Here is a 57671-nt window from a genome sequence, read left to right on the forward strand (position 1 = left end):
GGTGACTACCGTGCCGGTTCAAGTCCGGCCCTCGGCACCATTTTAATAAGCGCCCGTAGCTCAATTGGATAGAGCGTTTGACTACGGATCAAAAGGTTAGGGGTTCGACTCCTCTCGGGCGCGCCATGAACGGGAAGTAGCTCAGCTTGGTAGAGCACTTGGTTTGGGACCAAGGGGTCGCAGGTTCGAATCCTGTCTTCCCGACCAGAAGTATCATGGGGCCTTAGCTCAGCTGGGAGAGCGCCTGCCTTGCACGCAGGAGGTCAGCGGTTCGATCCCGCTAGGCTCCACCATACAATATACGGAGGAATACCCAAGTCCGGCTGAAGGGATCGGTCTTGAAAACCGACAGGGGTGTCAAAGCCCGCGGGGGTTCGAATCCCTCTTCCTCCTCCATTTTATATTTGGGTCCCGTGGTGTAGCGGTTAACATGCCTGCCTGTCACGCAGGAGATCGCGGGTTCGATTCCCGTCGGGACCGCCATTTTAAGAAAACGTGCGGGTGTAGTTTAATGGTAAAACCTCAGCCTTCCAAGCTGATGTCGTGAGTTCGATTCTCATCACCCGCTCCAAATGAAGGGCCTATAGCTCAGCTGGTTAGAGCGCACGCCTGATAAGCGTGAGGTCGGTGGTTCGAGTCCACTTAGGCCCACCATATTCCACAGTAGCTCAGTGGTAGAGCTATCGGCTGTTAACCGATCGGTCGTAGGTTCGAGTCCTACCTGTGGAGCCATACGGCCCGTTGGTCAAGCGGTTAAGACACCGCCCTTTCACGGCGGTAACACGGGTTCGAATCCCGTACGGGTCATCTTAAAAGCAGTTTGCAAATGCAAACTGCTTTTTTTTTAAGTATCTGACATTCCTCTTCAACACGTTTAAGATAATTTACTTCTTGTACTAGACCAAAGGACACACTTAAAATATTTCGATACCCATTAACGATTTTTCAGTTTGATTCATGATAAGGCCGTCCTATTTTGGCGGGCAACCCATTTGATAATAAAGGTCCATATTAAGTTCTACATAGGGCGCTTCCTTTGCAGATGAAGTACCCTTTCTTTATTTACTTTTTTCTTATTTTCCTTACGTATTCTTCCGAGGGCTCTTTTTCATATTTCTTAATACTCATATGCTCTTATTTCCTTAAAACGTATTTATTTTGCAGCGTTGCTTGTACTTAGTTTAAAAGATAAATTTATTATGGTAAACAGAGGAAATTTTATGATTAATTCAGTATATAAAGGCAATTAATCATATATATTACATAACCGTATTAAATTTAAAGTTGTAATATTTTACAAATTCATATACATGGGGGAGTGATAATCATAAATCAGAATAAACATGCGAATCCCGTTATAGGGATCTGTGTATCTAACCTAAAACCAGTGTTCCAAAGACTAGTAGAGAAAAGACTTGAACGATATGCCAATGATATTACGCTTATAAAATTCTATATAGACGACTTGGATTTCAAGAATCGTAAAGTAAAAGGAATTTCCTTGAAGAAAAAAGGGGGGAAAATTTATGAAATGCAAGGGGTATTCCCTCTTCCTAAAGTTATCTATTTGCAATGTCATGTCGAACCTAGGATTATAAGAAAAATTGAGCTGCTTATGGGCTGTAAAGTTTTTAATAGTTTCATATTTGATAAGTGGGAATGTTGGGAAATACTAAGGAAGGATGATGCATTATCCACTTACCTTCCATATACACAAAAGTTGGAACATCAAACAAATCTCCAGCACCTTTTATCTGTCCATAAAGATATTTTTTTAAAACCTGTTGACCACAGGCATGGCCATGGTAGCAGAGGTATTTTTAGGGTTAAATGGAAAGAAGATGATATATTCGAGGTGACCTACCGAGAAAAAGAAGGTGTGGAAAGGAACTCATTCGAATCCTATGAAAAGTTTCAAGATTGGATTTCACCGAAACTTTCTAAAACCTATATCATACAACAAAGTGTTCAAACTATCACTTGGTATCAAAAAGCCACTGATATCCGCCTAAATATGAATAAAAATAGTCAAGGTCAATGGGAAGTCTCTCTTTTGTTACTCCGTGTCGCTTCAAATGACAGCCATATAACCCAAAAAGTTTTAACAGCTCAACCCATAAAAAATTTAACTAAAATGTTCCCTGGTAATAAAAATATAGATAAAGTTAGGATTGAAGAAACCCTTGTTAATATTGGTTTTAAGATTTGTCATAGCTTAGAAAAATCCGGTCATCATATGGCAGATCTAGGCATTGATTTAGGAATAGATGAAAACGGATATGTATGGATTTTTGAAGTGAATTCCCTTCCTCATCCATTAAAAGGTGTTCTTGATCATTCACTAACTAGACCCATTGAATACTCGGCTTATCTTGCTTCGGAATAGAAATGCGGTTAGTATCAAGAGCGTCAAACCTATTTTAGAGGAATGTCGCTCTTTTATTTTTGTCTTATTAGAATAAAATTACATACATGGCCAAATAATATGAAAATATTAATTCATTCGCCCTTACATAAACTTGTTCGCATCATATAATTATATAAATTAGAAAAAGGAGTGATAGTATGGGTAATGGACCATGTCCGTGTAAATTTCGATTAGGTATTGAAGGTCAAGATGCTCCAGCAACAGTTACAGTCACAGACCCTAGTGGAAACGAAACTACTTTTATTGGGACGATAAACTTTTCAGCGGAACAATGTTTTACCGGTGGACCAAATTGTAATCCTGCAGTAAATAATTTTGAAATCAATTTTGATGCTAATAATGGGGATACCATTAATTTCACACAGGGAAGACGTGGAACGATAGCTTGTTTCGATAACACTATAGCTACATTAATGGATGGAACAGCGCAGGCCACTGGAAATGTACTCGATGGCGACTTTATTGTTGATTTCTCGTATACAATTGATACAGCAACAGATATAGCTACCATCGTTATTATGACAGTAGGTGAAGACGGTACTGTATTTCAAACAGTTTTTGATGCTCCTATTTCCCCTCAAACATTTATTGGGGACTGTGACGAAACTGTTGGACCACAATAAGAAATTAAAATGAAGTGTTTTTAGTATTTGCAGGGAAAATATCTAATTAGGAGTATCTCTTTTCTGTTTTTTAACATATATATAATATACATGTTAAACTATCATATTGAAATTTATAGGTAGTAATAATGCAAAATGAGAAACATAAAATATAATTAGAGACTATGAGCCTGGTCTCTCTTCGAGAAAAACCAATCCACCTACTATGGATTGGTTTTTCTCTTTTTTTATCAACCACCATAAAATCTCATTTCAATAATTTCTAAGCATATAATTCAATAATGAAATCTTTAAAGGTTTCATAAACTTTGAGGAGGTGTAATTATGAAAACAAGGGGTATTTTAAATGCATTAATTGGTGTCTGGTTTACTAGTGCACCTTGGATTATCGGTTTTGGAGATCAATCAGGAGCTTTGTCCTTAAGTACATTTTTTGGACTCATTCAGATTATCGTATCATTGTGGGGATCTGACAAACCTGGTTGGAATTCTTGGCAAAACTGGGTTTCAGTGATTACTGGCGTCTGGTTTGTAGTTTTCCCATTTATTTATTCATTAACAAATGGAGAGGTTTGGTCAAGCGTAACCCTTGGTTTAATTACAATTATACTTAGCTTATGGAACTTAGGAACTAATTCAGACTCAAAGCTATAGGTTAAACATAAAATGAATAGCATTCCATAGTTTAAGCATACTATTTAAGATAATGAGGAGCATTTCCAATCTAGAATCTCATTAATTTATAGAAAAACTCCCTATTTACATTGGGAGTTTTTCTAATTATATACTGTATATTATATAGAGTTTTAGTTGACATGAAACACATCATAAAAAGTAACACAAGCCTTTGGAACAAGCCAAAGGCTTGTACTTTTAAGCTCAAAGGATATCTAATTTGACTAATAGAGCAACTAAAAGCTGAATAAGAATTTGAATATTAGCTGCGATGTCAGTGTCTGTAGTTGTCACCTTAACGTTTCTTGAGTTTTTAACAATTGTACGTTGCTTATTAATTTGTTTAATAGAGGATTTTTGGAAAAGTTCTTGCGCTACCTTATCAGCTTCTGTACTACTTCCTAAAGAAATAGTTAAAATAACCACAATAGCTGCTTGTAAAGCTGCTTGAATTGACAATCCTACTTTTGTATCTGTCGTATTAATTTCTACATTTTCTGAATCATAGATTAGGATATCTTCTTTAGAAAACTGAAGAGTTCCAGCTTTTTGAGCTGCTAATTGATTGACATCACCAAAAATTGGATGATATGAAGATTCTAAAGCACACCACTTATCATGTTTATAATGGTGCTTATGATGATGCTTGTGTTTGCCCTTATGTTTACTCATTTACTCACCATTCCTTCAAATTTTTTATATACATAAAAATCACAAAGAGCTTGTACCAAAAATACCAAATGAAAATGTTCTATTTTAAAGTAGGGAATACCTAATAATAGGATATGCAGGCGATAAAAGGATGTGAAGGTTAATGATAATGGACAATAGCACATTTTAAATAGAATAATGATTTTTTATTTTCAAGCTTTTATACTATATATTTTCAGTTAACATAATGTCGCTCTCCTGAAAAGATTATAAAATAGGAGTCTTACGGTAGGGCTCAGCTAAAGTTCTTTTGGATAATGTAAAGAAGGCCCTAATATCGTTTATTTATAATTGAAAAAGCCATTAAAAATCAATAAGGTGATCTATATGTACTAAAAAAAGCTTTAAAGGTCTTTCAAACCAAAAAGATCCTCGGGGTAAAATCAAAGACTAAGTTACTAAACTCCAAAAATCAGGGGCCAAAATCTGATCATTAATAAAAGAAAGCTTGTTCAAATGTATAAACAAGCCTTCCTATCTATAAACTTAATAAAACTAATAATTTGAATGACCATTTTTTCTACAGTTACAATTATGATTTTGGTGATGATTATTTTTATTATCCTTGCAGCTACAGTGGTTATGATGATTATGTCTACCACAAGAGCAACCATCAAAATTATTGTTGTGGTTACAGCGACGACGTCTACAACCACAGAAACTACAGAAGAAAATATTGTTCCAACAACACATATATATCCCTCCTTTTACTCTAGATAAAATATTTTATTTCTCGAGGGTTTTTTGGCTTGTACTATTGTCACCTATATAAAAAGGCTTCCGAATGAAACGTCCAGAAGCTTTTTACTATTTTTATTTATACTATCTTTTTAAAAACCTTACTAATTCAAAAAGCTCTCTACTGACTAAGAGAGCTTTTCTCTTGATATTAGGTTAAAGCTCGTCCAAAAAAATTAGTGACAGTTACCACTACGCAATCTACGAATGCTAATAACTTCTAAACTAGTAGTATTTCTATTACCTGAGTTATCCTCCCAGATTAAAAAACCATTTTCTACACGAATAAAAATGCCGTTTCCATCAAGTTGTCTTCCCGCAGAAAATACCTGAATTCGATCCCCTCTTCGAAAATTATCTAAACGGTTACGAGAAGTACGACGATTACTGGTACGACGGTTACCTGTACGACCTCTTGGCATAAAATCACCTCCAAACACGTTTAATACATATTATGAAGAAAATGAAATTTGGTATAAGTCAAACGTTTAATCGCATGAATTTTTTTACATAATACAAAATTTGTTATGCCAGTCTATACTATTTCTACCATTTAACATATCAATATCCTCAAAATTTTATGATATGAACAATAAAAGACTCCTGCTCTTGACCACAATCAGGGGTCTTTTAAATTAGTAAGGGATACATTCAAAAATAACGGATATTTACTTATATAATAAAGTAATGGATTATCTGGCTATATCTTATGTATTTATAATGTTTTAGAAATTTCCTTATCATAAAACAAGTTAAAATGATTTGTTCTATGTAAAAAGCCTTCCAGTTGAAAGGCTTTTTTATTGAATTAGCAGAAACCTCCGTAGCCGCCACCAAGACAACTACATCCGATAATGACAAGAAGAATAAATAGTACAATTAATAAAGCAAAACCAGAACCAAATCCACCACAACTAGACATATAGACACTCCTTTTCTGGATAATTAACTAACAGAAAAAGCTTCAATATATACATAAGTTATGGCATTATATGTACAAACAACTGGTATCGATTGGATTTAGATCTAAAATAGGCTATTTAGTTCATAAAAAAGAGTTAAAAACTTATAATATCAGGCAAACTACTTAAGACGCTGTGAAGTATTCTTGTGGGAATCCTCACTGTGTTTGTTTTTAAGTTGACAACCTTCATTGCAGAAAAGCCACTTATATACGCCAGTGGCTTTTCTGTTTTTAAGTTATATATCATATACAGAGCTCTTTTACATAAAACATATTTTCACAAGTAAAAAAAGTCATGTTCTCACTTAAAGAACATGACTAGGAAAGAGAGTAACCTGCAGGTATACCATATATAATATGTAGTTTAAGAGTGGCTTGTACTAAATAAATACCCCATTTTTTATATTAACAAATATTATGATTTCTGGATCAAAAGATCATGTTAATAAAACTTTGAAAACAATGTTTAAAAAAGCAATGAGAAAACTAATAATAAAAAATTTGCCTATACGTTTGTTTTAAAAAAGCCTTTATAAGGCTTTTTTATTTATTTCGTAGTTCCCGAAAACAGTAACTACGAAAAACGCTGTATCCCTTGATATATAAAGCTTTCTTATATCTTTTTTATATTTTAAAAATAGCCACAAAGGCTAAAATGCCGCTTTAAGGCGGCCAAAAGATCACTGTTAAAACTACTGTTCCTCTTATGTGCTTATTGAGGAACACTTAATTTTTATAATGATATTATTATTTACCAAATAAACGAGCAAAAAAGCTTTTATGGTGTTCTTCTTCCTTTTCTTTTGTAGCTGCAATTTCTAATAGCTGTTCCTGATTGTGTTTTTGTGATTTGCGTATGTAGTCCATCATTTCTTTATCTCTATTATTAATTTGATTACTTATTCTTTCTGCCAAACGTTCTTCTAATTCTTTTAATTGTTTGTTCATCTGTTCTTGTTCTGTCTGTCTTTTCTCTTCAGATGTTTTCAAAGCTTCTTTATAATGATCTAGCATTTCTAATAATTTATTATTAATGGACTGTTGCTGTTCAAACTGTTCTTTCATTGTATTTAATACAATTTCTGTTGTGTGATTATTATGTTCTTGTTGAACAGTTAGCTCACGGTTATTTCCTTCATTTTTTAAGTGTTCTTCTTGTGTGATTGATGAGGAACGGTTCCTATCAAACCCTTTTACAACAGTCGTTGCAGCTATTTCTAATGGAAGTTTTTTCTCTTGAATAGCGTATTTTAAGTTTGACAATAAAGTTTGATCAGTAACAGAATAGTAACGCTTTTTTCTGTTATCTTTTACAAACTCATAACCATGCTTTTCTAATTCAATACACCATTTTCTAATATTACTGGAAGTTGTATTTAATCGTTTGGCCATTTCTTCAGCATTTATTGTATCTTGCTTTATATCCATAATTGGCCTCCGTTCCTAATATGTTATCTTTATGCTTTCTATGTGATACAATTTTATCTAAACAAATTCGAGAGGCCTTGGTTATCTCCTTTTATTTAGTAGAAATTTAATGTATAAAAAATAGATATTTTATGCATTAAATTTTAGTTTGGCCATCAGAGGAATGTTGTTAAATCAATAATGTATAAAACCCTGCATAAATCAGAAAATGTTAAAGTAAACAACTCCTTGAACACCAAGGGGTTGTTTTTGGCATGTGTACCGGAAAGAGACATTATGGTGCGACAAGAAGTCGATTTCTTACAGTGTAGCTAACGCTACTCATCTAGACGTAGAGATGATCTCCATCCAAAACGGCATTCTTGGTAACGAGTTTGTCGGTTGCATGAGGAAATGCGGAAACAGAGGACAAATGCATGGTCCAGAATACTGCTAGGAGAAGATAGGTATGGTAAACGAAAGTGAAGGTTTGTAAGCTTCGTTACTCTTAGCTCAAGATAATGCATAGATTGACTTGGGTCTTGGTAAGAGGAAAAGTAGAATCATAATGCTACTCTGATGCGTCCCGCATCTTACCCGGAGTAAAGAACCTACCTCCCCCTATCGTATCTGTAGAATGTGGAACTTGGTAAGCCCTATGTCATCTGCATAAGCAGTAGGATGACTGCAAAGTCAAACGATGTGGCAGAGGGTATGGGATATGAGAAAAAGCGAAAGCCGTTACCCTGAAAAGGGACAGGAAAGCAGAAGCATTGTATAACTGGACGGATACTGTCATCTTTATAGACAATGACAGGCTCGAAAGAGCGCCTACTTCTCATGGGTCTTCAACACGAAAATAAATTTGTGGCTATCTTCTAACGAAAAGGAGCGTGCTGTTATGAATACCTCTCTACGAGCGTCGGCGCACGTCTCGCATAAAGGTTGGTACTCTATTGATTGGAATACTGTACAAAAGTATGTAACGAAGTTACGACAAAGAATTTATCGTGCCGAACAACAGAATCAATAAAGAAGAGTAAGAAAACTTCAACGTTTACTCCTTAGGAGTAAAGCAAATCTATTACTCTCTATTCGCAGAGTGACGCAACAAAATACCGGAAAGCGAACACCTGGTGTAGACGGCTATACGGTCTTAAAACCAAATGAACGTATCACACTATATCAACAACTGTTAAGATATAATGTCTTTCAGCATCGCCCAAAGCCAGCGAAACGAACGTTTATCGCTAAGAAAAATGGGAAGCTAAGACCTCTCGGTATTCCGACGATACTAGATCGAGTGTATCAAAACGTAGTAAAGAACGCACTGGAACCGCAATGGGAAGCTAGATTCGAATCCACTTCCTACGGTTTTCGTCCTAAACGAAGCATACATGATGCTATAAGTAACCTCTTTAACAAGCTGAACACAAATAGTAAGAAAAAGTGGGTATTTGAAGGAGACTTCTTAGGATGTTTCGACCATCTTAATCATAATTGGATAGTAGAACAAACATCTTCATTCTCAGGGAATACTATTATTAAAAGATGGCTCAAAATGGGATACATAGAGCAGGATATGCTCCATAAAACAACAGAGGGAACTCCTCAGGGAAGTATTGTGTCCCCTCTTCTGGCCAATATTGCGTTATGTGGGATGGAAGAAGAGATTGGTATCTTCTATAGAAAGACACACAAATCAAATGGAAGATATAAAATCGATCCCAAATGTAAAATAGGACGTATTCTTTACGCAGATGACTTCGTCATCGTAACGGAAACGAAGGAACAAGCTGAAAGTATGTATCAGAAACTCAATCCTTACTTACAAAAGCGAGGAATTAAATTGAGTGAAGATAAAACCAGAGTTACACATATCGAGAGTGGGTTTGATTTCCTTGGTTTTTCACTCCGACAATACAAAACGGAACAAGGTAATAAGTTATTAATCAAACCCAGTAAAGACAGTATCAGAAAAGCAAAAAGCAAGATAAAAGATACGTTCGCAGTGATGCGAGGGCGACCAGTAAAAGAACTAATACGTGTTTTAAACCCAATTATTCGTGGTTACGGACAGTATTGGAAACATGTCGTTTCTAAAAAGACGTTTGGCTATATAGACAACTACGTCTTCTTGAAAATAAGGAAACACCTTAGACAATTGCATCCAAGGAAGTCTTGGAAGTGGATTAATAAGCGCTATTTTAAGAAACCCCACCATGGCGGAAATAATAAATGGATTCTCACATGTCCACTTACTAATGTTCAATTGTTGAAGATGTCTTGGATTAAAATAGAACGACATGTCATGGTAGCCTACAAGAACAGCCCAGATGATCCGAATCTAAAAGATTATTGGGAAAAGCGAGACCGTAAGGTCTTTAATAGCGAAAATACTTTAGATAGGATGAAACTCGCAAGGAAACAAGGATATCGTTGTGCATTATGTCAGCAGACTCTACAAAATGGAGAGAAAGTTACAGTGCGAAACCTAGAGGTTTCTACAGGTAAATTGGCTAAATTAGTACATGTACCATGTATTAAATAAGTTGTTCGGATAAAAAGAAGGCTTGAGCCGTATGACGGGAAATCTGTCACGTGCGGTTCTTAGGGGGGCGGGCGTTCGTGAGAGTGCCTGCCTACCCGACTTAACTAACCTTGTATACGATATACAGCCTAAAAACAGAAAAACTTCCCCAATGCGTTAAGGAAGTTTTCTGTGTAAAATTCGAATAAGAAAGTCCGTAGATGCCTCACGGCGTCTTGTGTAGTTTGCTCAGAAAGTAAAATTTTATTCCCAATAGGCAAGTTACCTAAAGGAAAATAAAGGAATATGATGTAGTTCGAATAATTTTCGTCTCACACCTAGAATCCCTTTAACTTTATTTTTCACCTTCATAATTTACAGAGTCAAAAAAAGAAAAAACAATCTGTATTAGAAGACAGATTGTTTTTTCTTTTTTAAGAGAGATGGCTTATCGAAGTGGCATTCCTAGAGCCTTCTCTAATAATATTTAAAACCTTTCCAGATAATGAATTCCAATAAAATTCATTATATTAGCTGAACATATATATGACATATATCTAAAAAAAAAGAGAAACTCCCAGGCGGTAGGGAGTTTCTCTTTTTTTTAACAACTGCAAATCCGTTAGGGAGGGTAACTGATTTACTGGGATTCAATGGGATGGTTCATTCATTCTATGTAAAGTAATCTAAAGGGTTTATATATATCTACAAAAATCCTATTATTTCTACCAATGCAGAGTATAGGCGAGCATTTTTACTTTTTATACATATCTTAAAAGTATTAAGCATGTAGGGGGTGGAAATATGGGCTTTGGAGGTTACGGTGGCTGTGGTTATGGCGGCGGTTACGGCTATGGTGGAGGAGGCTTTGGTGGCGGCTTTGCTTTAATCGTTGTACTATTCATTTTATTAATTATTATTGGCGCTTCTTGTTTTGGAGGAGGCTTTGGTGGTGGTTGCTAATAATTAAAGGTCGTTTTTATTTTAATTATTATTTAGCCTTATTTCCTATTTTAAAAAGTTAGCTTCATGCTAGCTTTTTTATTTATCTTTACTGTTTATACATAGAAATTGCCGATAAAATCCATTATGTTAACTAACTTTGTATATCATATACAGCCCAAAAGTAGAAAACCCTACTGCTCCTGAACAATAGGGTTTTCTGCTTTTATTTGCTTTTATACGGAGCGATGATTCACATCATCTTAAGTAGTTTGCTCGAGATGCCTAATTTTATTCGTTAATATAAAAAATAGGGTATTTATTTAGTACAAGCTATTATCAATTTACATATTATATAGGGTATACCTGCAGGTTACTCTCTTTCCTAGTCATGTTCTTTAAGTGAGAACATGGCCTTTTTTCACTTCCAAAAATATGTTTTATGGTAAATAAATTTTAAAGATTCCATTATTAAATTATATGTTGGAATGTTTTTTCTTTAGAAAAATTAGGCTTATAATTCTTGTTTTCTTATACAAACACCCTGTCAAGGCATTCTTCTATTGCATAAACTATGAGTTTAGAAACAGAAAAGAGAGGGGGGAGAATTAAGGTTGAGTCTTTTTTTGTCTAATTGGGAGATACAATCTATTAATTTATGGCTATCAGAAATTAATCATTATAAGAATGGCAGTAAAAGTCAAAGGGCTAACGCAGCTAAAGAAATGTTACAGTTGAAATACAAAAAGATTGGTAATGGTTGGCAACGCATTGTCTGTGATCTTAATAATGGGTATGTATTAAAGGTAGCCCTTACTGAGAAGGGGATTCAATGTAATGAGATAGAATTTTATAAGGGTAATATCATTGGCATATTGTTCGAGTCTTTTCTCTACTAGTCTTTGGAACACTGGTTTCAGGTTAGATACACAGATCCCTATAACGGGATTCGCATGTTTATTCTGATTTATGATTATCACTCCCCTATGTATATGAATTTGTAAAATATTACAACTTTAAATTTAATACGGTTATGTAATATATATGATTAATTGCCTTTATATACTGAATTAATCATAAAATTTCCTCTGTTTACTATAATAAATTTATCTTTTAAACTAAGTACAAGCAACGCTGCAAAATAAATACGTTTTAAGGAAATAAGAGCATATGAGTATTAAGAAATATGAAAAAGAGCCCTCGGAAGAATACGTAAGGAAAATAAGAAAAAAGTAAATAAAGAAAGGGTACTTCATCTGCAAAGGAAGCGCCCTATGTAGAACTTAATATGGACCTTTATTATCAAATGGGTTGCCCGCCAAAATAGGACGGCCTTATCATGAATCAAACTGAAAAATCGTTAATGGGTATCGAAATATTTTAAGTGTGTTCTTTGGTTTAGTACAAGAAGTAAATCCTCTTAAAAGTGTTGAAGAGGAATGTCAGATACTTTTAAAAAAACTTTTTTGGAACAACTTACACCATTTGAACAAGATGTTTTTTCTCTTGCACTTGATGGGCATTCCGTTATAGAAATGCAAGATATTTTGTTCAGAGAAGAGAGCACAATTAAGAATTAGAGACGCAGCTTTCTACAAAAATTAAACGTTTCTTCGATGAAAGAAGTGACCGATTTTAACCAAAAACTACTTGGAATTCTTCTCAAAACTTTACGAATTATCGTGAAGAAATATTTTGAAAGCTTGTTAAAGCTTTATAAAAGTTGAGAGGGGGTTAAGTAAACAGTAGGTCAACATAGGTGTACAGCATATCAACAACCATATCGACAGTGGTTCAACAGTAGGTGTTTTTAATCCTCTTTAGGTCAACAGCAGGTCGACAGACTGGAAGTTTTCATGGGGTCACTTTTTTCGAGATGAAAACGTTGTTTTGCTAGGCTTTGCCTAGCCCCCATACCTATGGTGGGGGCAAAAACCCCTTATGCTCTTCTCTACTCTTACTGGAAATTTTGCAATTTGATAGAAAAGGAATGATTTTATGGATATCTTTTTGCGAAATATTGATCCGGTTGCTATACAAAAGGTTGATGAACTAGCGAAAGAAAATGGGATGTCCCGTCAAAAATTTTTGAAAGAACAATTCGAAGTATTAGCTTTTTTTGATGATCAAGTAGCAAGAGAAAAAAAGATTAGAAGCTATCATTGATCAGAACATTGGATTAATGAAGGAATGTGCGATAACAATTGAAAAGGTGAACAACATTCTATATGAACTGATGGGAGATGTGGAGGAGTGATGGATGGAAACACAACGGCGTATGATTACACTAGATAAAGAAACCAATTAATACATCCAAGAAAGATTATATGGCTGAACATAAACTTCGTTTCCCAGGAGAAGCGATTATCGATATCTGTAAAAAGTATCGAGAAGAAAAAAAGAATGGCCGTTAGATACCATTATGGAAGCTGTTAGTGGGAATCTTCATGATGTATTAAAAAGTGCACTTAAAAAGATTCGATTAGGAACATATAGTGCAGATAAACACACACAAATTCTTATCGAATTGATGAATGGATTGTATTTCCACCATGGCTATGAGGGGATCATGATGACGGAGCTTCTAGAACTAGAAGCAACTAAACTTGCCAAAAAAGTTGTAGGGGAACGTATTGTGAATCAACGCCAAAAACGGCTGAATAAGGAATACCCTAAAAGCTAAAATAGCCTTTAAGCCTACTTTTCCTCTTAGTAAACGAGATGAATATAGTTTGATATGTAGTTATTGTAGGACAGAAGGATTAGAAGAAAGCTGCTCCTTTTGTGGGGCTAGTTTAAATATAAAAAGCAAACTAAAAGAATTTGTGGTGTTAGAGGACGTTGAGAACCCTTTTAATGAACTTTCATGCTTTCATACGTATGATTTGTTAGTTTTGCTGCGTTTGGTACGCAAAGAACGGACAAAGGCGTATGATCTAATGCTAACGCTCAAAAAGGCTGGTAAGAGTCCTTAAATTGACCAAGAAATGGTAAACTTTTCAGCGGTTCAATGTTTTACCGGTGGACCAATGTGTAATCCGGCTGTTAATAACTTCAACGTCAATTTTGGAGATAGTGGGGAATGCCATTAATTTCACACAGGGAAGACGTGGAACGATAGCTTGTGTTGATAACACGATAGCTACATTAGTGGATGGAACAGCACAGGCCATCGGAAATCTACTCGATGGCGACTTTACTGTTGATTTCCCGTATACAATTAATCCAATAACAGATGAAGCTACCATCGTTATTATGGCAACAGGTGAGTACAGTACTGTATTTCAAACAACTTTTACTGCTCCTATTTCCCCTCAAACATTTATTGGGGGCTGTGACACGAAACTGTTGGACCATAATGAGAAATTAAAAAGGAATATTTTTAATACTTTGAGAGAATATATCCAATTAGAGGTATCTCTTTATTGTATTTGAAATCATAAAAGCACCTTTATCAAAATCAAAATAAAAACTCACTATACTTCTACCAATATAGTGAATTTTTGTTTTTAATACATGGAATTATTTATCTTGATTAGGCCCTAGGAGTTTTTCCTTTTTAGACTGTATATCATATACAAAGTTAGTTACGCTGGATAAGCGAGGGGCATAACTGCCCCTGACTCCTCTAGGAAGCGTGCAGGTGCCTCTCAAGACACATCGGCTCAAGCCTCCCATTGCTGCAGGTCCATTTACTGTCGTATTCTCATCATATACCGTATTAGTAAGTAAAACGTACGTCCATTCCCAAATTAGAGGTATACATAACAGTATGTTTCTTTCGTCAGAAGATAGTCACAACCTTATGTGCTTATGAGAGACCAATGAGAAGTCAGCTCCGTTTCAGGCCTATCATGGGTTTGTCCGTAAGGACGATAGTATCCATCCAGTTATACGATTTCCTGCTTTCCTGTTCTCTTTCGAGATCACGGCATTCGCTTTCTCTTCTATCCTTTATCCTCTCTGTCACATCGTTTGATCTTACGATCCCCCACTGTTTATACAGATGACAAAGGGCTTACTAAGTTCGTATCTATAAGATGCGGAACTTGGTATAAAAAATTGAAAAAACTCAAAAATACTGTCTGGAGTTTATTATAAGCGACAGGTTCCTTTAATTGTAATTAATGGCCACTTTTTTAGGTTTAGGCTAAATCTTTACAGCCTCTAGGTATCCATCCTATAATTGGACCCTAGAAACTCCTGTAGAATTCTTTGTTTTTCCTCTTTATCGGTTATCGTTTTTCCAAATAAGTTTAGTGGTTCCCCTTTTTTATTTCTCCAAATCCGCCTTTTTTCATCCTTAAGGAAAAAAGCTGAATTAGCCTTGTGGCTATGGTTAATATAAACCCGCTCACTTATTATTTCGTGTGGAAGCCTTATGGCTCCGGTCCATATTCCTGTTTCTGATGGTTGGAAAATATTATGTCTTACACCCTTTAAATAATCTGTTACCTTATAGATTAAACAATTAAATGAACTTGACAAATTATAGTATTCTGCGAGTTCGTCTGTAATGGAATCGTAAATATAGCCGTTTTGACAAATTAAAACTTTTGTTTGAAGGGAAGGTCTATAATGATAAAGCTGTTCAATATAGTTTTTATGGTATGCATCATCGCTGTAAAGATGAAGTTCATAGAAATATTTATAGTTGTTCAGTGTTTCTATCACAGCTTTTTCATACTCACTACTGGAAACAAACCTAATATTAAAAGGGAGTTTGGGATAATTTTGCAATGCTTTTTCAATAAACTGTCTGGAACTATCATGATAGACGATAAACGCGAGATAGTTTTGATTGGATTGGTTAATTAAACTCTTTAAAGTAAAATTCATGAAAATAAAAATTCTTTTATTGATCCATTCCTCTGTTAAATGTGTATTTTCTTTGGGGGAATTTGAATGAAGATTTTTGGGTAGTGTCTTTTGAACATTAAGATTGTTAAATGGAATATATACAATAATGCGGTTATTTGCAATTGTTGGTCCAGTATATTGATTTCCAGACAACGCCTTCTTTTTAGATTTTCCAGACAACGCCTTCTTTTTAGATTTTCCAGACAACGCCTTCTTTTTAGATTTTCCAGATAACGCCTTCTTTTTAGATTTTCCAGACAACGCCTTCTTTTTAGATTTTTCAGACAACGCCTTTTTTTTAGATTTTCCAGACAACGCCTTCTTTTTATATATTTCAGACAACGCCTTTTTCTTATATATTTCTCCGAATGGTCCAGTATATTGACTTTCAGGCAACGTCTTTTTTTTAGATTTTTCTCCGAATGATCCAGTATATTGATTTTCAGATAACGTCTTTTTTTTATAAACTTTTCCAAACTCAGGAAATTTATCCGATATTTTGATCGCAGAAGGATTGCTATTAAAGGAATGCACCAATTCTTTGAGATGTGAATAATTGCGAAAGTTTCCTCTCCGAAAAAACATTACTAGCCGTGTATCCGCTAATTCTAGACTTTTTAATAAAATATTATCTAAAGTACCGTTAGGGGTTGATAAATACTGTATCCGCACATCAGGAATCTCATTAATTATTGAATGGAATTCTCCATTGGAGGTGAGATCATGAATGATCAATTTATAATTTGAAAATGATTGTTCCAACACTTTTTCTAGCTCTTGTTTTGCTTGTAAAGGGGAGTCTGATACTGGAAAGATGATAGTAAGCTCAGGGCTAATATTTCTACGCTGACGTGCTTCCTTCCTCACTAAATGCAGCAGATATCGTCTCCTTCTCCTTTTTTCAAGGGAATTCTTTATTTGTAACGAGTTACTGTAAGGAGAGCTAAGTCTAAATGCCATAAGTTTTTGAGGGATAAATGTAATGTCGCAATGCTCAGTTAAACGTAAAAAATAGTCATAATCCTCAACTGGCATATATTTATACCCTTCTATTTTTTGAGAAAAAACTTTCTTATACATGAATGCGTAACCGATAAAGTACTCGTTTATCAAGTTTTCTTTTGGTTGATTCAGACGTGCATTCCATGAGTCGGTTGCGTTATTGTGTTTCCCATTATCATCTATTAAGTGAAAGCCACTATATGCTAAACCTACATGGGGTGGGGAATTTTCTAATCGTTCCTTTAAGACCCCTACAAAGTCAGGATAATAAATATTATCGCTTGAAACCCAAGTCAAGTACTGGACATTAGTATTCTTTTGCAAAAAGTTAAATCCAATATTAAGAGCAACGTTAGTTCCACTGTTATCTTTTTTTGGAATCATTGTTATTCTTGAATCTTTCGAGGCATATTCTTTTGCAATGCTAATTACATTAGGTGTAACCCCATCAATTACAATAACCAAATGAAAATAGGAGTACTTTTGATTAATAATTGATTCTATTGCTTTTCTAAATAGACTACTTTCTTGTCTATATACAGGCATAACAATACCTACATCAATTTCCATTCACAACACTTCCTTATAAATATACTATAAAGTCATTATATTCTAACAATAAAATATAGCAACGGCATACTCCCAGTCCCTTTCTACTTTACTGGAATACAATTCTTAGCCCATTTAGATAAAGAATGGGAAGAATAATTCTAGATCCAAATAGGGTCTTTTTTTACGAGTTAACATAAGCGATATTATCGGCAAAAAAGGTTGAGTGCCAAAAAGTATCCTACAGACATTAATTTTCCCACCCGAATCGAGCCTGTTACTATAGGATATTTCAATTTTCAGAACATTATGGGAATTTTGTGAAATTTTAGTTATCCTTCAGTATAAAAATTTAATTTTCAAACAGAAATTTATAAAAAACGTTCTTTGCATGCCACAAGTATAACTTTATATTCATAGAATGATATTTGAGGTATGTTCTCATCACTAATAAAGGGGGATGAGAAAATGGAATATTATAAGAAAAATTATAAACCTAAGCATAAAAAAAGGTACACTCGAGACGATCATGCTCATTATTGCTGTAGGAATGAAGAATACGACCATCACCAAGAAAAAAAAATTAGCAGAACAGTTGCAGATTTTGACTATTTTAACCAAGCTGGATCAGTAGTTCTTAATTCTCTAACAACAGCTCCTTCCGTCGAAGAAATAATAGGGACATTAAGATTTGAAGAAGTATTTAATGGTGACCTTATTCATTTAAGGGGTTCAAGTACAGTTACAGCCGGTGCTACCTTACCAAGTACTATTACATTTAGAATTCATAAAGTAAGAAAACTCCAACATAATCCACTTCTAAGTCCAACAATTTATACGCGTACTGTATCAGTTACTGCAAACACAGCCTTTGCTGTAACGTTGGAATTTGTTGATGTCCTCATTAATGATGAAGCTGAAGTAAATTACTACTATACTGTTAGCATTCCAGCAGGCGTTACAGCAACTGCAACAGTTAGTAATAGTACTCATACTGGGGCTTTACACAGATAATAAATATGGCCAAAATATCTAGGCCTAAAACATGTGGATATTTTTATTCTTTCAATAGAAAAAAACATTAACAGAGCTCCACTGCCCCTAACTCCCCTAAGAACCATACGTGGGCTCCTCTCGCGGAATGAAATGTGAGGGTTTCCTACTCATTTCGCCCCCCAGTAGTTAACAGTTAGTCAATTTTCTTTCCATCGTATGTCTCTGAATATATGCTAATATGGCATTTTTCACAGACGGCTAATGTCTTTCTGTTCATAGCTATCATGCTCTTTCCTCAGTTGGCTTGTTTTCTGCCTGTTTTTCCTAGGTCTCTTAGTTTTTTAACGTGGTGCATTTGAATTTTTTTATGAAAACTGAAAGGTTCGCAAGTGTCAATTAATAATCTATCTATTAATTGACTTCTTGTGTTGTAGATTTGCTTTGATGTATCTTCAATCTTTGCATCCTTTTGAAATTTAATTCCAAATCCACCAAAGTAGGTTATTAGTGAAGAGACTTTTTCTTTCCTCCCTCCACGGCTATCTGAATGGCCTCGAGTTCTTTTTGTTATTCTTTTCTTTTTATAAGCCTAGTTGATTTGTATTTCTTGTATCTCTTGTTAAGTGTAGACTTATACTTATTGGCAAATTTTTTCTTCAAGGAGAATTCCATTATTCTTTTTACTCTGCGCGTTCTGTTGACGTTATAGACCATTATATATCATTAAACAAAACCTCTAGATTTCAATTAATATTGACTTACAGTATCATAGTTGGAATTGATGGTTCTTTCAGCTTCATTATCTCTTGGGGCACCCTTAGTTCCAAAACTTATACAGATCTTTACATTAAGACAGAAATATCTAAAATGAAGGGTGTAAAACATCTTGAAAAGGTTATAAGATGAGGTTTGTTCGGAATCAAACACAATTCAACCTAAGTCTGTTTAGGTTAGCTTTATAGGCCAGAAATCCTATAATTCATGATCCTTTCATTATTTTAATATATTGGAATTTTTTTAAAAATGTTATATTCTATTTTTTGTTAGTCTGCCTAAATTTATAATATTAAAAAATGTGTGAACGTTTGTCCCCTTCATTTTCCCATCAATTACATAAGCTATTGATGGGAGGGTGATTAATAATGATAAAACTAGAACTAGAACCAAAACCAAAACCATGTTAAATATTTTTTGGTTTTGTCACCATCCTCCTAAAACAATAAAAAAAGGAGGGTGATATAACATGGGTGGAGTATTAACTTCACGTGTTACAGTAACAGTGACTATCGCAGGAGCAGAACCAGTGACTATTACTGTGGGTGTTACTGAAACCGGTAATGGTTTGCTTAACGTTACAATTCCATTCCCTGACCCTATAGGTAATGTTGTCTTAGTAGGAATTCCTCGCCAAACACTTGCACCAATTACCTTTACTCTTGGAGGGACTAGCGTTACATTTAGTGTTGTAGCAGCATAATAGAAATATAATTTTAATCCAGTTTATCCACCTCAAACTCAAAGAGGTGGATTTTTTAGGAGTGATTATTATGGATCAGTATAAGCAAAAGCCCCCCTTTATAGGAATCTGTGTATCGAAGACGAAACCATTATTTGAAAGACTAGCAAAGGAAAGACTTGAGCAGTATCCTGGTGACGCTACGCTTATAACATTTCATATTGAGGACTTGAACTTAGCAAGACGTAATGTGAGAGGGGGGTATTTGGAGAAAATAGGAGGGGAGATTAACAGGGCAGAAGGAGTATATCCCTTACCTGACGTGATCTATCTGCAATGTCATGTGGATAATAATGTTGTGAAACAGGTCGAAAGGGTCATTGGTCGTAAGATATTTAATAGTTTCATATTTGATAAATGGGAGTGTTGGAGCCTATTAGCAAAGGATAACGAACTACGCAATCATCTTCCAGATACAAAAAAATTAGAATATAGAACAAACCTTTATCCTTTTTTACACCAATATAAGGATATCTTTTTAAAGCCTATTGATGTCTCCCATGCCCATAATAGTAGAGGGATTTTCCGCGTGAAGTTGCAAAAGAAAGGAAAAATCAAAATTTTCTATAGGGAAAGGAACAAAATGCAAGAAAAAAGTTTTAAATCTTACCAGAAATTTCAGGAATGGACTTTACCAAGTTTATCCTTTGGAGAATATATTCTACAGAAGGGTATCGACACAGTGAAAAACTCTAAAAATGCAACCGATATTCGGATTAATATGAATAAAAATAGTAAAGGTCAATGGGAAGTATCTATGATATTAGTTCGAGTTGCTTCAAATATTAGCCATGTCATCCCAAAATTTGCAACAACCTATTCCATTAGCAATTTTATAAAAACAATCACTTATGATAAAGGAAAAATAGAAGATGTGGAAAAATCTGTTACTGACCTTGGGCTAAAGATTTGCAGAGTTTTAGACAAATTTGGATACCATATGGCAGATTTAGGGATTGACTTAGGTATGGATAAGAATGGACACGTATGGATCTTTGAAATCAACCCTCTTCCATTCCCCTTTCGTGGAACAATTCAGGATCATTCATTGATTAGACCTCTTGAATATGCTTCTTATCTTGCACTAACAGATCGACCAAAGCAAGAGCAAGAGCAAGGACTAAGGCCAGAACAAGAACTAAAGCAAAAGCAAGAAAGTAGTAAAAAATGGTGGTGGCCGTGGAAATAAAGTAACAGCGTGGGGTTAAACTCCCATCATTATTTTAAGTAATAAAGAATTTATAAAACATTGCCAGAGGCAATGTTAATAGTTTTGTTAAGAAGCCCTGTTTGCAATGCTCATTCTTAATATAAAAATTTTTACCCTTTTTTAAAAAAATGTGTTTATACATTATGTTAAATGCCTATAACACCTAAAAACTTCAACATATATTAATTATAGGTCAAATAAAGGCATTTTATGTCCACTCAAAAAGTGAAAGGAATAAATTTTAATTATTAATAAAGAGAAAAATAGCTACGAGAGTCTTAACGTTTAGCTGCTTTTATTCTTAAATAAGGATCTAATACTAATTTAACAACTTATTTTAAGTATAAATCAACAGCAAGATGAAGAAGGGAAGGAGATTCATGGATATAGCCATTATAGGTACAGGATATGTTGGTCTGGTAACAGGAGTTTGCTTATCTGAGATAGGCCATAACGTTACATGTATTGAGATAGACGAGAAAAAAGTGAAAAGCTTGAGATTAGGAAATTCGCCAATTTATGAGCCAGGGTTGGATGAATTGATGGTAAAGAATATTCAAGAAGAAAGGTTAAACTTTACCATAAGTCATAAAGAAGGTCTTGCTAACAAGCAAATTATATATGTAGCTGTTGGTACCCCACAAGGAGTTGATGGCTCAGCCAATTTAAAATTTATTGAACAAGCCGCCAAAGATATCGCTCAAAATATAACAAACGATGTAATAGTTGTTACGAAAAGTACGGTCCCAGTTGGAACTAACATGCATATAAAAGATTTAATAGTAAATAATTTAACCACTGAATTTAAAATACAGGTCATTTCCAATCCTGAATTCTTACGTGAAGGTTCAGCAATAAATGATACTTTTCATGGAGATCGAATTATTATTGGTCATAATAATGAACAAGCTGCACATATTCTTGAAGAAGTCTATAAGCCATTAAATATTCCTGTATTCAAAACAGATATTTATAGTGCTGAGATGATAAAATATGCATCTAATACTTTTTTAGCAACAAAAATTAGTTTTATAAATGAAATAGCTAACATATGTGATAAAGTTGGAGCGAATATTGAAGATGTCACAAAAGGAATGAAACTTGATAAACGAATTGGTTCACACTTTTTAAACGCTGGTATTGGATATGGGGGCTCCTGTTTTCCAAAAGATAATAGTGCATTGGTTAAAATTGCCGAAAATGCTCAGTATAACCTAGAAATTATTAAATCTACTATTAAAGTAAATGAAAGGCAGCCGTCCGTACTGGTAGAAAAAGCAAAGATACGTTTTGGGAGTTTAATTGACAAGAGGATAGCTTTATTAGGATTAACTTTTAAACCATACACTGATGATATGAGAGAAGCACCTTCTATTTATATCGCACAGCAATTACTGAGGGAAGGTGCCAAAGTAATTGCGTACGATCCAGTAGGCATTGAGAGGGCAAAGGAGACTTTACCAAAAGAAATAAATTATGTAGATTCTTTGGAACAAGCGTTTCTAGAGGCAGATGTTGTCTTTATACTAACAGAGTGGAAAGAAATCACTGAATTTTTCTTAGAAAAGGCAGTTCAGTTAATGAAAAATCCGATTATCTTCGATGGACGAAATTGTTTTTCATTAAAGGATGCAAAGAGTTTTCATGTAGAGTATCACTCAATAGGAAGGCCCAGTGTGTTAAGAGAATCCTAATTTGCAATAGGGATAAGACTAGTTGCTATTTCTAATGTGAATAATTGTATAAACCTCCCCCTAATTTCTTCAATTATCTCCCCTCATATATAAAACTTCTGAAGTCAGGATACACACTTATTTATTCTTAGAAAGAATTTAATTAAAAATAAAGAGGCTAATAACATTTCTTAATAGCCTCTTTCATTATTTAATCTCCTCTCACCCTTCTATTTATTTTCATCCAAGGTTAAAGATTTTTTATAAGAAGTTCTTTGGCTTGGATAGGCACACTTTTGTTAGTACATGAATACATATATTCCATGTTGGTCATCTAAAAAAGGGTCTTTATGTTATTGAATGAAATTCCATTAAATGATGTTAATTATAGTTTAGAAATAAAAATAGATTTATCCATTCTTTATCTTATTTATGTAGTTAATTAATGTTTATAAGCAAAAGATACATTAAATTAATGGAACTTAGTAATGAGCAAGTGTGTCCATTTTGAAGGAGGTTTACCATGAGCTTATCTGAAGATGAAAATAAGTATTATATTATGAAAGAAATTAAAGTGAGAAAGGCAAAGGTTGTTCAAAGAATAAGCACTGATAATTCGTACGAAAGAATTATTATACCATATGAGCCTATAGATGTATCATATGAAAGTGTTGACACGCTAGATGAAAGTACAGATACATTATGGGAAAGTAATGAACCTGTGTATAAAAGCTGTGTTTGCGAGTTATTAGATCAAATTGCTAACAGAGATGATACGGACTTTTTTTCGGAAGATGAAAATAAGTTACTGTTACTGAATAAGCACACTTCACAACCTGTATCAGTGGATGGGATGGATCCAACTGTTTTTACTTTGGAAAGTTTTAACCCGGAGACCGGTTTGGGAGTTTTCAGCTTTGACAGAGAAATGCTGGATTCTGAATCAGAATCTATCCCTGTAAAAGGAACATTTGTTGAATGTAGTGATAACATTGCTGGTATTTTTTACGTAGAAGATACTAATGAGGATTGGTAAATCATTTTGATGCTATTTCTAAACGTACTTCAAAAGGTAATATTGGGTATATAATTCAAAAATCAGGCTGTCATTTAACGGTCTGATTTTTTGGTAATAAATTTATATGCCTATAATTTAAAATTGTTTTCCATTATAAGTATTTTTTGAGATACTTCGAGGTGTAATAAACTAAACAAGAAATCTACATATTTAATAAGTAAAAAGGTGAATAATAGGCTCATTTTATCTGTCTCCTCAGACTATTCTCGAATATATAAGCTTTTGGATTAATGTATTTAAGGAAGCTGCAAAGATTTTCTGACATTGGAGTAGACATTTATCAAGAATTAAGTGAACTATAGACATTTCAAACGGAGTGGTAAACAATTTGATTCGCACACCATCTTCCCTATGTTAGGAGATTTTTTATCTAGAAAGATTTTTTGCAATAAAATTAATAAAAACTCATTTAATTTAAAAATGGTGAAGTAGATAAAACCTATTTGGCAAATAGGGTTTTTTTTTATGAGAAAGTTGAATAGCAATAACATAATTCTATTTCTGTTCTCTGCGGCTTGTAATAATGTAAGTGAATTTACGAGAAATTATCAATGTGTTAATGACTATATTTTGGAAAATAGGTCTAATGTTTTAAGACAAGCATCCAAGCATTTTTGAGATCAGTGAATATAATAACAAGGAATTCAAATGGAGGAAGTGATAAAGTGAATGATTATTATATTAAAAAATATATAAAAAGCTCCAATTGTAAAGAATGTGATTATAAGCATGAAGAGCATGAGGAAGAATGGGAATCCAAGGACAAAGACCACAAGAAAAAATGTGAATGTAAGTGCAAAGACCACAAGGAAAAGTGTGGCTGCAAGGACAAAGACCATAAGAAAAAATGTGAATGTAAGTACAAAGACCACAAGGAAAAGTGTGGCTGCAAGGACAAAGACCACAAGAAAAAATGTGAATGTAAGTGCAAAGACCACAAGAAAAAATGTGAATGTAAGTGCAAAGACCACAAGAAAAAATGTGAATGTAAGTGCAAAGACCACAAGAAAAAATGCGGGTGTAAGAACAAAGACCACAAGAAAAAATCTGGATGTAAGAACAAAAATCACAAGAAAAAATGCGGATGTAAGAACAAAAATCACAAGAAAAAATGCGGATGTACACTGGAGATTAATCAAAAAGTAAAAATAAATTAATCTTTTTAAAATAAGAAATCCGTAAGAGTAAAATTATTTGGTTTTGTTCAGTTATATAACAAAACATAACAAATTTATTCTAGGGATATCAGTGAATTAATAACAAGGTACGTTTGTAATGTGTATTAATCTTATTTATGTTCCAGACTTGATATACATCCACTCGCAGTTTCCTTGAGTAATCCAGTAATTCTATTGTTAAAGAATAGGTTAACGTCGGACAAGAATAGATCTCTGTGTAAAACATTGGCTCAATACAGTTCTTCTCTCTCCATCATAATTAAATGCTAAAGGGAGAATGTAAGAGAATCTTCTACTTTCTAATAATACTTTCTAATACGTTATATTCTATTAGTTAAAGTAAACAAAATTTAAATCTCAGAAAAATTGTTAGGTTCTATCGAATCTTTCTTCTTGGTATTGAACCAACTACGGGCTTGTATGATAATTTACCACCTATATTAAACACAAAATAGTCATGGGCATACTATGAGTCAAGCAAGTAAAACAAGGAAGATAGTCAAGGAACACTTTTCGGTAATTGGATTTATTCTTTGAAGAGTGTCTATTTTTGGGATGAATGTTAGTTAGATTAACGTGATTATTGTTATGGGGGGATCGAAGACAATTAGTATTGTTGCTTCTTACTTATTGTAATAATAAAAAAGAATTAAGAAAGAAGCTTATCCTCGAGTTAGGACTACTACCTCCCGACTAACTATACTCGTTTTATACATCTCAATGAAATTCTATTGAGTAATGAATAATAACTAGGCATCTCTTCTTTATTAAATTCAAGTTGTATAAACAATGATATTACAACCTGTTTCATAGTTTTGAATTGCGAAAATTCTATTTATTGAATATATTTAGCGAATGGTATGTTCTATCATAATAGGTATATATTGAATAAGATTAGGGACTTTGAACATATCATACCCACCTATAGTATTTAGGATATTTGGGACTTTGTATTTGTAAATTAATCTATTATACTTTTCTCTTTTTTCTAAGCGAATTCCTTAATAATTATATAAATAAAAAATAATAAGTAATACTATATTTTTTAAAAAATTACATAAAGTAAGGTTTTATAATAGAACCCATTTGATAATAAGGAAGGGCAGTTAATAAGGTGTCCTTTTACTTAAATTGTTGGTTCTTATGCCAGTTATATTCCCTCTTCAAAGTAATAATATTAATATGTCTAAATTTAGGGAATTGTTCAAGTTTTCTGCACCAGACTTCAAGCACTGCATATGATTAAAGGAAGCAGATTTACCAAAGGGTAAAGTCTGCCTAGATTTCAAGTGAACTTGTAAATAAACTCTCTCAACTTAAATCATACACGTTAATTTAGCAGGAATCTAAGTTTCTATTTTTATTATGGTCTCTTAATATCAGGATCTAATTACTAGTAAGTGGGAGTGATTTTTTAGATTTATCTAATATGGATCTACGGAAAAGGAGGAAAAATAGGTGGCGAAGCAAAAGAAAACCGGAAAAGTTAAGTCCCCTATTAAGAAGCAGTTAGATGAAGTGGAAAAATATTTCAAAGAACTTAATTCAGATATCGAGACACAGGTAAATACATCACCAAACAATAAAGAAATTGCTTTTGGAATTTCACTTAAGAGTAAAAAGGTATCTCGTAATTGGAACAAGGTACAGAAAAACTTATCAAATACCTTAAAATCAATATTTAGGAATACTGACCAACACTTTCGTGTCGTAATTGCGGGGCACAATAAACCAAACATTAAAGAATTAAGGGATAAGCGAGTTAAGTGGTTACCAGTTAAATTTTCTTCACCTACAAGTCCAAAAGGGTTCACACAAGATAAAATGCGTAAACGAAGAAAAATAGGTGAGTATTTGTATAAAGTAGGATTTTCGGGATATTTTATGGCCGTTGATGCGGATGACTGGATACATCACAGATTTGTAGAATATATAAGATCCCAGCCATTTTCCAATGCTTTCATATTAGAGAAAGGTTTAATAACAAATATTGGACGGAAAGAAATATGGGAAACAGGTGAATTCTATAAAAAATGTGGAACTAACGCCCTATTTTATTTCTCTAAGAAAGATTTTCCTAATCCTAAGAAAAAGAAAGGTAATATTTTTGCTACCTTGACTTTGAAGGCACACCCAAAATCCCCAGATCGTCTAAAAAAACTTAACAAAGACTATAAAATGATTACTCTGCCTTTTGTAATTTGGGTCCTCTCACATGGTGACAATAATAGTATGTTAAAGGGTAATAAAGATCCGGGAATCTCGGCTAAAGATTATGGTATACAAGGAGAAAAGCTAGAAGATTGGTTCTATAAGTATTTTCGAACTAAATGAAATAAAACTAATAGATTATTGGTTTTACTTAAACGTTATTTTATAAGTGATCTTAAGATAGAGTCGTTCTGACATGGTAAGAGTAAGGAGGAATAAAAATGTTAAATCAAGTATCAGTATTAATCCCATATAAACCAGACAGAGGCCTAAGGGATAAATTATTCAAATGGGTAATATCCTACTACAAAAATGTAATGCCGGAAGTTGAATTATGTATTGGTAGAAGTAAAAGTGAACCTTTTAACCGATCGCAAGCAATAAATAGAGCAGCTAAAAAGGCAACAAGATCTATATTTGTTATAGCTGATGCAGATGTTATATATAGTAAAGAAATTTTAATTAAAGCTATTCCGCTGCTTAGTAAACATGCTTGGATTATTCCTTATGGTAAATGGTTAGACATCTCACAAGCAAGCACTACAAAATTGTTGGGGAGTTCTCCTAAATGGCCTTTTTCAACAAAAGTTAAATCTACAGAGCGCTTTGGAGATAAAGCTGTTAAACCAGTAAGTGGAGTCGTAGTTGTTACCCGTAAAAATTTTAACAGTGTTAAAGGATTTGACGAAAGGTTTAGAGGTTGGGGAAGAGAAGATAACGCGTTTAGCGACGCAATGAATACTTTGTGTGGACCTTATAAAAGAATTGACAATAATTCTATATATCATTTATGGCATCCTAAAGTAGGACCTAAAGGCAATCCAAATATCCAAAATAATAATAAATTATATAAGAGATACGAAAAAGCAAATGGAAATGTAAAGCAAATGAAAAAATTGATTAACGAACGTAAAAAGTAAAGAAAGCTCTTATAGTTTGATCTTTAAATAAGAAAAATCATATTAAATGGGGGGTTAAGTAAAGATGACAGAAGATAAGAAACATCCAATGGGGAAACTAAAAGATCAATTACGTAATATCTTAAAAGTAATTCCTTCTGGTTCTAAAATATATTACCTTGATTATCCCTTGCATACAAACGTTGGTGACTTATTAATCTATAAAGGAAGCGAAAAATTTTTTGAGAATAATAACATAAAAGTTAAGGCAAGGTACTCAGTATTTAACTTTCCAGAAAACTTATCAATTCCTAAAGATTGCATTATTGTTTTTCATGGTGGAGGTAATTTTGGGGATCTATGGGTGAGTCATCAACGCTTTAGAGAATCCGTTATCTCAAAATATCCTAACCATCGTATTGTAATACTACCTCAAACCTTATATTTCAAAGATAACAACAACTATATAAAAGCAAAAAAACTATTTAGTAAACATCCAGATCTTCATATTTATGCCCGAGATAAACGGAGTTTAAAGCAGTTAAAAGGATTTAGTAAAAATATACACCTTTCACCAGATATGGCTCATGAACTCTGGCCTCTAACCCCTCCAAATCCTTCACAGAAAAAAAACCTCTATTTATTGCGTACAGATAAAGAAGTTAATAAGAAAAATAGATTTAAAATTGGAAATAATCAAGATATTTTTGATTGGAATGACTTGGTAACTAAAAAGGATTCTAAAAGAGTCCAAGAAATAAAAAAAGAATACCAGAATAAGAAGGTTAATAATGCTGCCTCATGGTCTAAATTTAGTGATTATTTAATTAATAAAGCAGTATTATTATTTAGTACTCATAATAAAGTGATTACAACAAGGTTACATGGTCATATTTTGGCTTGTTTATTAAATAAAGAAAATACATTGTATGATAATTCTTATGGTAAGAACTACCAATATTATCGTGCATGGACTCATAACATAAACAAAACAAAATTTATTAAGTAATGAAAACTATCATAATTAAGCACTGCTGCCCAGCTGTAAGCTAATTGCGAATAATGGGTAAAAGACCATAATTAATTTAAAGTGAAATAAATCTGGATAATTCACTGAGAATGGACAGGTTTTTGTCATTCGAACTAAAAATAACGTAGATTTCTTTAATTATGTATTTCGATATGCAAAATTATTTTATAGTGGAAGGCCCGTTATTAAAGAATTTGTATTTTACAATCCTAACTAAATGAAAATGCATGATGATAAAAATATTATACACATATCACATTACCCATTTATATAATCAATTAGTCGAATTTTAGATAATCAATGAGTTTGTTTAAAAAGGAGAGAATTTTCCAATGAAAAAACAAAATAGAATAGTTTTAGATTCTCCTAAAGTCAAAGATGGAAATAAACTCTATTGTCAATTTAATTGTTCAGGAAGAGTAAGCAAGTATTTTAAAGAAGACACCTTTTATATGAAAGTAAATGCCAATATTGAATCTGTACCGAAGAGTATTCTTGCTATTCCTGTTTTATCAAATATCTGTCCTGTTGCTTGGCTTGCAGGGGCCGATATTTATGTCGAAGAAATTGATGGAGAATTTTTAAAAGCACTAAATACGATAAAAAAATCTTTTCAAGTGCTATATCCCAAACATTCTTTTAAGGGAGATATAAAATATAAAAGAGTTAAGAGAAACAAAAGATACGGAAAGAAAAAAAGTGGACTTTTCTTTAGTGGAGGAGTAGATTCTGTAACAGCGTATATAAGAAAACAAAGTCAAAAGCCGTATTTATTGACTGTTAGAGGAGCAGATATACCACTATCAGAAAAAGAAGGATGGGCGAAAGTAAGGGATAATAATAAGCAATTTGCAAAAGAAAATGGGCTTTATCCTTTATTCATTCAATCTAATTTTCGATCTTTTTTAAATGAAAGCAACCTTAATAAAGATTACTCTAAAAATGGTCTTAAAGGTTGGTGGGGAGGGATTCAGCATGGATTAGGTACAGTGGGCTTATCCGCCCCTTTATCCTTTATTAAAGGAATGAATAGAATTTATTTTGCATCTTCACCAGGTATAATATCAGTTGATAATTATCTAAACTTTACTCCAGAGCCTGAAGGTTCTCATCCATCGATTGAGAATAACCTTAAGTGGGGGGTTACAAAGGTCGCCTTGGAAAGTATGGATCTAAGTAGGCTTGATAAGATAGGAGTTATTGCAAAATATATCAAGAAAAAAAATCCTAATTTACAATTAAGAGTATGCTGGGAATCGAAAAAAGGAAGCAATTGTGGAAAGTGTGAAAAATGCACTCGAACAATGGCTAGTTTACTTTCGGAAGGGGTAAATCCAAGTAATCATGGTTTTAGAATAAATAAGAATTTGTTACAATCCATGAAAAGAAATAAAAAGTTATTCACTAGGTTAAATGAGAACAAAGAATCGCAGTGGGTAATGATTCAAAACAAGTTACGTAAAACCTTACCAGATAAGGGTTCTGAATACTATAATTTTTGTCAATGGATTTTGAAAACCAACTTCCGGCACAAACCATAATGAATCTATAACTTTTCTTGATTTTTTTCATTATTTGTACTTAATTTGTACTTAAGGTAATAGCAATAAACCTTATAAAATATAGATACACTCAACTAATTAGTATGAAATAAAGTTTTTAAACCACACAATTCAAGTGAAACAAGAATAAGAAAATCATTTTGTCATTAGAGTAACAGTATTCATCACGTGTAAGGAGAGATTGTATTAAATGAGCATTCAAAATAAGATAGTTCTAGAACTTCCTCAAGTCAAAGGTGGAAATAAACTTTATTGTCGTTTTATTTGTTCAGGAAAAGTGGGCAGGTATTTTAAAGAAAAAACTTTTTATATGGAATTAAATGAAAATATAGACTCTGTTCCTAAAAGTATTCTTATCATTCCCGCTTTATCAAATATTTGCCCCGTTGCGTGGATTACAGGAGCTGATATCTATGTTGAAGAAATTGATCAACAATTTTTGGAAGCGATGAATGTATTAAAAAATTCTTTCCAAAAGTTATATCCCAAACATTCTTTTAAGGGAGACATAAAATATAAAAAAATTAAAAAAAATAAGGGATATGGAAAGAAAAAAAGTGGGCTTTTTTTTAGTGGAGGAGTAGATTCTATAGCTTCGTATATAAGAAAAAGTCAAGAGAATCCCTATTTACTAACTGTTAGAGGAGCAGATATACCATTATCAGAAAAGGAAGGGTGGAATAAAGTAAAGAATCATACTAAACAATTTGCCAAAGAGCACGGACTTACCCCCTTCTTTATTCAATCAAACCTAAGAACTTTTCTAAATGAAAGCAACCTTAATAAAGACTATGCTAAGCAGGGTCTTAGAGGATGGTGGGGAGGAATTCAACATGGTTTGGGCCTAGTAGGTTTATCTGCTCCTTTATCCTTTATTAAGGGTATGAATAAAATTCATTTTGCTTCCACACCTCTTTTATCAAATAATAACAAATTATATTCCACGTCATGGGGATCACATCCATTAATTGAGAATAATATTAAATGGGGTGAGACAAAGATTAATTTAGACGGTACGAGGCTAAATAGGTTTGATAAGATACAAATTATCACAGATTATATAAAGAAAAAAGGCTCTAAACTACAATTAAGGGTATGCTGGGAATCAAAAAAAGGACAAAACTGCGGAAAGTGTGAAAAATGTGCTCGTACAATGGCCAATCTTCTTGCAGAAGGGGTAAATCCAAGTAATCATGGTTTTACTATGAATGAAAAATTATTACAATATATGAAGAAAAATAAAAAGTCATTCATGAAATTAAATAAAGTTCAATGGAAGATTCTCCAAAAAAAGTTAAGTGTTAAGATGCCAGATGCAAATTCTGAATACTATCATTTTTGTCAATGGATTGTGAAAGTTAATTTTCAACGTAGAAGAAAAGACTTTTTTAGTTAAGATGGTTAGTATGCCCTTAGAAAATAACTGCAAATTATAACCCCTATTTATTGATCCTCGAATATATTGTTTCCCTCTTTATAAACATCCACCATGTGCTTTGAAATAACGGTTTATTCTCCCATTCTAATCAGGTCTGTACCCATAAAGGCAGTTTATGGTGAACACATCTATTTCAATAAAATCCAGCAACTAATAAAAATAATTTAAAGGTTAATAGTCTACACTTAGATCGATAATGTTCTAATTTCAATAATTTTATTGTTCGTATAATAAACTCTTTATTTTCCTAAATGCTAGTAAAAAATATATCCATTCTTGAAAGGTTACTTGAATATATCCCTTATGGCCTCTCTTGAAATAAATATACGAGCGTCTTAATATTTATTTCAAGAGTGCGCCTATAATTAATATACGAACCAAGTTTATAGACGTATATGGAAATTTAGCTTTACCTTACAAGACAACAATTATAAGGTAGCAATGGATTGAATTGAAACATACCTTATAATATTAAAAAAATATAGTTAAAGGAGTAATGTACATGATTTCTGACGAACAACTCTTAACCGTTGATCAAGTTTTGAAAAAGTTAAAACAAGCAATTGAGAAGAAGAAACCCTTTTCTTTAGTACGCGTAGGTGATGGAGAAAATATTATATTAGCTCAAAATTCTGTTATGACAATGCCTCAAGTCATGAAAGAGAGCTGGGCACGAAATGCAAACAAAGATCGGGACAATAAAGGAGTTACTCTCCCAAATATAAAATTGAGAGATCAAATGGCAGACGCCATTAAAAAAGCTAGCATAGTAGGCATTCCTTTTTATAAAAATGACCCAATTCTTACAGAGGATAGATTAAAACGTCCATTAACCGATCGAGTATTTAAACACTTTGGGATTACTCCTAAAATGTGTTGTCATACTTTTGTAAATAGAGTTTTTGCTCAAAAAAGTGGTTTTTGGAAAGCATTACAAGGCAAAAGAGTTTTGATTATAACTAAGGATAAGTGGGCAGACAAAGTGACGAAAGCCTTAAGAAAAAAACCTTATAATTTAAATGTCACTATGAGTACCACTTTTCACCATCATGATCAAATGGTAGACACGTTAGCGTTTATTGAAGCAAATAAAGATAATTTTGATATTGCTCTTATCTCATGTGGTGTAAACTCTCTAGTCCTTGCGCAGAAAGTGGCTGAGACAGGAAATATTGGAATTGATTTTGGGAAATCATTGATGTATATAGTACAAAAAAAGGCTGGATTAAAAAACTCCTCACGCGGAGCGAATAAAGGTTTAATTCCATAAATTTTTAAAAGTATGACAGTTTTATATAAAAACTTGGCTAACTAGGGAGGAGAAATTTAGTGAAGGTAAGAAAGGCAGTTATTCCAGCAGCAGGTCTAGGAACTAGGCTATTGCCATCAACAAAGGCAATGCCAAAAGAAATGTTACCTATTATTGATAAACCTACAATACAGTATATTATTGAGGAGGCAGTAGAATCTGGAATTAAGGATATTATTATTGTGACTGGAAAAGGTAAGAAAGCGATTGAAGATCATTTCGACACTTCAATGTTACTAGAGGAAACTTTAAAGAATAAAGGGAAAATAACGATCTTAAACGAAATGCAAAGTATTTCTCAATTAGCGAATATTCATTATATTCGTCAAGGAGTTCCAAAAGGTCTAGGGCACGCGATTTGGTGTGCAAGAAACTTTATTGGCAATGAACCTTTTGCAGTTTTACTAGGAGATACTCTTATTAAAGAGAAAAAGCCCTGTTTAAAAGAAATGATTAGATTATTTGAAGAGTGCCATTCTTCAATTATAGGTGTTAAGCGTGTTAATGAATTGGACGTAAGTAAATATGGAATCGTAGATGTTACGAAGGGAAATGGACCACTTTTTAATATTCAGAACTTAGTAGAGAAACCGAAGATAGAAGATGCACCATCTGATTTAGCTATATTTGGAAGGTATATTTTAACTCCTAAAATATTTGATTTATTAGCAGTACAAGAACGTGGGGTTGGTAATGAAATTCAGCTAACAGACGCTCTTCAAACTATGCTGAAGTATGAAAATGTATATGCACAAATTTTTGAAGGGGAAAGTTACGATATAGGTGAAAAATTAGGGTACCTTAAAACCATTATTGAATTTGCAATTGAACGTGAAGACTTAAAAGAAGATTTAGTTCAATTCATGAAGAACATCATATCAAAAACAGATTAGAATTAATTAAGTTGTTTATTAATCAAATTTCATGGGGAATCGTAGATTAATAAGAAAAAGATGATATTAGTGGGAGAAGATGAATAAAAGGATTTTAATTCTTATAGGGATGTCAAGAAGTGGGACCACCTTGACAACTGCCATTATTGTCTTTTATCGAATAGTGTTTGTTTAAGTAAAAACCCCATTGAAGGTCGGCCACATGAATGTAGGCTACCTTTAACTAATTATATTAAATAAAATAATAATGGAGACACTAAAAAACTAATTCATTTATACTTGATGTTGAAAACGAAAGCTTTTTATTGGGTATAAGACATAACACACATTATACTAGCATGTTACCTCAACTTATTAATCCGAATTTTTGTTCTATTGCTGCTCTCATTAAGCCTCCAATTCCACAGTATTATTGTCGTAAAAGGTTAATTTTCCAATAAGCAAAGGAGTTACTTGGTGTGCAAAAATTCCAGCTGAAAATAAAGAATATTATCTAATAATGATCAGTTGCTTGTAAAATAAGTGTAAATTTATAATCATATTTGCGGACAGTATTTATCATTAGAGAAGAAAATTAGTTTTGAAGTATACAAGTGTTTTAGAAAAGTTAACAAAAAGCAAATTGCATGAAAGAGGGTTATAAATTTATATGGGCAGTTGTTCTTATGTAGCTATTTCAAATAGTTTTTGAATGAAGTTCATATAACCTTGGAAAGACTGCGCTTTCTGATAGAACTGTTTCTTTTTCATCATATGCATGGACTCTACGCCAGAAATAATGGCTTTTGCTTGTACGAAATGATTGTAAGTTTAACGTCGGAGAAAGGTGCTCCTTAATTATCTGTGATCCTGCTCGATAATATTATTTAGATATCTAATTGTGCTTACTTGGATGCCTTGAGGCATCTTTTTTAGTTCCTGGATAACAATGGAATAAGCAGGATTTTTATCTATTGTAACTACAAGAGGTGTAGAAATATGTGAAAAAGCCAAGGGTTTCTTAAAAAAGAGCTTGGCTGCTTGTTTAGTTCTTATTTTACTTAGATGAAAACCAATGACATTTCCTTCAGAGTCAACGGAATGATAGAGATACACGATTTATTCATTACATATTGCAGAACCCTAGGAATAAAACTTTTGCGTTAACCAAAGTGTTATATTGTCTACTTAACTAATTAAGACGACTACAAATTGTATATACCTTGTGAGGAGGATTTTATCTATTGTGTATTGAAACTATATACAAATTATAAATGAGGTGATACCAATGGGAAGATTAGATAAATATGCACGTCAATCTAAGCGAAAAGAACCTAGCAAAGTACTACCGATTCGACTCCCTGAAAGCATCTACAATCAATTTCGAAAACGATGTGAAGAACTTGGGTTATCCATGTCAGAGGCTGGTTACCTTTTAATTAAGGAGGAAATAGAGGGTGATTTATACACTATGTATACAAATGAAGTAGCAGTAACGACCAATTCACTACAAATTCCTATACAAAAAGAAGATTGTACGACTACGAAAGTGATTGATCGAAAAACTTCCATGCCTTCCACACGTTGGACCTCAACACCTTACGAAGTAGAGAATGAATTGCCTTGCCCTTTATGTAATCAATGGTATAGTAAAGCTAATTTTTCTCGCCATGCAAAACATCATAATTTTACTACAAGAGAAATCTTAGAATCTCATCAAGAAATTATTAATCAAATGATTAAACGTCGTAAGAATAATTGAAAATCTCTTCTGTATCAATATCTATTATTATTTACTTAATTTTAAATATGTAAAACGTATAACTAACTTCTAAATTATTAAGTTTTAACTAATACATCTAATGTAGACAAATAAGGCATTTTTCTACAAAGTAGATAAATGTTAAAACTTTTATTTTTAAAATAAATTAATAATTAATTCTTTATACAACATAAAATCAAACAGTATTTATTTTAAAGGTTAAAAATAAATGATTTTTTAGTTGATTAATCCTTTATATTTTATCTAATATTTCTGTTTAGAATATAAAATATTTTTCGTAAGTGAATAAACACAAAAGGAAGACTCTTCCTTTTAGAATTAAATCATAACAACCAATCCAAAGAAAGAAGGCCTTCCTATGAGTGCATGCTACACACAGAGTTTCGATATCTCGATATCGTCATCCCTCAAGATTGAAATGGTGATTTTAAAGAACAGACAGTGGATCCTTACGGACTAGCAAAGGTGATGTCTGAACGGGTAGAGACCTATCAAGATTGAAATTTGTGCGTCTATTTGGATACCAGGTATAATGTATATTGCCTTAAAACGAGGTACTGTATTAAAAGAAATTTTCTATTTTGCGATCGGCATTCGTGAAGATGAATCTAAGGAGGCACGTGGTTATAGTTATACTATCGCTCCTAACGAATCTGCTTTTGTCTAGAAAGACCTTTTAGAAGATACCAAATCTAGCGATACGAAAGGGGTTCTGTTATTGATTTCAGAAGGCGCTGAAGTCTGTAAAGATTTTAAGAGCTTGTACCTTGCGGAGAGTCCTGAAATGGGCCAACAGGCCCTGCGTTCGCTTGCTAGAAAGTGAGGTGGATTTATTCAAAAGTTATAAAAACATCGCTTAATAACCCTTATTTGTTTACGTTTTACAACATATGGTTTATTAAACTCTCTAGAATTGAAAATTCAATGTAATGGTTTACGAATTCATAGGGTGCATAGAAAATAGTACAGAATCCTTCTAGTTCCCCTCGGGGGAAGAACTAATAGAGCTGTAAGACTTATGGCAGATATAGATGACACTTTTAGATTCAACAATAATAAACAACTTAATGCTTACGCTAGAGTAGATATCCAACGTTTTTAGTCCCAAAAAACATTTTATAAAAAAGAATCAATAAAAGAGGGAATAAATAATAAACACTCTAGAAAACTACTGCTTACCATTATTCAAAATATAATTAAGTTATATCGTTTAAAAAATAACTAGTTATTGTAGAATAAAAGTGCAAAAATTTGCAGAAGAAAATGTAGGGGCCTAAACTTACTTTAGTACGTGCGTAAGAGAAGAAACTCCAGTCACTTTAAGTTATCTCTTCCTTTATTGGTATCGAATTAATTAAGTGAAGATTATTATTCATAATCTATTCACCTCCTATATAGTCTTCTAAAATCTTCTTTTTCTCTTTTTCATATGTGATCTCTTTACCAAATAATGCTTTTGCTCCCTGATTATCATTCCATACATCCTTAATTTTATTCCTTTTACTTTCCGTTTCAAAAACAAAGGCAGAATTAATATCATGACAGTGATTGATGTAATTAGGCTTCCTTAATTTTTCGTTTGGAAGTCTAATTGCCCCCATCCATCCTTCTACTTTATGTTTGTGACCTTTTATATAATCCTCTACATTATAGATAAAGCAATTAAATGAACTAGAAAAATTAAAATATCTTGCAAGCCTATTGTTTATGGAATCATAAATATAACCGTTTTGACAAATTAAAACAGCCGTTCCATCCTTATGATTGTAGTTTTTCAATTGTTTAATGAATGTTTTATGGTACATATCATCGCTATGCAAATGAACTTCATAGAAATATTTATAACGAACTATATGTTCATTAACTGCTTTTTCATAACTATCATGCGCTATAAAATTTATATTAGAGGGAATGGATGGATATTTCAAAAGTGCTTGTTCAATTAAAGACTTAGATTTAACATGATAAACTACGTATGCAATAAAATCTTGATTAGTTTGATTTTTAAGGCTTTTTAGAGTGTAATTCATAAAAATCGAGATACGCTTATCAATCCATTCTTTTGTTAGAGCTATATATCCTTTTCCTAATACATTCATATTGTTAAAGGGTATATACACAATAATTTTTTTATGCATGCTTTCAATCTCCTCTTAAATACTTCCTTTTTATTCGATTTTTAGTTAGATGAAAAATCCGATCTATTATTAAAAATTAAATTATTATATTGAAAATAGCCCTTTAGCATCGCCTGTTATTATCATTAGTCAAATAATAAATATATTTACATTCAATACATTTAGCAAAAATACTTAAACTTGGAAGTTAAGAGAGGGTATAAACGAGTGCCAGTTTAATAGAATAGAAAATCAGTTTATTTACATAAATGTAGAATGTAGTCTGAAAGTGAGAATTTCAAATTTTTTAATGTAATTATTTTTAGTATTGATACAATTCGGGAATTTTCGTTGTATTATATTGACCTGATTAAAATTATAGTTATTGAAATCTATTCATTCCCTATATAGTCTTTTAAAATCTTTTTTTTCTCATCTTCATTGGTAATTTCTTCGCCAAACAATGCTGTTGCTCCCTGATTATTATTCCATACATCCTTAATTTTATTTCTTTTTCTTTCTACTTCAAAATAAAAAGCGGAATTAGTATCATGGCAATGATTTATATAATTAGGTTTCTCTAGTTTCTCATGGGGAAGTCTAATTGCTGTGACCCACCCTACTACTTTATGTCTGTGACCTTTTATATAGTCCTTTACATTATAGACAAAGCAATTAAATGAACTAGAGAAATTAAAGTATTTTGCAAGCCTATTGTTTATAGAATCATAAATATAGCCATTTTGACAAATTAAAACAGCTGTTTGACTTTTATGTTTATAATTTTGTAGCTGTTTAACAAATGTTTTATGGTACATGTCATCACTATAAAGGTGGAGCTCGTAGAAATATTTGTAATTTTTTATAATCTCTTTTACTTTAACCTCATAATTATCATTTGGAATAAAACGTATGTTGTAGGGGAGGGGGGGATATTTTGCAAGTGTTTGTTCAATAATCTTTTTAGACTTTATATGATAAACTACGTAGGCAATAAAGTTCTGATTAGTTTGATTTCTAAGACTCTTTAAAGTGTAATTCATAAAAATCGAGATACGTTTATCAATCCATTCTTTCGTTAGAGCTATATGCCCTTTTCCTAATACGTCCATGTTGTTAAAGGGTATATACACAATAATTTTTTTATTCATATTCTTAACCATTCCTCTTTTAATTATAGTAATCAAATGTTCTAATCTGTAGGATTAATATAGATGCTAAATAAACTTACTGAGACCTATAATAATTTTCGGGCCGGCGATAATTTTGTGTAAATTATAATTTCCTTTTTTGTGAGCAATATCCACTATTTTGTTTTAAATATTATTTGTAGCTCTGCATGAATTTTATCAAAGTCAATATGGCACCGTGCAGCAAAATGTTGATTGTCCTAATCAAACTGGGAAGCGAGAAATCGTTCAAGAGCCTCTTCGTTAGGAAATTACTCTTTACATTTACTATATTTCTTAATTTATTTGTTAAACCACTCGATTAAGTTTGTGGAGTACATATTTCTCCAGATGGGTTTAGAAAAGTTGTAAAACGTAAACAAATAAAGGTTATTAAGCGATGACTTTGTAATTTTTGGATAAATCCACTTCACTTTCCAGCAAGCGAACGCAGGGCCTGTTGGCCCATTTCGGGACTCTCTGCACGGTACAAGCTCTTAAAATCTTTACAGACTTCAGCGCCTTCTGAAATCAATAACAGAATCTCTTTCGTATCGCTAGATTTGGTATCTTCTAAAAGGTATTTCTATATAAAGGAATATTAGTTAGGAGCGATAGTATAACTATAACCACGTGCCTCCTTAGATTCATCTTCGCGAATGACGATCGCAAACACAGTATCTCGTTTTAAGGCAATATACATTATACCTGGTATCCAAATAGACGCACAAATTTCAATCTTGATAGGTCTCTACCCGTTCAGACATCACCTTTGCTAGTCCGTAAGGATCCACTGTCTGTTCTTTAAAATCACCATTTCAATCTTGAGGGATGACGATATCGAGATATCGAAACTCTGTGTGTAGCATGCACTCATAGGAAGGCCTTCTTTCTTTGGATTGGTTGTTATGATTTAATTCTAAAAGGAAGACTCTTCCTTTTAGGGTTTATTCCATATAAATTTATTAATTATTGGTGTGTAACTTTGTATAATTTTAATAATTTTTATTGATACATTTTCGTCTATATAATCGGAAGCTAATATCATAGGTTCTTTGTTTTTCCATATTTTTCGAACTAAATTCACTGATTGAAGAATTTCCCTCTCTTTAATTCCTCCTACTATAACTGTACCTTTATCTAAAACCTCTGGTCTTTCTGTTGAAGTTCTAATAAGCACTCCGGGAAAACCAAGAATTGCTGACTCTTCAGATAATGTACCGCTATCTGATAATACACAGAATGAATTTAATTGAAGTTTGTTATAATCGAAATAACCAAAGGGTTTTAATTGCTTAATAAGTGGATGAAACTTAAATCCGCTTTCATCAATTTTTTTCCAACTCCTGGGGTGTGTAGAGTAGACTAAAGGTAATTGATGAATCTCAGCAATTTTATTTAGAGTGTTCATTAATGACGTGAAATTTTCGATATTATCGATGTTTTCTTCTCTGTGAGCTGAAACAACAATATATTTTTCAGATTCAAGGCCTAAATTATCTAAGATTTTGCTTTCATTTATTTTCTTTATGTTTTTTCGGATAACTTCAGTCATCGGTGATCCAGTTACAAAAATATGTTCCTTGCGAATGCCTTCAGATAGTAAGTACCTTCTACTATGCTCTGTGTATGGCAGGTTTATATCTGCGGTGTGGTCAACAATTTTTCTGTTAACTTCTTCAGGAACATTTTGATCAAAACACCTATTTCCTGCTTCCATATGGAAAATTGGCACTTTTAAACGCTTAGCTGCAATAGCAGATAAGCAGCTATTGGTATCGCCTAGAATTAAAAGCGCATCAGGTTTAACTTTTTCTAAAACTTGATAGGATTTAGAAATGATGTTTCCTATTGTATCGCCTAAATTAGTACCTGCAACATTTAGGTAGTAATCGGGTTCTCTTATTCCTAAATCATCAAAAAATACTCTATTGAGCTCATAATCCCAGTTCTGCCCTGTGTGTACAAGAACATGATTAAAATATTTATCACATGCTTTTATCGTTTCAGATAGTCTTATAATTTCAGGCCTTGTTCCAATAATTGTTATTAATTTAATTTTTTTCATTATCTAAACCTCCCTAAAATAAGTATCTGATCTTTCTGAATCAAAAAATTCATTTGCCCAGAAGAGGGTTATTAAATCTGTTTTACCTGTATTTGTTATAGAATGTGTATATCCAGTAGGTATATCCAATACTTCTAACTCTTTACTAGAGACTTTATATTCAATGATATCTTCATTTTGAATATTACGAAATTTGATTACCGCTTCACCTTGGACGACAAGAAACTTTTCTACTTTTGTATGATGCCAGTGATTCCCTCTAGTAATACCAGGTTTTGTCTGGGATATAAAAATTTGTCCAAACTCTTTTGATTTAATAAATTCGGTAAGCCAACCTCGCTTATCTCTAATCATTTTTAGTTTATATCCAAAATTATTTTCAGGGAGGTAAGAAAGATAGGTAGAATATAAGAATTTCTGGAGATCATCGTTAAAATTCTGCATAATAAGGGTTTTTCTACTTTCTTTAAAAGAATAAAGCATTTTAGCCAATTCATCTAATGTAACGTGAAAGGTTCGTTTGATAGTGCAAAAAGTATCATGATTTCTATTCTCACACTCGTTTAGAGTAGCTATAAATTCATCCACAACATCATCAATATAAACGAGATTCAATTTATTACCAGCATTACTTATTTGTATTGGTAGATTATTTGCTATATTATAGCACCAGGTGGTTACCACTGAGTTATAGTTTGGTTTACCCCACTTTCCAAAGACATTTGCTAATCTATATATATATATTTTTGTATTATTCTCTTTTCCGTATTTTAGAAGAACGTCTTCGGCATTTTTTTTACTAATTCCATAAGGACTATCTAACTCTGCCTGAATAGAGGAAGAAAAAAGTATTGGTATTTTCCTATCTGTAAATTTTAATGCATTAACTAATTCCTCTGTAAGAGAGGTATTTCCATTTTTAAAATCTAGAATATTTTCTGATCGATTTACTCCGGCTAGATGATATATAAAATCCACTTTAGATAAATAAAATTTTAAATCTTTAAATGTGTCTTCTCTTCCATATTTTATTATCTTAACATTGGGTAACTCTTCAAGAGTTGCCACTAGATTTTTTCCTATAAAGCCGTATGCACCGGTAACTAAGACCGTTTTCATAGCTTGTTACTCACATCCTTCTGACTCAAAATTATTAACTATCGTATATTTTAATGCAGTTTTAAGTTTCTTAAAATAATAAGCATCTTTCCAATGTTATGGTTATTATTCACACAGGGTTTAATGTTTTTAAATGGAGGTAATTTTTACCGAGGGATATTTTTATTATAGAAATCCTCCTTTTTTTAGCATTCTTTCTATATTTTCTTGATTCATTAGATAATCATTAGATTGATATTTTATGAAGGGAACTTTTTCGAGATGTTGATATTTACTGTAAAGCTTATAGGAAGGGTGTGTTGGAAGAATAACATAATATTGATCACTAAATTTTAAGGTATGGGGGGATTCGTATTGGGAAACTAAAACTTCATGTAACTTTTCACCAGGACGTATTCCCACGTCTTTAACTTTCACTGGATTTGATGAAAGTTTTTGTCCTAATACATCTATTAAGTCAATAATGCGACAAGCATTCATTTTCATTACAAAAATTTCTCCCCCGATAGCTACTTCTGATGCTTTTAAAAGTAAATTAATAGCTTCGGATATAGTTAAAAAGAAGCGTGTCATTTCTTTTGAGGTTAAAGTTACCTCCTTACCTAATAATATTTGGTTCTTAAAAATTGGAACAGCACTTCCATTTGTTCCAAGCACATTTCCTCCTCTGATACATACAAAACTTGTTGTTTCACTTAGGGAGTTGGCTTGTATCATTAATCTTTCTCCAAATGACTTAGTCATTCCGTAAAAATTTATGGGTTCAGCAGCTTTATCTGTTGAAACATCAATTACTTTCTGTACGCGATTAATAATACTTGCTCGTATAATATTTTCTGTTCCGATTACATTTGTTTTAAGTGTTTCACCAGGTTGAGCTTCACATATTGGTACATGCTTAAGGGCAGCCAAATGAAAAACATAATCCACATTTTTAGTGGCTTCTTCAACGGCCTGGAAATCTCTTACATCCCCTATAATAAATTTTAGACAAGAATTGTTGTTAAACGCTTGTTGCATGTAAACTTGGGAGAATTCATTCCTAGAGAAAATTCTAATTTCCTTTGGGTTATGGGCTAATAAGTTACGAGTAAGTTCTTGCCCCCAAGAACCTGTCCCTCCCGTTATTAAAATTACTTTATTTTGATACATAATTTCTCCTCCTGATTCATTTAAACTTAACAATTACCTTGGTTACATAAATTCCTTTAAAATATCTCTAACTTTTTTTGGATCAGTAATAATGCTTTTGGCATCAACACGCCCGGTGTTAGTATCTTTTGTTCCTAATCTTTTATTAGAAACATTCTGTTTGTGTATTACATTTACGTAATTACGATTCTTTAGAAGTTCGTATTTGAATTTTTTAATTACGTTTCTATGACCACCTGGTCTATATCTTTTACCTTCTAAATATTCATCAGATTTATATATATAAACGTAAAACTGCGGAGAGAAATGGTAGTATTGAGCAATCCTATCAGTTACTGAATCGTATAGATAACCATTTTGATTAATTAATACTTCAGTATCTTTCTTAGGTTTATAATCATGTAACTGTTGAATATATGTTTTATGGTATAGGTCATCAGAATCAAGTCTAACAACATAAATATAATCGTTAGATTGACAGCTTTCTTTTAGTCCATTCATATGTTCAGCCTTGTTTACAAACTTAATATTGTTTGGAAGTTTTTTGTGTTGTGCGAGAGCTTTTTTTATAAGCTTTTCTGTACTGTCTTCATAGCGTACTAGGGTTAAGAAATTTTGATTTGTTTGTTTTTTTAAGCTACTGACAGCATATTTCATAAACAAGGCCATTCTGTGGTCAATCCACTTTTTTTCAAATCTATCAGGTGTAAAACCAAAGGAATTAAAGTGGATTTCTACAATAATCTTTTTTTTCATTTTATTTTCCTCCTTTATTAATTCGAATTTTACTTTTATAACAAATAGCTCTCTTTGAAATTGCATTTTTTCTAATGATTGATTAGGGTTACATTTTATAACCTAATTTAGATATTCTTTATTAAATACGATTATAGTAAATATTTCAAAAAAAGATCTTTAATAGGTTAGCAACATCATCTGCACCATTCTTATAAATTAACTTTTGAGTGATGTTTTTCATAAGAAGCTGCTGTTGTGGTTTTAGTGCCATGTTAATAGCTTTTTCTATCTCTGGTATACTTTCATTTTTTATTACCCTTGCAGCACCTACTCTTTCGGCACTTAAGGCTCGAGCTACTTGATCATCTGTTTTTGTCATTTGATTCGGAATGATTATGGCAGGTACATTAAAGAATAATAATTCGTGGAATGAGTTATAACCGCTGGCAGTTATTGCTAAATCGAAAGCGTTATAATAGGATGAGATAGGGTAGTCCCGGATAATTATCAAATTTTCTTGTTCAGGAATTTGTAATCTTTTTCCTATAATTGATTCACTTATCACAATAAAGATATCTTTTCTTTTCCTTAATACAGTAAGGATTTTAGAAATAGTAAGTTTGATATCATTAATATTTCCTGCTCCGAGGCTTACGAAGACAATTTTATGACCCTCCGGAATATTCCATTTTTTCCTTAAAATATCTCTATCTAACAATTCACTTTTCTCTAAATAAATTATCGGATCGCAGTAATAGTGTTTACCTGTTTTCTGTTGTTTTTGAGGTATAAATAGTTCCTTAGGAACTATTATCGTATTAAATTCTTTTTCTTTCATATCTATTTCAGGACGGACTTTCTTTCCTAATCCCCTTCTCATCCACACTTTTTTCATGGCTTTCGTTTCACGCATTGAAGTTATCAATCCTACATACGGATATACCCCATCAAAGAAAAGCAAATTAGGCTGATGAAGCTTTATAATCATGCGTAGATGCTCTTTGAACATTAGATCCCACTTTTCAGAAGGTACATATTCCCGAAAGACTGTTTTGGAAGGGAGGTGGTACCCTAAAAAGCCTTCCTGTAAAATAAGATTCATAGCAGCACTAGTTGAAAAGAATATAATTTCTCTATTTGGATCTAATTTCTTTAACCTTTTAGCTATTGCTAAACACCTAGTTAAATGGCCTAAACCAGCACCATTTGTAGGTATAAAAAGAGTGCAATTGTTCTTTTTTGTACTATTAGCCATTTTTATCTCCACCCCCTAATCGGTAAACCTCAGATTTTCCAAAATGACCTTTTGTAACGTTTCTAGTATCATAAACAAGTTTGGATTTATCGAGAATATCTTGGATAGGAATTAATGAATGATCTGTTAATATCACTAAACAATCTGCTTTTTGTAAAAGTTCATTGGAAAGCGAAACACTAGCTAATTTTTTTCCATCTATAACTATCTCAGGTACAAAGGGATCATGATATTGAACATGTGCTCCTAAATTCAATAAAGAACTAATTATGTGAGAAGCAGGAGATTCTCTTGAATCACTAATGTTCTTTTTATAGGCTACCCCATAAATTAGTATATTTGCTTCATTTATAGGAATCTTAAGTTGAATTAATTTTGTAATTTGTTTTACAATACAGCTAGGGATTGTATGGTTAATTTGATTAGATAGCTGAAGGAATTGGAGATCAAACTCATGTTGTTTTGCTTTCCAATATAGATATAACGGATCTACAGGAATACAGTGACCACCAATTCCCGGTCCAGGATAAAATGGTTGAAAACCATAGGGTTTAGTACTAGCAGCATCAATCACATCCCATACATTAATATTTAATTTATCACACAACATGGAAAATTCATTGATAAAAGAGACATTAACAAACCGATAACTATTTTCAAGGAGCTTTGTGAGTTCTGCTATTTCAGTGGAATTAACTAATATGACTTGTTCATAAATCTTATTATAAAGATCGTAAACACGCTTTTCACAATTAGGGGTAAGACCGCTGACTATTTTAGGAATTTGATTGATTTGGAATAGATCATTGCCTGGGTCTATTCTTTCAGGAGAATACGAAAGGAAAATATCTTTGCCTACGCATAAGTTGCTTTTTTCCAGAATAGGTTGAAGCACTTCTTTTGTAGTTCCAGGATATGTGGAACTTTCTAATATGACTAATTGATTTTTTTGAATTCTTTTGGTTATTGATTCTGCGGCCTCTTGTAAATAACTTAAATCCGGGGAGCCATAAGAAGTTAAGGGAGTTGGAACACATATTATTATGACATTTTGATCTTTTATGGGATCATAGTCATTGGTGACTAAAAAATTTCCAGAGGATATTGCAATCTTAACATCTTCATCTTTTATATCTGGTATATAACTTATTCCTTCATTTAAACTAGAAACTTTAATATCGTCTAAATCAATTCCAGTAACATAGAATCCTTTTTTTATAAGTAACATAGCGAGAGGTAGCCCCATAAAACCCAAGCCTATAACAGCAATACGTATATTTAAGTTATCTTGAAAACAATTCCGGCTTTGTGCGTCCATAAAAATTATCTCCTTTTGAATTCTGTTAAAAAATATACAATTAATTCCTTTTAGAGAGTGTGCATGATTTTGTGTAAATAAATATTTTCTTCTTTCCCCTATGAATATTTATCTGTTATTTGGCCTTGAACATCTTTTCTACTTCTACATAGACTTAATCAAAACTAATATTTTGCCGAAGAGCGCTCAGCAACTGTTCCATCAAATAAAGCCTTTAGAGAATCCCTTCATTTCTTTAAATAGCTGCGTTACCTAATAGGAGGGATTTAATTTAATAGCAAAAGGACTTGCTTCCAGAATCATATCCATTAACATTAATAATACCTTTGCTTAATAATAGTTTTTCTGTTTTTCGCCAGTAACAAAAAAAGTAAGAACTCAAACTAACTTTGAAATTAAAGTCTGACCCTAATAGATTAAATGTTTCTATCGTAATCCCGTCCATAGAGTAATAAGAATGGGGACCTGAATGAACAAGTGAGGAAAGTTAAATTTTCTTATTAGAACCAACATTATAATAATTTCTGCCCTTATTCCAAATATAACCGCACATCTCATAATGTCTTCGGACAACTTTTATGTTAGTGTATGTTAGTATTTGGTTTTTGGTTGAGGAAAAAGCCTTTTTTACACTAAAGGGGTTTTAGCCTACCTTATAATTCTCTCATTTTCGCCTTTGAATTTTTAATTTCATAGAATTTGTCGTTCATAAAGGATAATTGAAACCAAAATTCAATCAATTTATTTGTTGATTTGTGTAAATTTTATAGCTATAAATGTGAATAATCAAATCAAAATAGAGCTGTACAACAAAAAGTTTATCTAAATTTTAAAATGAATAGTTCGAAAGAATTTTCTATATAAAAATTCAAATGTTATTGGACAAGCATCCACACAATTTATTTATCAATAAATAAACTATATTAGTAAGTTAAGAAAGAAGGTGATTATAATAAAAAAGTATTATTTTTATTCTAATAAAAAACTAAATAATCGACATAAAAAGCAGAAAAGAGCAAATATCTTTATTCAAATTAACATTTATAACCATGCTGAAAATGGTGGACAAATTAGTGGTAATGGTGGACAAAATGCTAATCAGGGTGGACAGATTGCTAAAAAAGGCGGGCAGAATGCTAATCAAGGCGGTGTAATTATTAAAAAGTCCGGAAAGAAAACTAAGAAGAAATAATATTGCCCCTTTTAGTGGTACGCTAAGAAAAGCGTACAAAACTTATTCAAAATTAGTAATGGGTAAGATAGAAAATTAATTGATTAATAAACTTCATCTCCAATGATTAAGTTTTGTCTAACAATTGGTATGCAGTTCAATAGAAGGAAGTTTTTGTGATTTTGAACTGTATAATCGTATTAGTAAGTAAAACGTGCGTTGTCCTCTAATTAGAGGTATACATAACATTAAATTTCTTTCCTCAGCAGATAACCCAACCTTATTTGCCTAGGAGGAAGCAAGTAGATGTGAGCTCCTTTACGAACTTATTATGGATTTGTCCGTAAGGACAATACTTTCAGACAATACGTACTAAATTAAGGAAAATATAAGAAAAAACAAAAGAATTTGGAATCAATTTTGAACAGCCCCCTGTCAAGTAGACAGTGGAAATAATAAAAAAAATTAGGCGGTTTGAATCCTATATTCTAATGGACTTAAGCCGTTTAATCTTTCTTGATAACGTTTGTTATTGTAAAAATTGATATAATCATTTATTGATTGTTGTAACGTTTCAATCGTTTCGTACTTATGTAGGTAATATTTTTCACACTTCAACGTTCCCCAAAAAGATTCCATGGGTCCATTATCTATACATTTTCCTGCACGTGACATGCTATGAACCATTTTTGCTTTTTCTACTTTTCTCTTAAATACACGGGACGTGTATTGATACCCTCGATCACTATGAATTAATGGTTGTTCATTCTCTTTTAAGATAGCGATAGCTTGGTCTAATGTTTGAAATACTAATCCGTTATTGTTTGAATCTCCCAATACATAACTAATAATGGATTTATCGTAAAGGTCTAAAATGGCGCTTAAGTAGGCTTTTCTTCCATTTCCTAATTTAAACTCCGTGACATCTGTTACCCATTTTTCATTTGGCTTGCTTGCAGTGAACTCACGATTGAGTCGGTTTTCTGCGACATATTGGGCAGAGGAAGGGACATAACGCTTTCTTTTCCTACGAATTACAGATTGTAATCCAGCGATATGCATTAAACGATAAATACGTTTGTGATTAAACGTTTTACCATATAGTCTATTAATATTTAATTTCATTCTTCGATACCCATAGATACCTCCGACTCGTGCATAAATAGTTCGAATATCTTGAAGGATTGCTTTATTTTCTAATTCTCTTGCTGTGGGCGTACGCTGTAGCCATTTATAATAAGCAGCACGAGATACACCAGATATTTCACATAAAAGGATTATGGGGAGATTTTCATTTGTATGTAAATCTTGAATTGCCATGTATTTATTATGTAGATGAACGCTTGTTAACGACGCCTCCTTTCGAGTTCTTCCAACTTTTTTAAAAAAGCATTTTCTGCGTGTAAACGTTTATTTTCTCGCTCTAAACGTTTCATTTCCATCTTGAGCTTTTCTTCCTCTGTCAATTCGTCTTCCTGTTTATTTCGACCGCGTTTATCTTTTAAGGCTTCTTCACCGTGCGCTTCAAACTTCTTCACCCATTGATATACCTGTTGATAAGAAACCTCATAGCTTTCGGCTGCGAGCTGATAGTTTTTCCGATGTTGTAGACAGTAATTCACAATTTGAATGCGTTCTTCTAACGTTGTTTTTCTTCTATTTGTCATAGAGTTTGTCAGTCCTTTACCGGTATCTTTTAATTCTCTATGACTATTATACTTTTTAATCCATTTTCTCAAAACCGCAGTACGGGATATATTATATTTTTGAATAACTTGGCTTAACGAATAATGCCCTGATAGATAATCATTGACGGCTGCTAATTTTAGATCTTTAGAATAAGATTTCCAAGAAGTTGCGTCTGTTAAGCCGTCTTCACCGTCTATTTCATACCTTCTCTTCCAGTCTCTAATCGTACCAGGATCAACCGAAAACTTTGCCATAATGTCGGCTATCGAATGATACCCATCTTCATAAAGAGCTAAAATAGCCAATTTTTCGTTTTTAGAATATTTTATTCGAGCCATAGTAAAAACTCCCCTTAGATAAACAGATTTTATTTTTTATCTGTCTACCTAACGGGGAGCATATCATTTCAATTCCAAATTCTTTTGTTTTTTTTTCTAATTAAAGGATATCTAATTTGATCAATATCGCCACTAGGAGTTGAACAAGAATTTGAACATTAGCTGCAATGTCAGTGTCTGTAGTAGTCACTTTAACATTTCTTGAATTTTTAACAATTGTACGTTGCTTATTAATTTGTTTAATAGAGGATTTTTGAAAAAGTTCTTGCGCCACTTTATCAGCTTCTGCGCTACTACCCAAAGTAATGGTTAAAATAAGCACAATAGCTGCTTGGAGAGCTGCTTGAATTGACAATCCTACTTTTGTATTCGTTGTATTAACTTCTACATCAGCCGAATCATAAATTAAGATAGATTCTTCAGAATATTGAATAGTTTCAGCTTTTTGAGCTGCTAATTGTTTATTATCATCAAAAATTGGATGAGAAGAAGAGTCTAAGGCACTCCACTTATTACTTTTACATTTCTTCTTATGGTCTTGCTTACTCATATAGTACTTACCGTCTTCTGGGTTATAGTAACTATAATATTTACTCACTTGATCACCATTCCTTTTAAATTTTTTTATTAATGAAAAAATATGCAATGCTTGTACCCAAAAAAATTAAATAAAAAATGGTCTATTTTAGAGTTTTATTGATTCTAGATTGTAGTTCTGATGTGATTTTTTTAATTTTTTCTTTTTGATCGGGTGATAAATTTTTTAGTGCAGATTCTGAAATTCCATATTTATCTAGTACACGTGAAATTAAAGCATCGGCAACGCTATCTGGGTGTTGATTATTAAATGCAGAAGATATAATTTTTTTCAAATTGCTCATTCTCACGAACCCCTCCTATAAAAAATATTCTTAAGTAAGAAATACCTCTAATAGTAGAGTATGCAAGTATTGAAAAGGTGCTTGGACTAATAATGATAGACAAGAATCCATTTTATAGAATTAAAATTAATATATAATTTTTAGACTATTCTTTTAACTAAAGCTTTTTTAGGATTTAAACTTATAATTTCCAATTAATTAAATTTATGTTCTTAATTGCAAAATAAATATCCCCCTCAGTGACTAAGGGAGATATATATATATTATTTCCTAAAGAATCTTGAAATGAATCTTTTAAATAAAGTATTACAGAAACCGAACCGGGAAGTTTCTGCAATACTTTACTTTTATTTTCTGAAAAACATACTCCAGAAACTTTTTGGTTTTGATTCAATATTTTCTTGGGCAGATGCTATAAGTTTTTTAGTATCATTAATTTCTCGTATTGCACTAGTCAATTTTTCATCCCGTTTTTCTAGATTGTTTTCAATATATTTATCCTGATTGCTTAATTTTTCTGTAAGTTGTTCTATAAGCTTTCTTTGTTCATCAAGACGCTGAATAAGTGCGATTTGAAATTGTTCATCTTTTTCAGATCTATTAAGCAAATCTTGGATTTTTTCTTCAAGGGAATCTACTTTTTTTTCAAGTTTTGATTGTACATCAACTGCTTCTGGTATGATTTCTCCCTGAAGCCACTGATTTATCATTTTATAGCTCCAGTTTTGCTCCTGAATTCTTTTTTTTATTTCAATTAATAAATCAATGTTTTGTTTATTATATCTTCTATGTCCTCCCTCAGTTCGTTGAATTTGGAGGTTAAATTCTTTCTCATATAAACGCACCAGGTCAATACTTAATCCAGTTAGCTTTACAGTATCTTTCAAAGTATAAACAACGCCATCATTTGTTTCTTTAGACATTTTTCTAGAGTTCTCCTTTCTATATAAAAATCTAGATACTCATCAAAGTTGATATATCAAGGCTAATAACGATTCTAGAATCTACTTGTACTAGATATTACTCGAGATTTATATTCCTAGTAAAATTCTATTAATATTTTGGTAATTCCTCTATTGTGTGCCGGTTTTTGTTTTGCTTTATGTAAGTTCAATATTTTCTCTAGTTAATTCTAGATAAAATTATGAACTTTGCAAGAGTAGAAATATATATTTTAAATATATATTATCAATTCTAATGTTTAGGCTGCATGGGATTTTAAAAATAATATCTGGAAACTTAATTAGATAATCTAAATGTTTCATAGATGAATCCCGTTTTTAGGACATTAAGTCTAAACCTTCTTGTTTATATGTGCATATGCTACTAGAGCTTTCTTTTTTATAGTTGAGATATGAAATTTCATAAAAACAAAAAAAATAATAGCACGTTTATAAAATTCTTTATGCATAAATGAAAGGAGTTAATATTTTGGGTTCAGATGGAAATCATAAGAAGGTAAATAGACATAGTAATAGTTGTCCCCGTTGTGGCCTTTGTTCCTGTTGTTGTGTAATTAAATGTCCTCCAGGAAAACAAGGACCCTCAGGGAAACAAGGAAAACAAGGACTTCCAGGAAAGCAAGGGCCTGCGGGAAAACAGGGAAAACAAGGAAAACAAGGACCCCCAGGAAAGCAAGGGCCTGCGGGGAAACAAGGAAGACAAGGCGCAACAGGCCCAAGAGGACTGAATGGCATAACAGGAAAAATTGGAGCCACGGGCGCAACTGGAGCCACCGGTGCAACAGGTCCAAGAGGACTGGACGGCGCTACTGGAGTGACAGGCGTAACAGGCCCACAAGGGCCAGCCGGAGGTCCAACAGGTCCGACAGGCCCAAGAGGACTGAATGGTATAACAGGAGAAATTGGAGCCACGGGTGTAACTGGAGCCACAGGCGCAACTGGAACCACAGGCGCAACTGGAGCCACAGGAGAACCTGGAGCCATGGGTGTAACTGGAGCTACAGGAGAAATTGGAGCCACGGGTGTAACTGGAGCCACGGGTGTAACTGGAGCCACAGGAGAACCTGGAGCCACGGGTGTAACTGGAGCTACAGGAGAAATTGGAGCCATAGGCGCAACTGGAGCCACAGGAGAACCTGGAACCACAGGCGCAACTGGAGCCACAGGAGAACCTGGAGCCACGGGTGTAACTGGAGCTACAGGAGAAATTGGAGCCACAGGAGAACCTGGAACCACAGGCGCAACTGGAGCCACGGGTGTAACTGGAGCTACAGGAGAAATTGGAGCCACGGGTGTAACTGGAGCCACGGGTGTAACTGGAGCTACAGGAGAAATTGGAGCCACAGGTGTAACTGGAGCCACAGGTGTAACTGGAGCCACGGGTGTAACTGGAGCCACGGGTGTAACTGGAGCCACAGGTGTAACTGGAGCCACGGGTGTAACTGGAGCCACGGGTGTAACTGGAGCCACAGGTGTAACTGGAGCCACAGGTGTAACTGGAGCCACAGGTGTAACTGGAGCCACGGGTGTAACTGGAGCCACAGGTGTAACTGGAGCCACAGGTGTAACTGGAGCCACAGGTGTAACTGGAGCCACGGGTGTAACTGGAGCCACGGGTGTAACTGGATCAAGTGGCGGTAATACAAAAGCAATTTTATTTGGTGGGGTTAATACGGGATTCCAAAGGATAGCTGGTTCTCCAGGTGCAACTTCTCAAACTATACCTTATGTAACTGGAGGAGCTGGAAATATAGCAGGTTTCTCAGGATCTATAAACGTTAACAATTTATCACCTGGAACTTATAATTTTCAAGTGTGTTCGAATGTAAATAATAATGCTTCAGCACCTACATCTAGTGAAATTATAGCTACTATTGCATTAACAGTAACTGCTACAACAACTGGAACTTTTAAATTTAGTATTCGTTCTACAGATGTAGGAGCACAACCTGTATTTGTTTCGAATAGTGGACCGTACGGTATAGCTCCAGCTACAGTTACATGGAGTAGTAATATTGTAGGGAATCCAGTAGCATTTAGAGATGCTATTTCACTATATTCAAACCCTACTCCTGCAACAAGTGCAGTGTATACCATATATTTAAATACTGGTATCTGATAAGTAGATATAAATGTAATAGCAACTATAATTTGTTTTCATCAACGTTTTAAGTATAAGAAGTTTTTAAAAAATAAAGTGTTTATAACTCTTGATATTACAAGGGTTTCAACGAATCTAGAATGCACTTTATCTAGACTGAATTCGAGATATTTAGTTTTAAATGGAAGATAGTCGCACAAATATTTTTCTCTATATATTTTTTAATTTTCGAGGAGAAGCTAGAGCTTTAATATCTCTTGATAATTCTTGATAATAAAGGGTTTATAGTGAATCTAGAATGTACTTTGTCTAGAATTTAACCAAGAATATCAATTCTGTTTAAATTCTAGGATAGAAATCTAAAAATTTAGTTCTCATATGTTCGATGTTTTCCTTCATAGATAGTATATCTATAGTACTTCATTAATCTAATTGCATAATAAATTCACTCCTTTAACAATGTGAATAACAGGATTTCGCACCACCTAGTTTAACTAAAGTTAAACTAGGTGGTGCGTTCTAGAATTAGTTAGTCTGGTGAAAAAATATAAGTTGAACTAATAAATACATATCACTGTTATAGCATGTTTTGAAAGGATATTAAGTTAAACTTAATTTTAAATTATTTTTTATTTTGATTTTAGATATCTTTTAAACCGGTATAGAGCATGACGACTAGATAGCCCAAAGTAAGAAATAATGTTTTCGTTTGCATATCCTTTGCGAATTTTGTCTAATATACAGCTATTTCGAAAGTGAGTAGATCTTACGTGAGCTTTTATGCCTGAACGTTTAACTTCTCTTTCAATCATACGCTTTGTTCCGATTACACTAATCCTTTTAGGCTTTTTTAAGCTGTAATCATACCAATAAGCCATTTTTTGAGGATGAAAAGAAATAAACAATGGATCGTCTGTATAGTCTTTGGGTCTAAATAATAAAGGTATTGTTGATAGGTAGTGATATATGATTTTCTTATCATGTGTAGCAAGATCTAAGGTGCGATTGGTTTTGTTAGTCCTAATGGTTAATGTATTTTGTCCAAAATTAATGTCTTGTATGTTTAGAGATACGACTTCATTAATCGTGAGGCCGTAACGAAGCATAAGGACTAATATGGAATGGTTACGAGGTCCAATATATTTATGTATCTGCAATTGAATATCACTTAGATGTTTATGACTTACAACAGAATTTAAAAGGATTGAAGCATCAGCTTCCGTTATAAAGTCAGTGTCAGTTAACTCTCGCTGCTTTTTTGTTGTTGCCTTTAGTATACCCAGGTGATCTGTGAGATTATAGTATTTCAATAAGCCATTCAAATGTGATGCTACGCGTCTTAAAGTCGCTTCTGACAGTTTTTTTTCTTTTAGATACATAAAGTATCCTTCGTAATATTTTTGGTGTTTTGGTAAGCTTCCTTGATCTATTTTTGAGTGATAACGAGTTAGCCATTCAAAAAACTTCTCTAAATCATGCTGATACATTGAAATCGTAGAAGTTTTCCTCCCAGATTCATCTAAATAAGCAAGGAAGTCCTGAAGAATAATAGGATTATTCAAGTGAGAGCACATCCAATCTAGGTAAATTTAATATACTGTCATTATAACAGAAATTAAGAAATTCGCTCACTAAATGTTTTTTAAGGTTCTGTATATTAAATTTACCTTCATTTGAAAATCCATATAAAAAAACACGCCGTTAAAAGCGTGTTTTTTTATATGACAGTTCAATTTAAGTTTTATTTGAAAGCTCACTTTGTAAAAATTCTTTGTAAACCTTTTTTAATTCTTTATCTTTAAAATCATTAACTAGTCTCGGGTCTAAGCCTAATTCTTCACGTTTTTTCAAATCTTCTCTCATATTTCGAATGACTTCTTGTAAACCTGCTTCTTGAGCTTTTTCGATTTCTTGTTGATTCGGTTGTTCTGAACTTAAGACCAACATTTTTTTTAATTCCCGAAACTGAAGCAGCTTTTCTTCAAATTCTATTTGAGTTCCATTTTCTTTAAAGAAAAATTCTTGCTTCTCTTTTAATGTAAAATCTTTAAAGGTTTGTTCTTTATCTCTAGCTTCTGCTATAAAATCTGGAACTAATTCTTTTTTTTGTGTCTTTTTAGAGTTAATACGCTTTGATTCCTGTGAGAGTTTGGCATAATCTTTTTGGATCGCTTTTACTACATAGGAATGAGGATAAGTAACCTCTCCTGTAATTGAACGATCTTGTGTGTATCTTATATTTCTTTCTAGATGTTCTTTTGTAAATTCGGATAAAAGCCATTCTATTTTTTCCGGCTTAACTCCTAAGTTCTCTAAATCATTCTGGACACTGTTTTTATTATCGTCTAACTCCAATGATTCCTGGCTTGATTCTAGCTTTTTCTCCTTAGTAGCACTAGTCTCATTCATTGCAGGAGAACCAGTAATAATGAATTCTATAGATGTTACTTTTCTACCCGTTTTTAATTCAACGAATTCAAAGCGGATGTCAGTTTTATTATTAATTTCTTTTTGGGCGACTGCTAATACTTTACTTTTAAAGTGGCCATACTGTTTATACTTAGTAGGTTCAATAGCTAAAAAATGACGCAATTCTTCGAGAGTTAGTTCTCTTTTTCTCAGACGCTCATATTGCTTAAGCAGCTCATAAATACGAATTGAATAAACTGAATTGAGTCTGACTACATTCTCTAATTGATACGATGTAAATTTTTCTTTAAGCTCTAAAAACAGATACTTTAAGCTAGGGTGAAATTGTAATGTTATGTAGCCTTCATTTTCTTCATAGATAGACGTGATTACCCAGTTGTAATTTCTTTGTTTTCCTTTTTCTTTTATGGTCAGAATCTTTGTTTGCAGACCATTTACAATTTCTTTTAAGTAGGAGTAAAAACCTGTGCCTTTCTTATTCCCTACGATTTCGATGAAATCTTTAGCACGAAATCTATAGGTCTTTAACGTTTCATCGTTAGGCTGTACTTTAGAAGCCATGATTAAAAGGATTCTTTGTTCCTGTAAAGATAATTTATATGTACTCTCAATAAGGATGTTTGATTTAGTTACCCAATTTTTTATATTTATACTTTCCAGATCATATGGTTGAACAACAGTCGTTTTCTTCATAAAATCCCCCATATTTTTCTAAACTATCACTAAAATATCATAAAAGTGATACTGTGTAAATTACATATCAGGGAGCAGCTTGTCCTTATAATTTAACTATCACGCAAAATTAGTGATAGTTCATGAGCATGTTTACCCCTGAAAACATTGCTCAGTGTTGATTTATTACCCCAAATTTTCAATTTGATACGCAAAATTGGTGATAGTTAAAGCATGTCTACATTTTTCACGCAAAATTGGTGATACTTCATAAGCATCTACACTCTTCACGCAAAATTAGTGATGT

At 32.8% G+C, this 57671-nt stretch carries 42 protein-coding genes, 9 tRNA genes and 6 pseudogenes; 35 read left to right on the forward strand and 22 right to left on the reverse strand.

The annotated features are described in order from the left end of the window. Nucleotides 1-49 precede the first annotated feature (49 nt). The 12 genes from MMB68_RS25630 (at nt 50) to MMB68_RS25685 (ending at nt 3705) form a co-directional block, all read left to right on the forward strand. Nucleotides 50-126, forward strand: a tRNA-Arg gene (locus tag MMB68_RS25630). A 4-nt stretch (nt 127-130) separates the two neighbouring features. After that, nucleotides 131-207: transfer RNA gene (locus MMB68_RS25635), tRNA-Pro, on the forward strand. 10 nt (nt 208-217) lie between these two features. Then, nucleotides 218-293: transfer RNA gene (locus MMB68_RS25640), tRNA-Ala, on the forward strand. Between the two features lie 10 nt (nt 294-303). After that, nucleotides 304-396: transfer RNA gene (locus MMB68_RS25645), tRNA-Ser, on the forward strand. Between the two features lie 11 nt (nt 397-407). Then, nucleotides 408-483 (forward strand) — tRNA-Asp (locus MMB68_RS25650). Between the two features lie 14 nt (nt 484-497). Next, a tRNA-Gly gene (locus tag MMB68_RS25655) sits at nt 498-571 on the forward strand. A 6-nt stretch (nt 572-577) separates the two neighbouring features. Beyond that, nucleotides 578-654, forward strand: a tRNA-Ile gene (locus MMB68_RS25660). A 3-nt stretch (nt 655-657) separates the two neighbouring features. Continuing rightward, nucleotides 658-732 (forward strand) — tRNA-Asn (locus MMB68_RS25665). A 3-nt stretch (nt 733-735) separates the two neighbouring features. Continuing rightward, a tRNA-Glu gene (locus tag MMB68_RS25670) sits at nt 736-807 on the forward strand. 694 nt (nt 808-1501) lie between these two features. After that, nucleotides 1502-2386 (forward strand): YheC/YheD family protein, encoded by an 885-nt coding sequence (locus tag MMB68_RS25675; protein ID WP_277549546.1) that lies wholly within the window; start codon nt 1502-1504, stop codon nt 2384-2386. Between the two features lie 179 nt (nt 2387-2565). Continuing rightward, on the forward strand, nt 2566-3051 hold the full coding sequence (locus MMB68_RS25680; RefSeq protein ID WP_277549547.1) for a hypothetical protein: 486 nt from the start codon (nt 2566-2568) through the stop codon (nt 3049-3051). Nucleotides 3052-3375: 324 nt separating this feature from the next. Beyond that, a complete protein-coding gene (locus MMB68_RS25685; protein ID WP_277549548.1) occupies nt 3376-3705 on the forward strand; it encodes an SPW repeat domain-containing protein in 330 nt (109 codons plus the stop codon). 225 nt (nt 3706-3930) lie between these two features. Here MMB68_RS25685 and MMB68_RS25690 read toward each other — a convergent pair whose 3' ends face one another. The 4 genes from MMB68_RS25690 to MMB68_RS25705 all read right to left on the reverse strand — a co-directional run bounded on the left by MMB68_RS25690 (nt 3931) and on the right by MMB68_RS25705 (nt 7567). Continuing rightward, complete coding sequence (locus MMB68_RS25690; protein WP_277549549.1) at nt 3931-4398, reverse strand: spore coat protein; 468 nt, start codon at nt 4396-4398, stop codon at nt 3931-3933. A 953-nt stretch (nt 4399-5351) separates the two neighbouring features. Next, a complete protein-coding gene (locus tag MMB68_RS25695; RefSeq protein ID WP_269872048.1) occupies nt 5352-5597 on the reverse strand; it encodes a hypothetical protein in 246 nt (81 codons plus the stop codon). Between the two features lie 386 nt (nt 5598-5983). Further along, nucleotides 5984-6097 carry a YjcZ family sporulation protein gene (locus tag MMB68_RS25700; RefSeq protein ID WP_277549550.1) on the reverse strand — a complete coding sequence of 38 codons (114 nt, stop codon included), beginning with the start codon at nt 6095-6097 and terminating at the stop codon, nt 5984-5986. 789 nt (nt 6098-6886) lie between these two features. Continuing rightward, nucleotides 6887-7567, reverse strand: a complete 681-nt coding sequence (locus MMB68_RS25705) for a hypothetical protein (RefSeq protein ID WP_277549551.1) — start codon at nt 7565-7567, stop codon at nt 6887-6889. An 880-nt stretch (nt 7568-8447) separates the two neighbouring features. Between MMB68_RS25705 and ltrA the strand changes: the two are divergent. From ltrA to MMB68_RS25730, 5 genes and pseudogenes are all read left to right on the forward strand, one after another. Next, nucleotides 8448-10097 (forward strand): annotated as a pseudogene (ltrA, locus tag MMB68_RS25710) (group II intron reverse transcriptase/maturase). 837 nt (nt 10098-10934) lie between these two features. Next, nucleotides 10935-11039 (forward strand): annotated as a pseudogene (locus tag MMB68_RS25715) (YjcZ family sporulation protein); the annotation flags it as partial. A 1977-nt stretch (nt 11040-13016) separates the two neighbouring features. Then, complete coding sequence (locus tag MMB68_RS27600) at nt 13017-13184, forward strand: hypothetical protein (protein ID WP_481861952.1); 168 nt, start codon at nt 13017-13019, stop codon at nt 13182-13184. Between the two features lie 94 nt (nt 13185-13278). Next, a pseudogene (locus MMB68_RS25725) lies at nt 13279-13701 on the forward strand (hypothetical protein). 392 nt (nt 13702-14093) lie between these two features. Continuing rightward, nucleotides 14094-14453: a hypothetical protein gene (locus tag MMB68_RS25730; RefSeq protein ID WP_277549552.1), complete on the forward strand. Its 360-nt coding sequence runs from the start codon at nt 14094-14096 to the stop codon at nt 14451-14453. 732 nt (nt 14454-15185) lie between these two features. On the opposite strand, the gene MMB68_RS25735 is transcribed toward MMB68_RS25730, so the two are convergent. Beyond that, entirely contained in the window at nt 15186-17450 is a 2265-nt protein-coding gene (locus tag MMB68_RS25735; RefSeq protein WP_277549553.1) for a glycosyltransferase, read from the reverse strand. Between the two features lie 447 nt (nt 17451-17897). On the opposite strand from MMB68_RS25735, the gene MMB68_RS25740 reads away from it, so the two are divergent. After that, entirely contained in the window at nt 17898-18443 is a 546-nt protein-coding gene (locus MMB68_RS25740; protein WP_277549554.1) for a hypothetical protein, read from the forward strand. Between the two features lie 175 nt (nt 18444-18618). Here the strand turns inward: MMB68_RS25740 and MMB68_RS27500 are convergent, their stop codons facing one another. Continuing rightward, on the reverse strand, nt 18619-18711 hold the full coding sequence (locus MMB68_RS27500) for an HNH endonuclease (RefSeq protein WP_346780488.1): 93 nt from the start codon (nt 18709-18711) through the stop codon (nt 18619-18621). Nucleotides 18712-19728: 1017 nt separating this feature from the next. On the opposite strand from MMB68_RS27500, the gene MMB68_RS25745 reads away from it, so the two are divergent. From MMB68_RS25745 to galU, 12 genes are all read left to right on the forward strand, one after another. Continuing rightward, nucleotides 19729-19902, forward strand: coding sequence for a hypothetical protein (locus MMB68_RS25745; protein ID WP_277549555.1), 174 nt, complete (start codon nt 19729-19731; stop codon nt 19900-19902). Nucleotides 19903-19972: 70 nt separating this feature from the next. Further along, nucleotides 19973-21130, forward strand: coding sequence for a YheC/YheD family protein (locus MMB68_RS25750; protein ID WP_277549556.1), 1158 nt, complete (start codon nt 19973-19975; stop codon nt 21128-21130). 401 nt (nt 21131-21531) lie between these two features. Beyond that, nucleotides 21532-22845 carry a UDP-glucose dehydrogenase family protein gene (locus MMB68_RS25755; RefSeq protein ID WP_277549557.1) on the forward strand — a complete coding sequence of 438 codons (1314 nt, stop codon included), beginning with the start codon at nt 21532-21534 and terminating at the stop codon, nt 22843-22845. Between the two features lie 502 nt (nt 22846-23347). Further along, on the forward strand, nt 23348-23860 hold the full coding sequence (locus MMB68_RS25760; protein ID WP_277549558.1) for a hypothetical protein: 513 nt from the start codon (nt 23348-23350) through the stop codon (nt 23858-23860). A gap of 771 nt (nt 23861-24631) precedes the next feature. Further along, complete coding sequence (locus MMB68_RS25765; RefSeq protein WP_277549559.1) at nt 24632-25048, forward strand: hypothetical protein; 417 nt, start codon at nt 24632-24634, stop codon at nt 25046-25048. 1490 nt (nt 25049-26538) lie between these two features. Further along, on the forward strand, nt 26539-27414 hold the full coding sequence (locus MMB68_RS25770; protein ID WP_277549560.1) for a hypothetical protein: 876 nt from the start codon (nt 26539-26541) through the stop codon (nt 27412-27414). A gap of 98 nt (nt 27415-27512) precedes the next feature. Next, nucleotides 27513-28211, forward strand: coding sequence for a galactosyltransferase-related protein (locus MMB68_RS25775; RefSeq protein ID WP_277549561.1), 699 nt, complete (start codon nt 27513-27515; stop codon nt 28209-28211). 64 nt (nt 28212-28275) lie between these two features. Then, nucleotides 28276-29199: a polysaccharide pyruvyl transferase family protein gene (locus tag MMB68_RS25780; protein WP_277549562.1), complete on the forward strand. Its 924-nt coding sequence runs from the start codon at nt 28276-28278 to the stop codon at nt 29197-29199. A gap of 353 nt (nt 29200-29552) precedes the next feature. Continuing rightward, the gene (locus MMB68_RS25785; RefSeq protein WP_277549563.1) at nt 29553-30761 is read left to right on the forward strand and encodes a hypothetical protein; all 1209 of its coding nucleotides are present in this window, start codon (nt 29553-29555) and stop codon (nt 30759-30761) included. Nucleotides 30762-30972: 211 nt separating this feature from the next. Continuing rightward, a complete protein-coding gene (locus tag MMB68_RS25790; protein ID WP_277549564.1) occupies nt 30973-32178 on the forward strand; it encodes a hypothetical protein in 1206 nt (401 codons plus the stop codon). 544 nt (nt 32179-32722) lie between these two features. After that, on the forward strand, nt 32723-33490 hold the full coding sequence (locus MMB68_RS25795) for a GT-D fold domain-containing glycosyltransferase (protein WP_277549565.1): 768 nt from the start codon (nt 32723-32725) through the stop codon (nt 33488-33490). A 59-nt stretch (nt 33491-33549) separates the two neighbouring features. After that, nucleotides 33550-34422, forward strand: a complete 873-nt coding sequence (gene galU, locus MMB68_RS25800) for a UTP--glucose-1-phosphate uridylyltransferase GalU (RefSeq protein ID WP_277549566.1) — start codon at nt 33550-33552, stop codon at nt 34420-34422. An 837-nt stretch (nt 34423-35259) separates the two neighbouring features. On the opposite strand, the gene MMB68_RS27605 is transcribed toward galU, so the two are convergent. Continuing rightward, nucleotides 35260-35517 (reverse strand): DDE-type integrase/transposase/recombinase, encoded by a 258-nt coding sequence (locus tag MMB68_RS27605; protein WP_481861953.1) that lies wholly within the window; start codon nt 35515-35517, stop codon nt 35260-35262. A 172-nt stretch (nt 35518-35689) separates the two neighbouring features. Between MMB68_RS27605 and MMB68_RS25805 the strand changes: the two genes are divergently transcribed. The 3 genes and pseudogenes from MMB68_RS25805 to MMB68_RS25815 form a co-directional block, all read left to right on the forward strand. Beyond that, nucleotides 35690-36163 carry a hypothetical protein gene (locus MMB68_RS25805; RefSeq protein WP_277549567.1) on the forward strand — a complete coding sequence of 158 codons (474 nt, stop codon included), beginning with the start codon at nt 35690-35692 and terminating at the stop codon, nt 36161-36163. 351 nt (nt 36164-36514) lie between these two features. Beyond that, a pseudogene (locus MMB68_RS25810) lies at nt 36515-37072 on the forward strand (IS256 family transposase); the annotation flags it as partial. A 76-nt stretch (nt 37073-37148) separates the two neighbouring features. Beyond that, nucleotides 37149-37406: pseudogene (locus MMB68_RS25815) on the forward strand (transposase); the annotation flags it as partial. 157 nt (nt 37407-37563) lie between these two features. On the opposite strand, the gene MMB68_RS25820 reads toward MMB68_RS25815, so the two are convergent. The 9 genes and pseudogenes from MMB68_RS25820 to MMB68_RS25860 all read right to left on the reverse strand — a co-directional run bounded on the left by MMB68_RS25820 (nt 37564) and on the right by MMB68_RS25860 (nt 47120). Further along, nucleotides 37564-38322, reverse strand: coding sequence for a glycosyltransferase (locus MMB68_RS25820; RefSeq protein ID WP_277549568.1), 759 nt, complete (start codon nt 38320-38322; stop codon nt 37564-37566). Between the two features lie 371 nt (nt 38323-38693). After that, the gene (locus MMB68_RS25825) at nt 38694-39452 is read right to left on the reverse strand and encodes a glycosyltransferase (protein WP_277549569.1); all 759 of its coding nucleotides are present in this window, start codon (nt 39450-39452) and stop codon (nt 38694-38696) included. 155 nt (nt 39453-39607) lie between these two features. Further along, nucleotides 39608-40375 (reverse strand): annotated as a pseudogene (locus MMB68_RS25830) (transposase); the annotation flags it as partial. A gap of 35 nt (nt 40376-40410) precedes the next feature. Beyond that, nucleotides 40411-41538: a non-hydrolyzing UDP-N-acetylglucosamine 2-epimerase gene (wecB, locus tag MMB68_RS25835; protein WP_277549570.1), complete on the reverse strand. Its 1128-nt coding sequence runs from the start codon at nt 41536-41538 to the stop codon at nt 40411-40413. Between the two features lie 3 nt (nt 41539-41541). Beyond that, on the reverse strand, nt 41542-42657 hold the full coding sequence (locus MMB68_RS25840; RefSeq protein ID WP_277549571.1) for a polysaccharide biosynthesis C-terminal domain-containing protein: 1116 nt from the start codon (nt 42655-42657) through the stop codon (nt 41542-41544). A gap of 165 nt (nt 42658-42822) precedes the next feature. Beyond that, nucleotides 42823-43809, reverse strand: coding sequence for a polysaccharide biosynthesis protein (locus tag MMB68_RS25845; protein WP_277549572.1), 987 nt, complete (start codon nt 43807-43809; stop codon nt 42823-42825). Nucleotides 43810-43851: 42 nt separating this feature from the next. Continuing rightward, a complete protein-coding gene (locus MMB68_RS25850; protein WP_277549573.1) occupies nt 43852-44565 on the reverse strand; it encodes a glycosyltransferase in 714 nt (237 codons plus the stop codon). A gap of 145 nt (nt 44566-44710) precedes the next feature. Beyond that, nucleotides 44711-45802, reverse strand: coding sequence for a glycosyltransferase (locus MMB68_RS25855; RefSeq protein WP_277549574.1), 1092 nt, complete (start codon nt 45800-45802; stop codon nt 44711-44713). Then, on the reverse strand, nt 45795-47120 hold the full coding sequence (locus tag MMB68_RS25860) for a nucleotide sugar dehydrogenase (protein ID WP_277549575.1): 1326 nt from the start codon (nt 47118-47120) through the stop codon (nt 45795-45797). Before MMB68_RS25860 ends, MMB68_RS25855 begins: the two co-directional genes overlap by 8 nt. A 943-nt stretch (nt 47121-48063) precedes the next feature. Here MMB68_RS25860 and MMB68_RS25865 point away from each other — a divergent pair. Beyond that, complete coding sequence (locus MMB68_RS25865; RefSeq protein ID WP_277549576.1) at nt 48064-48312, forward strand: hypothetical protein; 249 nt, start codon at nt 48064-48066, stop codon at nt 48310-48312. Nucleotides 48313-48756: 444 nt separating this feature from the next. Here the strand turns inward: MMB68_RS25865 and MMB68_RS25870 are convergent. The 4 genes from MMB68_RS25870 to MMB68_RS25885 form a co-directional block, all read right to left on the reverse strand. Beyond that, a protein-coding gene (locus MMB68_RS25870; RefSeq protein WP_277549577.1) for an IS3 family transposase occupies nt 48757-50318 on the reverse strand; the annotation gives its coding sequence in 2 pieces (ribosomal slippage) (nt 48757-49661 and nt 49661-50318; 1563 coding nt in all). Between the two features lie 100 nt (nt 50319-50418). Further along, complete coding sequence (locus tag MMB68_RS25875; RefSeq protein ID WP_277549583.1) at nt 50419-50868, reverse strand: spore coat protein; 450 nt, start codon at nt 50866-50868, stop codon at nt 50419-50421. Nucleotides 50869-50998: 130 nt separating this feature from the next. After that, nucleotides 50999-51199, reverse strand: a complete 201-nt coding sequence (locus MMB68_RS25880) for a spore coat protein (protein WP_221785242.1) — start codon at nt 51197-51199, stop codon at nt 50999-51001. A gap of 347 nt (nt 51200-51546) precedes the next feature. Beyond that, on the reverse strand, nt 51547-52122 hold the full coding sequence (locus MMB68_RS25885; RefSeq protein WP_277549578.1) for a MerR family transcriptional regulator: 576 nt from the start codon (nt 52120-52122) through the stop codon (nt 51547-51549). Nucleotides 52123-52630: 508 nt separating this feature from the next. On the opposite strand from MMB68_RS25885, the gene MMB68_RS25890 reads away from it, so the two are divergent. Then, nucleotides 52631-54280, forward strand: a complete 1650-nt coding sequence (locus MMB68_RS25890; RefSeq protein ID WP_277549579.1) for a collagen-like domain-containing protein — start codon at nt 52631-52633, stop codon at nt 54278-54280. A gap of 611 nt (nt 54281-54891) precedes the next feature. On the opposite strand, the gene MMB68_RS25895 is transcribed toward MMB68_RS25890, so the two are convergent. Next, the gene (locus MMB68_RS25895; RefSeq protein WP_277549580.1) at nt 54892-55824 is read right to left on the reverse strand and encodes a tyrosine-type recombinase/integrase; all 933 of its coding nucleotides are present in this window, start codon (nt 55822-55824) and stop codon (nt 54892-54894) included. A gap of 172 nt (nt 55825-55996) precedes the next feature. Then, nucleotides 55997-57385 carry a replication initiation protein gene (locus tag MMB68_RS25900; RefSeq protein WP_277549581.1) on the reverse strand — a complete coding sequence of 463 codons (1389 nt, stop codon included), beginning with the start codon at nt 57383-57385 and terminating at the stop codon, nt 55997-55999. Nucleotides 57386-57671: the final 286 nt, after the last annotated feature.

It is taken from the genome of Priestia sp. Y58 (assembly GCF_029522095.1).
GTDB classification, from domain to species: domain Bacteria; phylum Bacillota; class Bacilli; order Bacillales; family Bacillaceae_H; genus Priestia; species Priestia megaterium_E.

Coding starts and splice junctions, on each gene's coding strand:
- MMB68_RS25760 (WP_277549558.1), top strand. CDS start 23,348: ATGAGCTTATCTGAAGATGAAAATAAGTATTATATTATGAAAGAAATT.
- MMB68_RS25705 (WP_277549551.1), bottom strand. CDS start 7,567: ATGGATATAAAGCAAGATACAATAAATGCTGAAGAAATGGCCAAACGA.
- MMB68_RS25780 (WP_277549562.1), top strand. CDS start 28,276: ATGACAGAAGATAAGAAACATCCAATGGGGAAACTAAAAGATCAATTA.
- MMB68_RS27600 (WP_481861952.1), top strand. CDS start 13,017: ATGGATATCTTTTTGCGAAATATTGATCCGGTTGCTATACAAAAGGTT.
- MMB68_RS25850 (WP_277549573.1), bottom strand. CDS start 44,565: ATGAAAAAAAAGATTATTGTAGAAATCCACTTTAATTCCTTTGGTTTT.
- MMB68_RS25860 (WP_277549575.1), bottom strand. CDS start 47,120: ATGGACGCACAAAGCCGGAATTGTTTTCAAGATAACTTAAATATACGT.
- MMB68_RS25775 (WP_277549561.1), top strand. CDS start 27,513: ATGTTAAATCAAGTATCAGTATTAATCCCATATAAACCAGACAGAGGC.
- MMB68_RS25825 (WP_277549569.1), bottom strand. CDS start 39,452: ATGAATAAAAAAATTATTGTGTATATACCCTTTAACAACATGGACGTA.
- MMB68_RS27500 (WP_346780488.1), bottom strand. CDS start 18,711: ATGATAGCTATGAACAGAAAGACATTAGCCGTCTGTGAAAAATGCCAT.
- MMB68_RS25755 (WP_277549557.1), top strand. CDS start 21,532: ATGGATATAGCCATTATAGGTACAGGATATGTTGGTCTGGTAACAGGA.
- MMB68_RS25880 (WP_221785242.1), bottom strand. CDS start 51,199: ATGAGCAATTTGAAAAAAATTATATCTTCTGCATTTAATAATCAACAC.
- MMB68_RS25855 (WP_277549574.1), bottom strand. CDS start 45,802: ATGGCTAATAGTACAAAAAAGAACAATTGCACTCTTTTTATACCTACA.
- MMB68_RS25875 (WP_277549583.1), bottom strand. CDS start 50,868: ATGAGTAAGCAAGACCATAAGAAGAAATGTAAAAGTAATAAGTGGAGT.
- MMB68_RS25845 (WP_277549572.1), bottom strand. CDS start 43,809: ATGTATCAAAATAAAGTAATTTTAATAACGGGAGGGACAGGTTCTTGG.
- MMB68_RS25795 (WP_277549565.1), top strand. CDS start 32,723: ATGATTTCTGACGAACAACTCTTAACCGTTGATCAAGTTTTGAAAAAG.
- MMB68_RS25820 (WP_277549568.1), bottom strand. CDS start 38,322: ATGCATAAAAAAATTATTGTGTATATACCCTTTAACAATATGAATGTA.
- MMB68_RS25690 (WP_277549549.1), bottom strand. CDS start 4,398: ATGAGTAAACATAAGGGCAAACACAAGCATCATCATAAGCACCATTAT.
- MMB68_RS25700 (WP_277549550.1), bottom strand. CDS start 6,097: ATGTCTAGTTGTGGTGGATTTGGTTCTGGTTTTGCTTTATTAATTGTA.
- MMB68_RS25785 (WP_277549563.1), top strand. CDS start 29,553: ATGAAAAAACAAAATAGAATAGTTTTAGATTCTCCTAAAGTCAAAGAT.
- MMB68_RS25685 (WP_277549548.1), top strand. CDS start 3,376: ATGAAAACAAGGGGTATTTTAAATGCATTAATTGGTGTCTGGTTTACT.
- MMB68_RS25900 (WP_277549581.1), bottom strand. CDS start 57,385: ATGAAGAAAACGACTGTTGTTCAACCATATGATCTGGAAAGTATAAAT.
- MMB68_RS25885 (WP_277549578.1), bottom strand. CDS start 52,122: ATGTCTAAAGAAACAAATGATGGCGTTGTTTATACTTTGAAAGATACT.
- MMB68_RS25805 (WP_277549567.1), top strand. CDS start 35,690: ATGGGAAGATTAGATAAATATGCACGTCAATCTAAGCGAAAAGAACCT.
- MMB68_RS25680 (WP_277549547.1), top strand. CDS start 2,566: ATGGGTAATGGACCATGTCCGTGTAAATTTCGATTAGGTATTGAAGGT.
- MMB68_RS25750 (WP_277549556.1), top strand. CDS start 19,973: ATGGATCAGTATAAGCAAAAGCCCCCCTTTATAGGAATCTGTGTATCG.
- MMB68_RS25790 (WP_277549564.1), top strand. CDS start 30,973: ATGAGCATTCAAAATAAGATAGTTCTAGAACTTCCTCAAGTCAAAGGT.
- MMB68_RS25765 (WP_277549559.1), top strand. CDS start 24,632: ATGAAGAGCATGAGGAAGAATGGGAATCCAAGGACAAAGACCACAAGA.
- MMB68_RS25840 (WP_277549571.1), bottom strand. CDS start 42,657: ATGAAAACGGTCTTAGTTACCGGTGCATACGGCTTTATAGGAAAAAAT.
- wecB (WP_277549570.1), bottom strand. CDS start 41,538: ATGAAAAAAATTAAATTAATAACAATTATTGGAACAAGGCCTGAAATT.
- MMB68_RS25695 (WP_269872048.1), bottom strand. CDS start 5,597: ATGCCAAGAGGTCGTACAGGTAACCGTCGTACCAGTAATCGTCGTACT.
- MMB68_RS25740 (WP_277549554.1), top strand. CDS start 17,898: ATGGAATATTATAAGAAAAATTATAAACCTAAGCATAAAAAAAGGTAC.
- MMB68_RS25735 (WP_277549553.1), bottom strand. CDS start 17,450: ATGGAAATTGATGTAGGTATTGTTATGCCTGTATATAGACAAGAAAGT.